Origin of the sequence: Curtobacterium sp. L6-1, assembly GCF_018885305.1 — a bacterium.
GTDB classification, from domain to species: Bacteria; Actinomycetota; Actinomycetes; order Actinomycetales; family Microbacteriaceae; genus Curtobacterium; species Curtobacterium aetherium.
In genome coordinates this window covers 2588978-2645522 of record NZ_CP076544.1, presented here as the reverse complement: position 1 = coordinate 2645522, position 56545 = coordinate 2588978, and the positions used below count along the sequence as shown (strand labels likewise).

At 73.6% G+C, this 56545-nt stretch carries 58 protein-coding genes (1 of these 58 only partly in view); 32 read left to right on the top strand and 26 right to left on the bottom strand.

Features of this window, described 5'->3' with window-relative positions; genetic code table 11:
- The first annotated feature begins 208 nt into the window (after positions 1-208).
- Positions 209-1432, top strand: coding sequence for an MFS transporter (locus KM842_RS12155; protein ID WP_216258711.1), 1224 nt, complete (start codon positions 209-211; stop codon positions 1430-1432).
- Positions 1433-1536: 104 nt separating this feature from the next.
- Here KM842_RS12155 and mnhG read toward each other — a convergent pair whose 3' ends face one another.
- From mnhG to KM842_RS12125, 6 genes are read right to left on the bottom strand one after another with little or no spacing between them, the layout of a single operon-like run.
- Entirely contained in the window at positions 1537-1902 is a 366-nt protein-coding gene (mnhG, locus tag KM842_RS12150) for a monovalent cation/H(+) antiporter subunit G (RefSeq protein ID WP_216258709.1), read from the bottom strand.
- On the bottom strand, positions 1899-2312 hold the full coding sequence (locus tag KM842_RS12145) for an MrpF/PhaF family protein (RefSeq protein WP_216258708.1): 414 nt from the start codon (positions 2310-2312) through the stop codon (positions 1899-1901). Before KM842_RS12145 ends, mnhG begins: the two co-directional genes overlap by 4 nt.
- On the bottom strand, positions 2309-2890 hold the full coding sequence (locus KM842_RS12140) for a Na+/H+ antiporter subunit E (protein ID WP_216258707.1): 582 nt from the start codon (positions 2888-2890) through the stop codon (positions 2309-2311). Before KM842_RS12140 ends, KM842_RS12145 begins: the two co-directional genes overlap by 4 nt.
- The gene (locus KM842_RS12135; protein ID WP_216258705.1) at positions 2887-4620 is read right to left on the bottom strand and encodes a Na+/H+ antiporter subunit D; all 1734 of its coding nucleotides are present in this window, start codon (positions 4618-4620) and stop codon (positions 2887-2889) included. The genes KM842_RS12140 and KM842_RS12135 overlap by 4 nt, the downstream gene beginning before the upstream one ends.
- On the bottom strand, positions 4617-5099 hold the full coding sequence (locus KM842_RS12130; protein ID WP_216258703.1) for a Na(+)/H(+) antiporter subunit C: 483 nt from the start codon (positions 5097-5099) through the stop codon (positions 4617-4619). The genes KM842_RS12135 and KM842_RS12130 overlap by 4 nt, the downstream gene beginning before the upstream one ends.
- Positions 5096-7966 (bottom strand): Na+/H+ antiporter subunit A, encoded by a 2871-nt coding sequence (locus tag KM842_RS12125; protein WP_216258701.1) that lies wholly within the window; start codon positions 7964-7966, stop codon positions 5096-5098. Before KM842_RS12125 ends, KM842_RS12130 begins: the two co-directional genes overlap by 4 nt.
- 277 nt (positions 7967-8243) lie before the next feature.
- Here KM842_RS12125 and KM842_RS12120 point away from each other — a divergent pair, with 277 nt between their 5' ends.
- From KM842_RS12120 to KM842_RS12105, 4 genes are all read left to right on the top strand, one after another.
- Positions 8244-8864: a DedA family protein gene (locus KM842_RS12120; protein ID WP_216258699.1), complete on the top strand. Its 621-nt coding sequence runs from the start codon at positions 8244-8246 to the stop codon at positions 8862-8864.
- 41 nt (positions 8865-8905) lie between these two features.
- On the top strand, positions 8906-9814 hold the full coding sequence (locus KM842_RS12115) for an SMP-30/gluconolactonase/LRE family protein (RefSeq protein WP_253206119.1): 909 nt from the start codon (positions 8906-8908) through the stop codon (positions 9812-9814).
- A gap of 17 nt (positions 9815-9831) precedes the next feature.
- On the top strand, positions 9832-10983 hold the full coding sequence (rlmC, locus tag KM842_RS12110; protein ID WP_216258694.1) for a 23S rRNA (uracil(747)-C(5))-methyltransferase RlmC: 1152 nt from the start codon (positions 9832-9834) through the stop codon (positions 10981-10983).
- A 338-nt stretch (positions 10984-11321) separates the two neighbouring features.
- Positions 11322-12020 carry a LysM peptidoglycan-binding domain-containing protein gene (locus KM842_RS12105; RefSeq protein ID WP_253206118.1) on the top strand — a complete coding sequence of 233 codons (699 nt, stop codon included), beginning with the start codon at positions 11322-11324 and terminating at the stop codon, positions 12018-12020.
- Between the two features lie 163 nt (positions 12021-12183).
- On the opposite strand, the gene KM842_RS12100 is transcribed toward KM842_RS12105, so the two are convergent.
- Both KM842_RS12100 and KM842_RS12095 read right to left on the bottom strand, forming a co-directional pair.
- On the bottom strand, positions 12184-13197 hold the full coding sequence (locus KM842_RS12100; RefSeq protein WP_216258690.1) for an LCP family protein: 1014 nt from the start codon (positions 13195-13197) through the stop codon (positions 12184-12186).
- 75 nt (positions 13198-13272) lie between these two features.
- Entirely contained in the window at positions 13273-13692 is a 420-nt protein-coding gene (locus KM842_RS12095) for a MarR family winged helix-turn-helix transcriptional regulator (protein ID WP_216258687.1), read from the bottom strand.
- Between the two features lie 81 nt (positions 13693-13773).
- On the opposite strand from KM842_RS12095, the gene KM842_RS12090 reads away from it, so the two are divergent.
- The gene (locus KM842_RS12090) at positions 13774-15897 is read left to right on the top strand and encodes an MMPL family transporter (RefSeq protein WP_216258685.1); all 2124 of its coding nucleotides are present in this window, start codon (positions 13774-13776) and stop codon (positions 15895-15897) included.
- A 12-nt stretch (positions 15898-15909) separates the two neighbouring features.
- Positions 15910-16560, top strand: coding sequence for a GntR family transcriptional regulator (locus KM842_RS12085; protein ID WP_216258683.1), 651 nt, complete (start codon positions 15910-15912; stop codon positions 16558-16560).
- Between the two features lie 12 nt (positions 16561-16572).
- On the opposite strand, the gene KM842_RS12080 is transcribed toward KM842_RS12085, so the two are convergent.
- On the bottom strand, positions 16573-17409 hold the full coding sequence (locus KM842_RS12080) for a YdcF family protein (protein WP_216258681.1): 837 nt from the start codon (positions 17407-17409) through the stop codon (positions 16573-16575).
- A gap of 148 nt (positions 17410-17557) precedes the next feature.
- On the opposite strand from KM842_RS12080, the gene KM842_RS12075 reads away from it, so the two are divergent.
- Genes KM842_RS12075 through KM842_RS12065 form a run of 3 tightly spaced genes read left to right on the top strand, consistent with a single transcriptional unit; the run spans position 17558 to position 20503 of the window.
- Positions 17558-19066 carry an LCP family protein gene (locus tag KM842_RS12075; protein ID WP_253206117.1) on the top strand — a complete coding sequence of 503 codons (1509 nt, stop codon included), beginning with the start codon at positions 17558-17560 and terminating at the stop codon, positions 19064-19066.
- Between the two features lie 43 nt (positions 19067-19109).
- Positions 19110-19724 carry a sigma-70 family RNA polymerase sigma factor gene (locus KM842_RS12070; protein WP_216258679.1) on the top strand — a complete coding sequence of 205 codons (615 nt, stop codon included), beginning with the start codon at positions 19110-19112 and terminating at the stop codon, positions 19722-19724.
- Entirely contained in the window at positions 19721-20503 is a 783-nt protein-coding gene (locus KM842_RS12065) for an endonuclease/exonuclease/phosphatase family protein (RefSeq protein WP_216258677.1), read from the top strand. The genes KM842_RS12070 and KM842_RS12065 overlap by 4 nt, the downstream gene beginning before the upstream one ends.
- A 177-nt stretch (positions 20504-20680) precedes the next feature.
- Here the strand turns inward: KM842_RS12065 and KM842_RS12060 are convergent, their stop codons facing one another.
- Positions 20681-21424 carry a hypothetical protein gene (locus KM842_RS12060; RefSeq protein WP_216258675.1) on the bottom strand — a complete coding sequence of 248 codons (744 nt, stop codon included), beginning with the start codon at positions 21422-21424 and terminating at the stop codon, positions 20681-20683.
- Between the two features lie 335 nt (positions 21425-21759).
- Here KM842_RS12060 and KM842_RS12055 point away from each other — a divergent pair, with 335 nt between their 5' ends.
- Together KM842_RS12055 and KM842_RS12050 are read left to right on the top strand one after the other, a co-directional pair.
- Positions 21760-21966, top strand: coding sequence for a hypothetical protein (locus KM842_RS12055; RefSeq protein ID WP_216258672.1), 207 nt, complete (start codon positions 21760-21762; stop codon positions 21964-21966).
- Between the two features lie 227 nt (positions 21967-22193).
- Complete coding sequence (locus tag KM842_RS12050; protein WP_216258670.1) at positions 22194-23105, top strand: SDR family oxidoreductase; 912 nt, start codon at positions 22194-22196, stop codon at positions 23103-23105.
- 97 nt (positions 23106-23202) lie between these two features.
- Here KM842_RS12050 and KM842_RS12045 read toward each other — a convergent pair whose 3' ends face one another.
- Positions 23203-23523, bottom strand: a complete 321-nt coding sequence (locus KM842_RS12045) for a hypothetical protein (RefSeq protein ID WP_216258668.1) — start codon at positions 23521-23523, stop codon at positions 23203-23205.
- 204 nt (positions 23524-23727) lie between these two features.
- Here KM842_RS12045 and KM842_RS12040 point away from each other — a divergent pair, with 204 nt between their 5' ends.
- Both KM842_RS12040 and KM842_RS12035 read left to right on the top strand, forming a co-directional pair.
- Complete coding sequence (locus tag KM842_RS12040; RefSeq protein ID WP_216258666.1) at positions 23728-24420, top strand: TetR/AcrR family transcriptional regulator; 693 nt, start codon at positions 23728-23730, stop codon at positions 24418-24420.
- Between the two features lie 145 nt (positions 24421-24565).
- Positions 24566-24760, top strand: a complete 195-nt coding sequence (locus KM842_RS12035) for a DUF2795 domain-containing protein (protein ID WP_216258664.1) — start codon at positions 24566-24568, stop codon at positions 24758-24760.
- A 173-nt stretch (positions 24761-24933) separates the two neighbouring features.
- On the opposite strand, the gene KM842_RS12030 is transcribed toward KM842_RS12035, so the two are convergent.
- Positions 24934-26436, bottom strand: a complete 1503-nt coding sequence (locus tag KM842_RS12030) for a threonine/serine exporter family protein (RefSeq protein ID WP_216258663.1) — start codon at positions 26434-26436, stop codon at positions 24934-24936.
- Between the two features lie 102 nt (positions 26437-26538).
- Entirely contained in the window at positions 26539-26979 is a 441-nt protein-coding gene (locus tag KM842_RS12025; RefSeq protein ID WP_216258661.1) for an OsmC family peroxiredoxin, read from the bottom strand.
- A 182-nt stretch (positions 26980-27161) separates the two neighbouring features.
- Between KM842_RS12025 and KM842_RS12020 the strand changes: the two genes are divergently transcribed.
- Positions 27162-28205, top strand: a complete 1044-nt coding sequence (locus KM842_RS12020) for an NAD(P)-dependent alcohol dehydrogenase (RefSeq protein ID WP_216258659.1) — start codon at positions 27162-27164, stop codon at positions 28203-28205.
- 62 nt (positions 28206-28267) lie between these two features.
- Here the strand turns inward: KM842_RS12020 and KM842_RS12015 are convergent, their stop codons facing one another.
- The 4 genes from KM842_RS12015 to KM842_RS12000 form a co-directional block, all read right to left on the bottom strand.
- A complete protein-coding gene (locus tag KM842_RS12015; RefSeq protein WP_216258657.1) occupies positions 28268-29182 on the bottom strand; it encodes an NAD-dependent epimerase/dehydratase family protein in 915 nt (304 codons plus the stop codon).
- Positions 29179-30372 carry a cytochrome P450 gene (locus KM842_RS12010; protein WP_216258655.1) on the bottom strand — a complete coding sequence of 398 codons (1194 nt, stop codon included), beginning with the start codon at positions 30370-30372 and terminating at the stop codon, positions 29179-29181. The genes KM842_RS12015 and KM842_RS12010 overlap by 4 nt, the downstream gene beginning before the upstream one ends.
- Positions 30369-31169 (bottom strand): glycosyltransferase family 2 protein, encoded by an 801-nt coding sequence (locus tag KM842_RS12005; RefSeq protein ID WP_216258654.1) that lies wholly within the window; start codon positions 31167-31169, stop codon positions 30369-30371. Before KM842_RS12005 ends, KM842_RS12010 begins: the two co-directional genes overlap by 4 nt.
- Positions 31170-31329: 160 nt before the next feature.
- Positions 31330-33255, bottom strand: a complete 1926-nt coding sequence (locus KM842_RS12000) for a gamma-glutamyltransferase family protein (protein ID WP_437124531.1) — start codon at positions 33253-33255, stop codon at positions 31330-31332.
- Between the two features lie 205 nt (positions 33256-33460).
- Between KM842_RS12000 and KM842_RS11995 the strand changes: the two genes are divergently transcribed.
- The 6 genes from KM842_RS11995 to KM842_RS11970 all read left to right on the top strand — a co-directional run bounded on the left by KM842_RS11995 (position 33461) and on the right by KM842_RS11970 (position 39598).
- Complete coding sequence (locus KM842_RS11995) at positions 33461-34621, top strand: peptidoglycan DD-metalloendopeptidase family protein (protein WP_216258652.1); 1161 nt, start codon at positions 33461-33463, stop codon at positions 34619-34621.
- A gap of 101 nt (positions 34622-34722) precedes the next feature.
- Positions 34723-35343, top strand: a complete 621-nt coding sequence (locus KM842_RS11990) for a DNA alkylation repair protein (RefSeq protein ID WP_216258650.1) — start codon at positions 34723-34725, stop codon at positions 35341-35343.
- A gap of 95 nt (positions 35344-35438) precedes the next feature.
- The gene (locus KM842_RS11985) at positions 35439-36290 is read left to right on the top strand and encodes a cytochrome c oxidase assembly protein (protein ID WP_216258649.1); all 852 of its coding nucleotides are present in this window, start codon (positions 35439-35441) and stop codon (positions 36288-36290) included.
- Positions 36291-36435: 145 nt separating this feature from the next.
- On the top strand, positions 36436-37641 hold the full coding sequence (locus KM842_RS11980) for a zinc-dependent alcohol dehydrogenase (protein ID WP_216258647.1): 1206 nt from the start codon (positions 36436-36438) through the stop codon (positions 37639-37641).
- On the top strand, positions 37638-38663 hold the full coding sequence (locus KM842_RS11975) for an NAD-dependent epimerase/dehydratase family protein (RefSeq protein ID WP_216258645.1): 1026 nt from the start codon (positions 37638-37640) through the stop codon (positions 38661-38663). Before KM842_RS11980 ends, KM842_RS11975 begins: the two co-directional genes overlap by 4 nt.
- Before the next feature lie 206 nt (positions 38664-38869).
- Positions 38870-39598, top strand: a complete 729-nt coding sequence (locus tag KM842_RS11970) for a S1 family peptidase (RefSeq protein WP_216258643.1) — start codon at positions 38870-38872, stop codon at positions 39596-39598.
- Between the two features lie 109 nt (positions 39599-39707).
- Here the strand turns inward: KM842_RS11970 and KM842_RS11965 are convergent, their stop codons facing one another.
- Positions 39708-40175, bottom strand: a complete 468-nt coding sequence (locus KM842_RS11965; protein ID WP_301183796.1) for a MarR family winged helix-turn-helix transcriptional regulator — start codon at positions 40173-40175, stop codon at positions 39708-39710.
- A gap of 208 nt (positions 40176-40383) precedes the next feature.
- Between KM842_RS11965 and KM842_RS11960 the strand changes: the two genes are divergently transcribed.
- From KM842_RS11960 to KM842_RS11940, 5 genes are all read left to right on the top strand, one after another.
- Positions 40384-41031, top strand: a complete 648-nt coding sequence (locus KM842_RS11960) for a COG1361 family protein (RefSeq protein WP_216258641.1) — start codon at positions 40384-40386, stop codon at positions 41029-41031.
- Between the two features lie 94 nt (positions 41032-41125).
- Positions 41126-42010, top strand: a complete 885-nt coding sequence (locus tag KM842_RS11955) for a S26 family signal peptidase (protein ID WP_216258638.1) — start codon at positions 41126-41128, stop codon at positions 42008-42010.
- A complete protein-coding gene (locus KM842_RS11950) occupies positions 42007-42858 on the top strand; it encodes a LamG domain-containing protein (protein ID WP_216258637.1) in 852 nt (283 codons plus the stop codon). The genes KM842_RS11955 and KM842_RS11950 overlap by 4 nt, the downstream gene beginning before the upstream one ends.
- A gap of 115 nt (positions 42859-42973) precedes the next feature.
- Positions 42974-43639 (top strand): pentapeptide repeat-containing protein, encoded by a 666-nt coding sequence (locus KM842_RS11945; protein WP_216258636.1) that lies wholly within the window; start codon positions 42974-42976, stop codon positions 43637-43639.
- On the top strand, positions 43636-44058 hold the full coding sequence (locus tag KM842_RS11940) for a DUF6314 family protein (RefSeq protein ID WP_216258635.1): 423 nt from the start codon (positions 43636-43638) through the stop codon (positions 44056-44058). Before KM842_RS11945 ends, KM842_RS11940 begins: the two co-directional genes overlap by 4 nt.
- Before the next feature lie 52 nt (positions 44059-44110).
- Here the strand turns inward: KM842_RS11940 and KM842_RS11935 are convergent, their stop codons facing one another.
- From KM842_RS11935 to KM842_RS11925, 3 genes are all read right to left on the bottom strand, one after another.
- Positions 44111-44485, bottom strand: coding sequence for a VOC family protein (locus tag KM842_RS11935; protein ID WP_216258634.1), 375 nt, complete (start codon positions 44483-44485; stop codon positions 44111-44113).
- A gap of 98 nt (positions 44486-44583) precedes the next feature.
- The gene (locus KM842_RS11930) at positions 44584-45279 is read right to left on the bottom strand and encodes a helix-turn-helix transcriptional regulator (RefSeq protein ID WP_216258633.1); all 696 of its coding nucleotides are present in this window, start codon (positions 45277-45279) and stop codon (positions 44584-44586) included.
- Between the two features lie 60 nt (positions 45280-45339).
- Positions 45340-46296, bottom strand: a complete 957-nt coding sequence (locus KM842_RS11925) for an NAD(P)/FAD-dependent oxidoreductase (RefSeq protein WP_216258632.1) — start codon at positions 46294-46296, stop codon at positions 45340-45342.
- 67 nt (positions 46297-46363) lie between these two features.
- Between KM842_RS11925 and KM842_RS11920 the strand changes: the two genes are divergently transcribed.
- Entirely contained in the window at positions 46364-46975 is a 612-nt protein-coding gene (locus tag KM842_RS11920; RefSeq protein ID WP_216258630.1) for a helix-turn-helix domain-containing protein, read from the top strand.
- Between the two features lie 144 nt (positions 46976-47119).
- Here the strand turns inward: KM842_RS11920 and xylB are convergent, their stop codons facing one another.
- From xylB to KM842_RS11900, 4 genes are all read right to left on the bottom strand, one after another.
- Positions 47120-48622: a xylulokinase gene (xylB, locus tag KM842_RS11915; RefSeq protein WP_216258628.1), complete on the bottom strand. Its 1503-nt coding sequence runs from the start codon at positions 48620-48622 to the stop codon at positions 47120-47122.
- Positions 48615-49808, bottom strand: coding sequence for a xylose isomerase (gene xylA, locus KM842_RS11910; RefSeq protein ID WP_216258626.1), 1194 nt, complete (start codon positions 49806-49808; stop codon positions 48615-48617). The genes xylB and xylA overlap by 8 nt, the downstream gene beginning before the upstream one ends.
- A gap of 132 nt (positions 49809-49940) precedes the next feature.
- Entirely contained in the window at positions 49941-50654 is a 714-nt protein-coding gene (locus KM842_RS11905) for a TetR family transcriptional regulator C-terminal domain-containing protein (RefSeq protein ID WP_216258624.1), read from the bottom strand.
- Between the two features lie 133 nt (positions 50655-50787).
- Positions 50788-51417 carry a TetR/AcrR family transcriptional regulator gene (locus KM842_RS11900; protein WP_216258623.1) on the bottom strand — a complete coding sequence of 210 codons (630 nt, stop codon included), beginning with the start codon at positions 51415-51417 and terminating at the stop codon, positions 50788-50790.
- Between the two features lie 93 nt (positions 51418-51510).
- On the opposite strand from KM842_RS11900, the gene KM842_RS11895 reads away from it, so the two are divergent.
- The 5 genes from KM842_RS11895 (at position 51511) to KM842_RS11875 (ending at position 56180) form a co-directional block, all read left to right on the top strand.
- A complete protein-coding gene (locus tag KM842_RS11895) occupies positions 51511-52257 on the top strand; it encodes an SDR family NAD(P)-dependent oxidoreductase (protein WP_216258622.1) in 747 nt (248 codons plus the stop codon).
- A 68-nt stretch (positions 52258-52325) separates the two neighbouring features.
- The gene (locus tag KM842_RS11890; RefSeq protein ID WP_216258621.1) at positions 52326-53045 is read left to right on the top strand and encodes an SDR family oxidoreductase; all 720 of its coding nucleotides are present in this window, start codon (positions 52326-52328) and stop codon (positions 53043-53045) included.
- A gap of 40 nt (positions 53046-53085) precedes the next feature.
- A complete protein-coding gene (locus KM842_RS11885) occupies positions 53086-54273 on the top strand; it encodes an MFS transporter (protein ID WP_216258620.1) in 1188 nt (395 codons plus the stop codon).
- Positions 54274-54498: 225 nt separating this feature from the next.
- The gene (locus KM842_RS11880) at positions 54499-55587 is read left to right on the top strand and encodes a LacI family DNA-binding transcriptional regulator (protein WP_216258619.1); all 1089 of its coding nucleotides are present in this window, start codon (positions 54499-54501) and stop codon (positions 55585-55587) included.
- 26 nt (positions 55588-55613) lie between these two features.
- Positions 55614-56180 carry a GrpB family protein gene (locus tag KM842_RS11875; RefSeq protein WP_216258617.1) on the top strand — a complete coding sequence of 189 codons (567 nt, stop codon included), beginning with the start codon at positions 55614-55616 and terminating at the stop codon, positions 56178-56180.
- Positions 56181-56481: 301 nt separating this feature from the next.
- Here KM842_RS11875 and KM842_RS11870 read toward each other — a convergent pair whose 3' ends face one another.
- Positions 56482-56545: the end of a hypothetical protein gene (locus KM842_RS11870; protein WP_216258615.1), read on the bottom strand. 143 nt of this gene lie beyond the right edge of the window; only the last 64 of its 207 coding nucleotides appear in the window; the start codon falls outside the window, past its right edge; the stop codon is at positions 56482-56484.

Sequence of the window (56545 nt, the reverse complement as noted above, 5' to 3'; positions counted from 1 at the left end):
GGGCCCGACCGGGTGACGGCCGGACCGGACGACCGCCGGACGGGAGGCCCGCCGTCGGACCCTGGATGAGCCGTGCGTCCGGCGGGTACCCTGGACACGCAATCCAGCAACACACCGTGTATCTACCGGACGCCGGCACCCCGGCGGACAGCGGCGGCACCCGATGGGTCCGTCCGACAGGGGCGGGCCGAGAAGGCACACCCCCACCATGCTCCAAGCGCGTTCCTCCGGCGCTTCCCTGATCGCCCTCGCCGGTCGGTCCTACTTCCCCATCGCGTTCATCGCGCGGCTCCCCTTCGCGATGATGGTCGTCGGCGTCCTCACGCTGGTCGTCGCCGCCCGTGACTCGGTCGCCCTCGGCGGCGTCAACTCGGCCTCGGTCGGCATCGGGTCGGCGTTGTTCGGCCCGCTCGTCGGCGCCGCTGCCGACAGGTACGGCCAGCGCGCCGTGCTCGTGCCGGTCGGCCTGGCGAACGCCGTGCTCCTCGGAGCGCTGCCGTTCGTCGTGCAGAGCACCGCGCCGGACCTCGCCGTCCTGGCGATGTCGTTCCTCATCGGGGCGAGCGCACCGCAGGTCGCGCCGATGTCGCGGACCAGGCTCGTCGCGATCATCCGCAACCGGATGGACCCGAAGCGGCACGAGCGTGTCCTCAGCGGCACGATGGCGTACGAGTCCGCCGCCGACGAGACGGTGTTCATCGTCGGCCCGTTCCTGGTCGGCGTCCTCGCCAGTGCGATCGCGCCCTGGGTCGCGGTCGCCGGGGCCTCGGTGCTGACCTTCGTCTTCGTCACCGCGTTCGCCCTGCACCCCACCGGGCGGCTGTCCCTGGGGCACGCGTCCGATCCCCGGCCGGCACCGGCCCGGGAGCTCCTCCGGCCCCGCCTGGTCGTCGTGGTCGTCGGCATCCTCGGCATCGGGTTCTTCTTCGGGTCGACGCTGACCTCGCTGACCGCCTTCATGGCCGACCACGGCGGGTCCTCGCGGGCCGGCCTGCTCTACGGCCTGATGGGCATCGGCTCGGCGGGACTCGCGCTCGGCTCGGCGGCGTTCCCCCGGGCGTTCCGGCTCGGCTGGCGTTGGCTCCTGTTCGGCGTCGTGTTGCTCGCCTCGTCGGTCGTCTTCGCGACCGCGGACTCCGTGCTCGCGGTCGGGGTCGTCCTCGCGGTGATGGGCATCGGCATCGGTCCGACCCTCGTGACGCAGTACAGCCTGGGGTCGGACCGCTCGCCGGTGGGCCGCTCGGCGACGACGATGACGATCCTCGGGTCGGCGGTCATCGTCGGGCAGTCCGTCGCCTCCGCCGTGGTCGGCGAGGTCGCGGAGCGTGCCGGCACCCCCGCCGCGATGGCGTTCCCGGCGGTCTCGGCGGCCGTGGTCGTCCTGGCGGCGGTCGTGAACCTGGTCCTCTCCCGACGCGACGCGGTCCGCTGACGGGAGGCGCGCCTCCCGTCCGCTACGAGCCGCGGGGTGGGCGGAGGCACCGACCCGCCCGACTGTTGCGCATCGGTCGGTCCTGACCGGCCGCCGCGCCCCGGTCAGCCCTCGGTGTCGTCGACGAGCAGGTCCTCGTGCCGGTAGTCGCCCGAGCGCAGGCCGGCGCGCGCGATCATGTGCGTCGACACCGGCACCAGGGCCAGCTGGAACACCATCGCCGGCAGGACCACCCAGAACGCGGTCCACGTCCACACGGCCACGACGACCGCCGCCAGACAGCAGGCGAGCCCGAGCACCTGCGGCTTCGACATCGCGTGCAGGCGGACGAGGGGGTCGGGGAAGCGGACGATGCCGATCGCCGCGGCGAGCGACAGTGCCGACCCGACGAGCAGGAGCGCGAGGGCGATCCACGCCCGGATCCCGGCGTCGTCCAGGAAGTCCTGGAGCAGGTCCGTCATCTCGGTCATCGCTGCCCTCCTGCGGTGTGGCCGGACTCGTCCTCGGCAGCGGCGTCGTCCGCCTGGGCGGCCCCTGCGGCCTCCTCGGCGGCGGCGACCGCCTGCTCGGGTGTGGAGGCGTCCATGCCCTCGTCCTCCGGGTCGGTGGACGGGGTCACGGCCCGGGCGACGGCGACGGTCGCGAAGACGCTCGTCGCCGCGATCACGACGAGCACGGGCACGGCACTGAGGTCCTGCCGGACCACGACGGCCGCGGCGATCACCAGGAGCACCGTGGTGAGCACCATGTCCGACCCGATCATCCGGTCGAGGATCGTCGGTCCGCGCACGATGCGGCCGACCGCGAGCGTCAGGGTCACGCCGAGGAGCGCCAGCACGAGGGCGATCCCGACGGCCATGACGACGACGGCGGCGCTCACCGGGTCACCTGCGGCAGCGGCTCGGACAGCTCGGACACGTCCTGCGCCGACCCGATCGCCCGGATGACGAGCGCCTCGATGGTCATCGCCTCGCGACGGGCCGCCTCGACCTGCTCCTCCCGCTCGGTGTCGAGCACGTGGAGCAGCAGGCGGCGGCGGCGCAGGTCCTCGTCGATGACGTAGGACCCGGGGACGAGCGAGATCGCGATGGTGGACAGCGTGAAGGTCATCTCCGACGTGGTGTGCAGCTGCACGAGGACGATCGAGCTCCGCCGGACCCCCCGCGGTCGGACGGCGGCCCAGGCGACCCGGAACGACGCGGCCACGACGTACCCGGCCCAGACGACGACGAAGCGCAGGACGGAGAGCACCGAGAAGCGGGCGGACAGGGGGATCGGCGGCAGGGGCAGCAGCTGGGTGACGAGCAGCGCGACGACGATCCCGCACAGCAGGGTCAGCGGCGTCCAGTTGCCCCAGAGCAGCGCCCACAGCACGGTGAGCCCGGCGACGAGCGGGACGTCGTAGCGCCAGGCCAGCGCGAGCCGGCGGGCGTTCGTGTACCGGCGGTCGTCGGTCATCGCAATCCACCCCCGAGCACGGCCTGCACGTAGCGGTCCGGCGACTCGAGCGCCTCGGCGGCGCGGGTGGCGTAGCCGTAGAGCGGTCCGGCGACGACGGTCAGGGCGACCGAGCCGAGGACGGCCACGGTCGTCACGGCGACCATCATCCGCGGGAGCGTCGCGCGGGCGTGCTCGGACGACGGGGCGTCGCCGTGGCGGTGCGCGTCGGACCTGGTCGGGTCGTCGAGCGTGCCGACCGAGCCGTCGCCGGCCGGGGCGCGCACGACCGCGGGCGGTGCGCCCACGGGGGACGCGCCTCCCGTCTGCTCGTCACCGCTGCCCTCGGCCACGGTGACCGGCGCCGGTTCCGGGGCGCGGAGGTGCTCGTGCGCCTCGGCGACGCTGGCGTGCGGTGCCGCCGCCTCGGCCGCGGGCTTCGGCCGCCAGAAGGCGGCGTCCCAGACACGCATGAGCGCGTACAGGGTCAGGAGGCTCGTCACGACCCCGGCGGCGATGGTCGCATAGGCGAGGGGCGAGCCGTCCTCGGCCGCGGCGCGGAAGAGCCCGAGCTTTCCGATGAAGCCGGAGAAGGGCGGGATGCCGCCGAGGTTGAAGGCCGGCACGAGGTAGAGCGCGGCGAGCAGCGGGGCCGCCGTCAGGAGGCCGCCGAGGGAACGCGTCGACGTCGTCCCGCCGACCCGCTCCATCAGCCCGGAGACGAGGAACAGGGTGGTCTGCACGACGATGTGGTGCACCGTGTAGAAGACCGCCGCCGCGGTGCCGACCACGGAGCCGAGCCCGATTCCCATCACCATGAAGCCGATGTGGCTGATGAGCGTGAACGACAGCAGGCGTTTCACGTCGGTCTGCGACACGGCGCCGAGCACGCCGACCACCATCGTCAGGATCGCCACGACGAGCAGCACGGTGTTGAGCTGCGGCCTCGGGAAGATGATCGTCTCGAGGCGGATGATCGCGTAGATGCCCACCTTGGTCAGCAGGCCCGCGAAGACCGCGGTGACCGGCGCGGGGGCGGTCGGGTACGAGTCCGGCAGCCAGAACGCCAGCGGGAAGACCGCGGCCTTGATGCCGAAGCCGATGAGCAGCATCGTGTGCAGCAGCAGCTGCACGTGCTCGGGCAGCTCGGCCACCCGCTCGCTGATCTGCGCGATGTTGACGGTGCCGGTCGCGCCGTAGACCAGGCCGATGGCGGCGAGGAAGATCGACGACGAGATGAGGCTCGTGATGATGTACGTCGTGCCCGCCCGGACGCGCTGGACGCTGCCGCCGACGGTGATGAGCACGTAGCTGGCCACCAGGAGCATCTCGAACGCGACGTACAGGTTGAACAGGTCGCCCGCGATGAACGAGTCGAGCACGCCCGCGGCGAGGACGAGGTACGTCGGGTAGAAGATCGTGACCGGCGCGTCCTCGTCGTCGTCCGCGAGTCCCTGGCCGATCGAGAACAGCAGGACGACGAGCAGCACCGAGCTCGACACGGTCAGGAGCAGGGCGCTCAACCGGTCGACCACGAGCGAGATGCCGTACGGCGCCTGCCACCCGCCGACCTGCAGAACGATCGTGCCGTGCCGGTCGACGAGCACCATGAGGGTGACGGCGATCGCCACCGCGATGACGAGCACGGCGACCGTGATCGCGCGCTGGAGCTGCTGGTGGCGGAGCAGCCCGAGGGCGACGGCGGCACCGAGCAGCGGGAAGAGGACGAGGAGCGGGACGAGGAAGGTCACCGGTGGGCCTGCTCTCGGTCGGTGTCGGGCTGGGTGCCGTGCGGGTCGTCGGCGTCCTCGGGGGCCTTCGGGTCGTGGTGCGTGGCGGGGTCGTCCTCTTCCGCGAGCTCCGGGTCGTCGTCGGCCGGGTCCTCGCGGTGCCGGATCGCGACGTCCGCCTCGTCGACCTCGACCTCGTCGGCGCGGGACAGCCGCCACGAGCGGTGGATGAGGGCGAGGAGGAACGCGCTCACGGCGAAGGTGATCACGATCGCGGTCAGGGCGAACGCCTGGGGGAGGGGGTCGGTGATGCCCTCGGCCGACCCGCCGATCGGCGGGTCACCGGCGGCGCCGGACATCGTGAGGAGCAGCAGGTTGAGCGCGTTGCCGAGGAGCAGGAACCCGAGCAGCATCCGGGTCAGGGAGCGTTCGAGGAGCAGGTAGACGCCGCACGAGAAGAGCACGGCCATCGCGATCACGAGGACGAGGGTGACGGTCATGCGGGTCCCTCCGAGGTGTCGGCGGCGGGGACGCGGCGGTCCTCGATGCGCTGGCGGTCGACCTCGGCCCCGAGGGAGCGGAGGACGTCGAGCACGAGCCCGACGACGACGAGGTACACGCCGATGTCGAAGAAGGTGGCGGTGACGAACTCGACGTGGCCGAGCACGGGGACGGTTGCCTCGAAGAACTCCGAGTACAGCGCCTCCTTGCCGAAGAACATCGGGACGATCGCCGTGACGGCCGCGGTCGCGACGCCGAGCCCGAGCAGGCGACCCGCGCGGATGGGTGCGGCGGCACCGAGCTCGGCCGGACCGCCGGCGAGGTAGCGTGCGGCCAGCGCGATGCCCGCGACGAGCCCGCCCGCGAAGCCGCCGCCCGCCGAGTTGTGCCCGGCGAACAGCAGGTAGAGCGAGAGCACGACGAGGCCGTGGAACAGCAGGCGCACGACGATGTCGAGCAGGGCGGAGCGTCCGGTCGGGATCGCCGCGCTCGTCGGCAGCCAGGCGCGCGGCTCGCCGTCGGCCCGGTCGTCCCCGTTCGCGACCGAGGCCGGCATGTCCCGCAGGCGGGGCAGCGTGTCCTCGCGCGACCGCACGAAGATGAGGCTCGCGACACCGGTGGCCGCGGCGACGACGACGGTGAGCTCGCCGAGGGTATCCCAGCCGCGCAGGTCGACCAGGGCGACGTTGACGACGTTGAGGCCGTGCCCGAACGAGCTGGTGAGCGCGGGCAGGTCCGGCCACAGTGGTCGGGCGGTGCGGGCGGAGGCGGCGACGATCACGACGACCGCGAGCGTCAGCCCGGCGAGGGCGGCGAACAGCGCCCGGAGCACCCGGAAGCGCGAGGGGTTGGCGGTCCCGATCCGCGGGGGCAGGCGCCGGAGCACGAGCACGAAGGCGATGAGCGTGACGGTCTCGACGACGAGCTGGGTGAGCGCGAGGTCGACGGCGCCGTGCAGCAGGAACAGGATCGACGTCCCGTAGCCGGTGACGCCGACGAGCACCGCCGCGGCGAAGCGGGTCTTGGCAGCCAGCACGGCGATCGCGGCGAAGGACATCACGATGATGACGGGCAGCTGGCCCCACGTGTCCGCGAACCGGACGTGGAACGCCCACGGACCGCCGACGACGAGGTTGGCGAGCGCCCCGGCGACGAAGACCGACAGGATCACGGTGAGGTAGTACGGCAGGGACCCGCGCTGCAGGCTCGCGGTGAGCCACGTGGCGAACCGGTCGAGCCCGCGCATGAGCCGGCGGTAGTTGCCCGACGCTGAGGGGGACCCGGCCAACCGGTGCTGCACGGCCTCGACCCGGGTGCGGAGCAGGAACAGGACGACACCGCCGACGAGGGTCAGCGCCGAGATGCCGAGCGCCGGCTCGAGACCGTGCCAGAGCGCCAGGTGCGGGACCTCGCCGCTGCCGTGTCGTGCGGCCTCGCCGGCGGACTCGAAGCCGTGCGCGACGAACGGGGTCGCGAGGCCGAGCACGAGCCCCGTGACGCCGAGCAGCGAGGGGACGACCCACGTGCCGTGCAGGGCGTGCGGCTCGGTCTGCGGGACACCGGGCTTGCGGGCGAAGGTGCCCCAGAGGAACCGGCACGAGTAGGCCACCGTCAGGACCGAGCCGACCGTGGCACCGACGAGGGCCGTCCACGCCCACAGCGCGTCGGGGCCGTGCAGCTCCTCGACGAGCCCGGTGAGCACGGCCTCCTTCGCGACGAAGCCGATGAGCGGTGGGATCCCCGACATCGACGCGAGGGCGAGCACGGCGACCGCGGCCAGGCAGGGCAGCCGTCGGCCGACCCCGCTGAGCTTCCCGAGGTCGCGGGTGCCGGCGACGTGGTCGACCGTGCCGACGACCAGGAACAGCGTCGACTTGAACGTGGCGTGCGCGACGAGCAGGACGACGCCGCCGAGGGCGATCTCCGGCGCACCCCAGCCCGCGGCGAGCAGCAGGAACCCGAGCTGGGCGACCGTGCCGTAGGCGAGCAGCAGCTTGAGGTCGGTCTGCCGGAGCGCCCGGTACCCGCCGACGAGCATGCCGAGCACGCCGAGCACCGTGACGGTCTCCCGCCAGCCGTCGAGCAGGGCGAACGCCGGGGCGAGGCGGGCGACCAGGTAGATGCCCGCCTTCACCATGGCGGCGGCGTGCAGGTAGGCGCTGACCGGGGTGGGCGCGGCCATCGCGGCCGGCAGCCAGAAGTGGAACGGCACGATCGCGGACTTCGTCAGGGCGCCGACGAGCACGAGCACGACGGACACCGAGACGGCGGTGCCGGTCGGCGGCGCGGCGACGATGCCGGACAGCGAGGTCGTCCCGGCGGCGACCGAGATCACCACGAGGCCCGCCAGCATCGCGAGGCCGCCGGCGGTGGTCACGACGAGTGCCTGCATCGCGGCGGCCCGGCTGGCGCGCTTCACGGCGTCGTGCCCGATGAGCAGGTAGGAGAAGACCGTCGTGGCCTCCCAGAGGACGAACAGCACGATGACGTCGTCGGCGATCACCAGGCCGTACATCGACCCGGCGAACGCGGTCAGGACCCCGGCGAACCGACCGAGTCCGGGCTCGTCGTCCGCGAAGTACGACGCGCAGTAGACGAGCACGAGCGCGCCGACCCCGGTGACGACGAGCGCGAGCACCCACGACAGGGCGTCGACGCGGAACGCGAGGTCGAGGGCGAGCTGTGGGATCCAGCGCACCCGCTCGGTGACCCCGTCCCCGAGCGCCGAGGCGGTCTGGGTGAGCGTGAGCACGGCGGCTGCCGCGGGGGCGAGGGCGGCGACGAAGAAGACGCGTCGCCCCAGCAGGGGGGTGAGTGCGGGGACGACGAGTGCGACGACGCCGAACGCGATGAGGACGGTGAACACAGGGGCACCTCCTCGGGGGTCGGGCTGCAGTCCGGCTCTCTTGGCACCTCACAGCCTACGGAGAGCCGCATGAGCAGATCCTGTGCGGGCGGACAGGGTCACTCCGCCGGGGCCAGACTGCTGCCCCCACTCTGCCCGCTGGTGCCCGACCCGTCCGGCCCGACCCGGGCGCGGGGCCCGGGGTGTCGGCCGGGGACCGCACCGGGCGTCGGCGTGCCCGTCGACCTGGGATGATCGGGGGACGGCGTCCATCCCGCGCGCCGTGGAGGGTGGCCCGGTGGACGCAGCAGAACAGGTGGTGCTGCAGCTCGTCGGCACCCCGTGGGCGTTCCTCGCCGTCGGCCTGGTGCTCGCGGTCGGCAGCATCGTGGTCTTCCTGCCGAGCCAGGCCATGGTCGTCGCGATCGGCACCCTGCTCGTCGGCGGCCAGGGCGGGATCGTGCCCGTCGCGCTCCTCGTCGTCGCCGCCACGATCGGGATGGTGCTCGGCGACCTCGGGCTGTTCCACCTGGCGCGGTCGGCCGACCTCGGCGCACGGTCCTGGTTCACCCGGCCGAAGGTGCGGAAGGCGCGGGAGTCCATCGACGAGCGGTACCGCGCGGCTCCCGGACGCATCGCCGTCCTCGGCCGGTTCATCCCGATGGGCCGGCTCACCACGAACCTCGTCGCGGCCGACAGCGGGCTCGACGTCCGGCGCTTCCTGCGCAGTTGCCTGCTCGCGGACGCGGTGTGGGCGGCGTACTGCGTCGGCATCGCGGCGGCGACCGGCGGGTGGAGCCGCGACCAGCCCTTCCTCGTGACGGTGCTCGCGGTCGTGGCCTCGATCCTGCTCGGCCTCGGCATCTCCGCGGTCGAGAAGGCGGTCCGGCGGCGGAGCGAGGCGGCAGCGGCGGCCTGAGCCGTACGGTGGCGGTACCGTCCGCGTTCGAAGGAGAACCCGTGCCCGCGCCGAGCCTCACCGACCTCGTCCCCGACCCGACCGCGCTCGAGACGCTCGACGCCGGCAGCACGTGGGCGGAGGGACCGTGCTGGATCCCCGCCACCCGGACGCTCCGCTGGTCCGACATCCCCGGGGACCGCGTCCTGCAGTGGTCGGCGGCGGACGGCGCCGTCTCGGAGTACGCCACGGGGGTCGAGTTCACCAACGGCCGCACCCTCGACCCGGACGGCTCGGTGGTGCAGTGCTCGCACGGGCTCCGGCGGGTCGAGCGCGACCGGGACGGCGCCGTCACGCCGATCACCACGAGCTGGGGTGCCGTCCGCTACAACTCCCCGAACGACGTCGTCGTCGCGCGGGACGGCAGCGTGTGGTTCACCGACCCCGCGTACGGCATCACGCAGCCGCGCGAGGGGCACCCCGGCGTGCGCGAGTACGGCGACCACTGGGTGTTCCGCTGCGGCCCGGACGGCCAGGACCTCCGGCCGGTGGTGGTCGACGTCGACGAGCCGAACGGCCTCGCGTTCTCGCCGGACGAACGGGTCCTGTACGTGGCGAGCTCGGACGGCGACCGACCGGTGATCCGGGCCTACGACGTGTCGACCGAGCCCGCCGCCGACGGCGCCGACGCGACCGACGTGCGCCCGGTGCGGGTGAAGGGCGGCCGCGACCTCGTGTGCTTCGGCCCCGGCGAGGGCGTCCCGGACGGCATCCGGGGGCGGATCTGGTCGTCCTCGGCGATCGGGGTCCTCGTGCACGAGCCGGACGGCACCCGCATCGGGACGATCCCCGTCCCCGAGGTCGTCGCGAACCTCTGCTTCGGTGGGGACGACGGCAGGACCCTCTTCGTCACGGCGACCACCTCGCTCCGCCGCATCCGCACCACCACGAGGGACGCCGCCCGGCGCTGACGTATCCTGGCTCGGCCATGCAGTGCGACTACTTCGACCGCGGGGTGTGCCGGTCGTGCACGCTCATGGGCCAGCCCTACGGGGACCAGGTCCTCGACAAGGAACTCCGCACGCGTGAGCTCCTGCACGACGCCGTCGAGGCGGCCGGTGGTCCGGGTGCCGTCGAGTGGCTGCCGGCAGTGACGAGCCCCGAGTCGGGGTACCGGAACAAGGCGAAGATGGTCGTCGGCGGATCGGTCCAGCACCCGACCGTCGGCATCCTCGACGACCGACAGCGCGGGGTCGACCTCCGCCACTGCGGCATCTGCACCCCGGGCATCCGGCAGGCGCTCCCGGCGCTCGCCGCGTTCGTCTCGTCCGCCGGGCTCATCCCGTACGACGTGGCGCAGCGCCGCGGCGAGCTCAAGTTCGTGCTCGTCACCGAGTCCCCGGACGGCGACCTCATGGTGCGGTTCGTCCTCCGCTCCGAGGGGCAGCTCCCACGGCTCCGCGAGCACCTCGACGCCCTCCGCCTGGCCGTGCCACGGGCGGTCGTCGTGACGGCGAACCTGCTGCCGGAGCACAAGGCCGTCACCGAGGGCGAGCGGGAGGTCGTCCTCACCGAGCAGCAGACGCTGCCGATGCGGCTCGGCCCGGTCACCATGCACCTGCGTCCGCAGAGCTTCTTCCAGACGAACACCGCCGTCGCGACGCAGTTGTACGCGCAGGCGTCGGCGTGGATCGACGAGGTCGACCCGTCCTCGATGTGGGACCTGTACTGCGGCGTCGGCGGCTTCGCCCTGCACGCGGCACGTCCCGGTCGCGCGGTCACCGGCATCGAGACGAGTCGTGAGGCGATCGTCTCCGCGAAGCAGTCCGCGCGCGAGGCCGGGCTGTCCGACGTCCGGTTCGCGGCCGACGACGCCACCGCCCACGCCCTCCGCGCCCGACCCGGCAGCACCCCGGAGCTCGTGGTCGTGAACCCGCCACGACGGGGGATCGGTGGCGAGCTGGCCGGCTGGTTCGAGACCTCGGACGTCCGGCACGTCGTGTACTCGAGCTGCAACCCGGTCACCCTCGCGCGGGACCTGGCGGCGATGCCGTCCTTCCGCCTGCGTCGTGCGCGCGTGCTCGACATGTTCCCGCAGACCGGGCACCTCGAGGCCGTCACGTTGCTCTCGCGGGACTGACGGACGGGAGGCGCGGCGCGGGCCCGCCACGGGCCTCCCGTCGGCCGCTCGGTGCGGCCGTCCCGCGATTGCCAGGGAACTCGGAAGGTCGTGTACCCGGGTACACCCCGATCACCGCAGGCGCGGCGATCGGGACGCTCAGCCGGCGACGAGGGGTACATACCATCCTCGGGCAGAACGTTGTGTCTCGGTTTGATAACGAGCCGGAGTTTCCTATGGTGGCCCACCGTGACACCGGCGCGGAGGCTGCCCCCGGTGACGCCATCAGACTGACCGCGATCGGTCGGGGTGGGCAGCCTGCGTCGGCAACGACGATGCGGCCCCGGTGGAGCAACGACATGAAGAACCACACCCGAACCCGCGCCCTCGTCGGCGGACTCGCCTTCGCCGGCATCGCCGCGACGGGCGTCGGTCTCGCAGCTGCACCGGCCAGCGCGGCCAGCGGCTCGACCTGGGATGCCCTGGCAGCCTGCGAGTCCAGCGGCAACTGGGCCGCGAACACCGGCAACGGCTACTACGGCGGTCTGCAGTTCACGCAGAGCACCTGGGCCGCCAACGGTGGCTCCGGCAGCCCGGCCGGCGCCAGCCGCGAGACGCAGATCGCCGTGGCCGAGAACGTCCTCGCCTCGCAGGGCTGGGGCGCCTGGCCCGCGTGCTCGGCGAAGCTCGGCCTGAGCGGCACGTCCGGTGCAGCCCCGGCTCCGGTCGCGCAGCCCGCGGCCCCCGCCCCGGCGGCTCCCGCGCCGCAGGCCCCGGCGCAGCAGGCCCCCGCGCAGCAGGCGGCTCCCGCCCCGAAGGCGGCGACCGCCCCGAAGGCGGCACCGAGCACGCCGGCTCCGTCGGCAACCTCGAGCAAGCCGGCCGCGGTCGAGACGAGCGGCAAGACGTACAAGATCGCGTCGGGCGACACGCTCGACACGATCGCCACGAAGCTCGGCATCGAGGGTGGCTGGAAGCAGCTGTGGGCGGCGAACACGTCGACCATCGACGACGCCAACCTCATCTACGCGGGGCAGACCCTGCAGCTCCCGGCCTGACGCACCAGCGTCGCGCAGCCGATCGGAAGCGCCCCACGACCTCGGTCGTGGGGCGCTTCGTCGTGTGCGGCGGGTGCGTCGTGCGGGCCGGACTCGTGCGGGTCGGACTCGTGCGGGCCGGACTCGTCGGGTCGGACTCGTCGTGCGCACCGCACTCGTCGGGTCAGGCGCCCGGGTGCGTGGCGCGCCACCCCGAGACGTCGTCAGAGCGGAGGGCGATCGCCAGCTCGGCCAGCTGGGCCTCGTCGACCCGGACGTAGCTCTGCCCGTCCGGGCTCGTCCCACCGCCCGCGGTCGGGAGCGTGAACGTGTCGAGGTCCCCCGGGCGGAGGCCGCGGAGGGACCACCCGAGCCCCGCCAGCGTCGAGGACGTCAGTCCCGGGTCGACCGTCAGGTACTCGCTCGTCGATGACACGAACCGCTGCACGGCGCCGGGATCCGTCAGCGTGTCCCGCGACGTCAGCCGGTCGACGAGTCCGCGCACGAACGCCTGCTGGTTCCGGACGCGGGTGTGGTCGGCGTCGGCGAAGGAGTGCCGCTCGCGGACGAAGGCGAGCACCGCGGCCCCGTCGAGCTCGTTCGCCCCGGCGACGAAGTGGTGGCCGCCCGTGTCGAAGGCCGAGGGTGACTGCACGGTGACCCCACCGAGGGCGTCGGTCATGCCGGCGAAGTCCGCGAGGTCGATCTCGGCGACGTGGTCGATCCGGACGCCGAGCAGCTGTTCGACCGTCCGCACCGTGAGGGGGACGCCGCCCCAGGAGTACGCGGCGTTGATCTTCGCGGTGCCGTGGCCCGGGACGTCGACCCACGAGTCGCGGAGGATCGACACGAGCGAGACGTGCCGTCGGTCGCCCGAGACGTGCGCCACCATCAGCGTGTCCGACCGGCCCCCGGTCGCCCGGTCGTCGCCGGGGTCGAGCCGTGCCCGCGAGTCCGAGCCGATGAGCAGGACGTCGAGGGCACCGCTGCTGTCGGACGGCCGGTCACCGGTGGGGAACGGGTCGTGGAGCACGGAGCGTCCGGCGTCGTAGCGCTGGGCCAGCCCGCCGACGAAGACGCTCGCGACGACGGCGAGCACGGTGGCGACCGCCGTCAGTGCGCCGCCCGTGGCGACGAGTGCCGCCAGCAGCGGGCGTCGACGGCGGAGGGGGCGGACGGCGACGCGACGGCCGGACATGGGACTCCCTGGAGACGGGTCGGCCCTGGCGCCGACCCGTCCAGCGTCTCACATCTCACATATCAGTCGCAAGCGTCACGATCGTCGACGCGGGGCGCGGGCGGCGACGAGGACGGCCGTCAGGTGGCGGCGGAGCTCCGGGTCGTCCGGCAGCAGGTCGCGCTCGATGTGCTTCGCGGTGTCCCACATCGTCCGACCGTGCTCGGTGACCGTGACCACCCGACGTCGTCCGTCGTCGGGGTGCGGGCCGCGCTCGATCATGCCGTCGCGCTCGAGCCGCTCGAGGGTGCGCGACATCGTCTGCGGTTGCACGCGGGCGGTCCGGGCGATGACGTCGGCACCGGTCGGCCCGTTGCGCAGGGCGATGTCGAGGGCGATGAGCGCTGCGTGCTGCAGTCCGACCGCGCGGAGCCGTTCGTCCCACTCGCGTTCGACGGCCCGGGCGGCCGCGGCGAGCAGGCGCCCGATCGGCCACTGCGCGGGCTCGTCCTCCATGCCCCGAGTCTACGGTGGGGGCCCCGACGCCCCGCGCGACGAAGTGTTCAGCATGCTGACGATCGGTGTACGCTCGCCGTCGTGCCCCGCTCCCTGCGCATCGTGCTCCCCGCCCTCGTGGTCCTCGTCTGGTTGACCGTCGCCGCGATCGGCGGTCCCTTCTCCGGCCGCATCGCCGAGGTCTCGACGAACGACCCGACCGCGTTCCTGCCGGCGTCGGCCGATGCGACCGCCGTGCAGGAGCGCAGCCGCGACTTCCGCGACGCGACCGGGGTGCCCGCCGTCGTCGTCCTCGAGCGCGACGGCGGACTCGACGACGCCGACACGACCGCCGCCGCGGGCATCGTCGACCGGCTCGCGGACCGGCAGGACGTCGACGCGGTCAGCCCCGTGATCCCGAGCGAGGACGGCGACGCGCTGGAGATCGTCGCGACGCTGACCGCCTCCGCCGACACCGGGGACGCGGTCGAGGCCGTCCGGGCCGTCGTCGCGGATGCCCTGCCGGACGGGCTCCGCGCGTACGTCACCGGCCCGGCGGGCTTCACGGCCGACCTGACCGCGGCGTTCGCGGGCATCGACGGCCTGCTGCTCGGGGTCGCGCTCGTCGCGGTGCTCGTGATCCTCGTGGTCGTGTACCGCTCGCCACTGCTGCCCCTCCTGGTGCTCACCACGGCGGTGTCCGCGCTCACGGCGTCGATCCTCGTGGTCTGGGCCCTCGCGGACGCGGGCGTGGTCACCGTGAACGGGCAGGTGCAGGGCATCCTGTCGATCCTGGTCATCGGCGCCGCCACGGACTACGCGCTCCTCTACACGTCCCGCTACCGCGAGGCCCTCCGCGACCACCGCACGGGCTGGGACGCCACGAAGGCCGCGCTACGGGGGAGCCTCGAGCCGATCGTCGCCTCGGGCGGCACGGTCGTCGTCGGGGTGCTCTGCCTGCTGCTGTCGGACCTCGACTCGAACAAGGCGCTCGGCCCGGTCGCGGCCATCGGCATCGCCGCCAGCGTCCTCGCCGCGCTGACCCTCCTGCCCGCGCTGCTCCTCTGCTTCCGCCGGGCCGCCTACTGGCCCCTCCGCCCGGTGCACGGCAGCGCCCACCCGGTGCTCACCGGGCCCGAGGCTCGCGGCGCCTGGGCCCGCGTCGGACGGCTGGTCGGTCGACGCCCGCGGACGGTCTGGGTCGTCAGCACGCTCGCGCTGCTCGTCATGGGCACCGGGCTCCTCGGGCTCCGGGCCGACGGCGTCCCGCAGAGCGACCTGGTCGTCGGGCAGTCCCAGGCGCGGGACGGGCAGGCGGTCCTGGCGGACCACTTCCCCGGCGGCTCGGGCAGCCCGGCGCTCGTGCTCGGCGACGCGGACCGCACCGACGAGCTGGCGGACGCCGTCGCCGGCGTCGACGGGGTGGAGGCCGTGGTCGCGGCGGCGGAGGAGGCACCGGCCGGCACGGTCCCGGTCGGCGACGGTCCCCGGGGCGGTGCGCCCGTCGCCGACCCGACGGTGTCCCGCGGTCAGGTCCTGCTCGAGGCGACGCTCGCCGACCCGGCCGACTCGGCGGCCGCCGAGCGCACCGTCCGCGAGCTCCGCTCCACCGTCGAACGGGTCGACCCGGGCGCGCTCGTCGGCGGCGTCACGGCCACGGCGATCGACACGGACGACACCGGCATCCGCGACCGCACCCTGATCATCCCGGTCGTGCTCGGCGTGATCCTGCTCATCCTCGTGCTGCTGCTCCGGAGCGTGGTGGCACCCCTCGTGCTCATCGGCAGCGTCATCGTGTCCTTCGCGGCCGCACTCGGGGTGGGAGCGCTCGTGTTCGACCACGTGCTCGGCTTCCCCGGGGCGGACCCCGCCGTGCCGCTGTACTCGTTCGTGTTCCTCGTGGCGCTCGGCGTCGACTACAACATCTTCCTCATGACCCGGGTACGGGAGGAGACCCTCCGACACGGCCCGCGCGAGGGCGTGCTCCGCGGGCTCGGCGCGACCGGGGGCGTGATCACCTCGGCCGGGGTCGTGCTCGCCGCGACCTTCGCCGCCCTCGGGGTCATCCCGATCCTGTTCCTCGTGCAGATCGCCTTCGTCGTCGCGTTCGGCGTGCTGCTCGACACCGTCGTCGTCCGCTCCCTGCTCGTCCCGGCCCTCGTGCTCGACCTGGACCGACGGGCGTGGTGGCCGTCGCGCCTCTCGCGCCGACCCCGTGACATGTGACACGCTGACCGCATGCCAGTCCCCTCGACCCAGCCCGCAGCCGAGCGCACGCTGCTCCGCGACACCGTGCAGGACAAGATCCGGAACGCGATCATGGACGGCACGCTCGAGCCCGGGGAACGCCTGAACGACGACGACCTCATCGCCTGGCTCGGGGTCTCCCGCACGCCCATCCGTGAGGCGCTGGCCGAGCTCGCCCGCGCCGGACTCGTCGAGATGGCGCCGAACCGGTACACCAAGGTCGCCGCGCCCTCAGCCGCCGAACTGCTCGACGCCTACCAGACCCTCGGCGTGATCTACGGGGGTGTCGTCCGGCTCGCGGTCCCGCGCTTCACCGACGCCGAGCGCCGGGCGGTCGTGCGGACGCTCGACGACGTGCTCGCCCGGCTCGACGACGGCCAGCAGGCCGCGGTCGCCCGCGACGGAGCCGACATCTACTCGATGTGGGTCGAGGCCTGCGGCAACGCGGCGCTCGCACGACTGTGCCGCTCGACCACGGACGGCCTGGCGTTCAAGCTCCGGGTGCCCGAGATCGCCGAGGTCGTGCCGACCGAGGTCGTCGCGCCCCGCATCCGGGAACTCCGCGACGCCGTCGCCGCAGCGGACCCGATCGCCGCCGAGCTCGCCATGGAGGCCGCACACCTGCTGCCCGCGCGCAGCTGACGGCGGGCGTGCTCAGGCCGGCAGCAGCCCGGTGCCGAGCGCGACGGCCCAGAGCACGACGACCGCCGCGACGGCCCCGAGGTGCCACCAGCCGTGCATGACGAGCACGGCGGCGAACTCGCGCAGGAAGGCGCTCGGGATCGCCTGCCGGGACGTCGGCGCCCCGAGCACGTGGGCGTCGAGGCCCGTCCGCCGCGCCGTGATCGCCGTCCGCAGCACGTGGTAGTCGTTCGTCACGACGAGCGTCCGGCCGTCGACCGCGGCGTCGCGGAGCAGCTCGCCCGAGAAGCGGAGGTTCTCGCGGGTGTTCCGGGACCGTGCCTCGCGGTGCACGAGCCCCGACGGGACACCGTGGTCGACGAGGTACTCGGCCATCGCGTCGGCCTCGGTGCGGTCCTCGTCCTCGCCCTGGCCGCCCGACGCCACCACCACGGGCGTGCGTCCGGCGGCGGCCGAGTGGTGGAAGACCGCGATCGTGCGGTCGAGGCGGGAGCGCAGCATCGGCGAGACCTGCCCGTGCACCAGTCCGCAGCCGAGGACCACGAGCGCCTCGGCCTCCTCGGTGACCCGGACGTGCCCGTGGACGAGCGCCGCCCCGAGGAACACCAGGAAGGCGACCGCGCCGTAGCCGGCGACCGCCAGGACGAGCACGAGCAGTGCCGAACTGACCGGGGTGCCCACCACCGCGAGCACGACGACGAGGACGTCGAGCGCCAGGACCGCGATCCCGGCGACGAGCGCGAGCAGGCTCGTGAGGCTCCGCGCTCCCCGCCGCAGGGCGCGGACCCCGTTCGCGACCAGGGCCGCGGCGACCACGGCGCAGCAGACGGCGAAGACGGTCAGGAGCACCCTCCGACCCTACGGGGCCGACCATGGACGGACCGGGGTGGCGGGGCGGCCGCGGGACGGGCCTCCCGGCGGGGCCGCGGGACGGTGCGTACAGGTCGCCCAGCAGGTATCCATGTCATCTGCGCGCCCCACGGTTATGGTTCTCCCCGTGACGAACGCACCGGAGGAGACCAGGCCGCGCCGTACCGACCGCGCCGTGCCGCCCCGCCACGGGCGCCGAAAGCGCCACTGGGGGGCCGTGTTCCCCGCGGTGGCCGGGGTCCTCACCATGGCCGTGCTGCTGAGCGGCGGGTACGGGGTGTACGCGTACAACCGTCTGGCTGGCAGCGTGACCAAGGTCGACGCGATCGGCAGCGCCCCGCCCGCGAAGGACGACGTCGACGGCCGCGCGATGAACATCCTGCTCGTCGGTGACGACCACCGGCCGGACGGCGCCACGCAGGAGCAGATGGCGGAGCTGAACACCCAGTCCGACGGCGGGGCCACGAACACGGACACGATGATCGTGCTGCACATCGCCGCCGACGGCCGCAGCGCGACGATGATCTCCTTCCCCCGTGACTCGTACGTCGACATCCCCGGCGTGGGCAAGGGCAAGCTGAACAGCGCCTTCTCGTACGGCACCATGGACGGCGGCGGAGACACCGGCGGCGCGAAGAAGCTCATCGCGACGATCCAGGGCCTCAGTGGGCTGACGATCGACCACTACGTCCGCGTCTCGCTGCTCGGGTTCTACGAGATCGTCAAGGAGCTTGGCCCGGTGAACGTCTGCCTCAACCAGCCGGCCAAGGACTCGTACTCCGGGGTCGACCTGCCCGCCGGGGTCTCCGAGCTCACCCCGTCGCAGGCGCTCGCGTTCGTCCGGCAGCGCCACGGCCTGCCGAACGGCGACCTCGACCGCCAGGTCCGGCAGCAGTACTTCCTGTCGCAGGAGGCCCGCAAGATCCTGTCCGCCGGCACCCTGCTCAACCCGCTGAAGACGACGCGGATCATCGACGCCATCGGCAGCTCCGTCGAGACCGACCAGGGCCTCGACCTGCTGTCGCTCGCCGGGCAGATGAGCAACCTGCGCCCGTCGAACATCAAGTCGGCCACGATCCCGATCCTCGGCACCCCGACCATCTACCCGAACGGCTCGGCGCTCTCCATCGTCGAGGTGGACACCGCCGGCATGCCCGCGTTCGTGCAGGGCCTGGTCGGCGAGCCGCCGGCGTACACGAAGGCGAAGGCCGCGGACCCGGCGTCCGTCACCGTGACGGTCACGAACGGCAGCGGTGCGACCGGTGCCGCCGCGGCGGCGAGCGAGGTCCTGACGGCCCGCGGGTTCCAGGTGGCGGCGCCCGGCTCCTCCCCGACCACGGCCGCGACGATGGTGCAGTACCCGGCCGGCATGGAGGCGCAGGCCAAGGCCCTCGCGTCCGTCGTGCCCGGCGCGGTGCCGGTCCAGAGCACCGCGGTCCAGGGGGTCACCCTGGTCCTCGGCACGGACGGGAAGACGCCGACGCCGCCGGCGCAGCCGGACGCCGGGGCGTCGCAGCCCGCCGAGGCGCAGCCGTCGCAGGAGGCCGCGGCGCCCGAGCCGGCGAAGCCGTCCGAGCCCGAGCCGTCGTCGACCGCCGTCCACGAGTACGGCCAGGAAGGCGTCTGCATCAACTGACGCTCGCCGCTCGCGTCCAGGCTGGCATGTCACATTCTGGGACGTGGACGACGAGCTGCTCCGACGACGAGACGAGGAACGCGACCTGCTCCTCCGCGTGGCCGCGGGGGACCGGACGGCGTTCCGACGCCTCGACGAGCGGTTCCGCCCGTTCGTGCTCCAGGTCGCCGGACGGGTGACGGGCGATCCGTGGCTGGCCGAGGACGTCGCGCAGGACGTCATGCTCGAGGTCTGGCGTCGGGCGCACCGGTACGACCCGGCACACCCGCCGGTCACCTGGATCCGCACGATCGCCACCCGGCGCGCGATCGACCGGGTGCGCAAGGCCCAGGCGGACCGGGATCGGGACCGTCGGATCGGGATGCGCGACCACGAGCCCGTCGACCACGGTTCGGTGGACCGGGCGGAGGCCGTCCTCGACCGGGTCGCCCTGCGCCGGGCGCTCGTGCCGCTCCCGGACCGGCAGCGGCAGGCGGTCGTCCTCCGCTACCTCGCGGACCTGTCCGGACCCGAGCTCGGGCGGGCGCTGGGCGTCCCGACCGGCACGGCGAAGACCCGGGCGCGCGACGGGGTGACGGCACTCCGGAGGACCCTGGCGCGCACCGGTGCCGGCAGCGTGGGTGACGCCGGGGTCCGCCCGGGTAGGTTCGACGGGTGACCAGCACCTCGCGCCCGATCACCCTCATGACCTACAACATCAAGAACCCCGACCCGGCGCACGACTGGCCCGCTCGGTGCCCGGTCGTCCTCGACGTCATCCGCCGCCACGACCCGGACATCGTCTGCGTGCAGGAGGCGTTCGACCACCAGATGGACGACCTCCGCGCCGGGCTGCCCGACCACGCCGACATCGGGCAGGGTCGCGAGGGCGGCACCGCGGGGGAGCACGCCGCCGTGTTCTACCGCCGCGACCGCTTCCGGCCGGCCGACTCCGGGTCGTTCTGGCTGTCGGACACCCCGGACGAGCCGGTCTCGAACACCTGGGACAGCCTGTACCCGCGGATCGCGAACCACGTCGCCTTCCTCGACGCCGAAGGGCCCTCGTTCACGCTGCTCACGACGCACCTGGACCACGAGCAGGGCCCGCACGGCGACGAGGTCCGCGGACGCAGCGCCGCCCTCATCGTGCAGCGCCTGTCCGTCGTGGACGGCCCGGTGGTCTTCGCCGGTGACTGCAACGAGCCCGCCGGGTCCGGCGAGGCCTCGCGGGTGTTCGCCGAGGCCGGGTACGCCGACGCCTGGACGGTGGCCGGTGACCCCGACGACCGGACGGCGTCCTTCAACGAGTGGCAGCCGCCGGTGCCGAGCGGGGAGCGCATCGACTGGGTGCTCACCCGCGGGGTGGCCGGGGTCGACCGCGTGCTGATCGACCACGACGGGCCGGAGACCTGGTTCGCGAGCGACCACTTCCCGGTGGTCGCCACCATCCGCGTCTGAGCCGGCGGCCGCGGGTGCCCGTCGGGGTGCCCGCGCTGCGCCGCCCGTGCGGTTCGCCGCTCCCGTCAGGAGGACGTACTCCGCGCGGGTGCGGGTGCGGGTGCGGCTGCGGGTGGTCGGGCCCGCACCGCCGGCTTCGGGTGCCGGTGCAGGTCCGTCGGGTGCGTGACCGGGCGGTCAGCAGCGCCGCGACGTCGCGCGGACCGGCATCGGGGAGCCGATGACCGTGACCGTGGTGTCGTCGGTCAGCACCGAGACGCCGTTGCGCCCGGCACCCTTGCGGTCCGACCGCCAGCCGGGCTCGAGCAGCAGCTGCCATGCCTCGGCGTCGTCGGAGCCGAGCGACTCCCGCTCGCTGCGTCGGGAGTCCCGGAGCTGCGGTCGGACGTCGTCGCCGACCTGCACGCCGTCGGGACCGGTGAGGTCGATCACCTCACCGAGCCGGGACCGCACGTGGTCGCGCAGCACCCGGATCTCGACGCGGTTGCCGGCGGGGGCGGGTTCGGCCAGTGCGGCCACCCGGAGCGCGCCGCCCCAGGTCGAGGTCGTGCTCGCCGGGACGCAGCGTCCGGCGTCGCCGGCGGCCGTCCGGGTCCGGGCGGGGGTGCCGAGCAGACGGTTCAGCAGGCCGACGGTGTGCTTGCCGTCGCGCATCGACACGACGGAGACGGTGCGGTCCTCGGCGCGGAGGGTGAGCGTCTCGGCGCCGAGCTCGACGGCGTCGACGGTGCGCAGAGCCGCGGCCGAGACGGGGCGCCAGGTCGGCGCGGGGCTCGGCGTGGCGGTCCGGGTGGAGGTCGCACGCGCCTCGGCCGCGGCGGCACGGTCCGCGTCCTGCCCCGGCAGTCGGTCGAACGACGTGCTGCCGGCCACGAGGGCGAGCACCACGGCGCCGATCGCCGTCACGGTCCTGGGGTTCACTCGCTCGACCGTAGCCGCCACCGCCCGGCTGGACGACGGGTGTTACCGAAACGGAGCCGCACCGTCACCGGACCGTGACATTCCTGCGCGGGCCGACACGGTGCCGCGGGGGACCGACCGGACTCCTCCGGCTGGCCGACGCCCGGCGTCCTGCGGGGGAGCACCGGGCGCACGCGGACCGGCCGGACGACCACCGAGCGGACACCCACCGGGCGGACACGCACGAGCGGACACCCACCGGGCGGACGTGCACGAGCGGACACCCACCGGGCGGACGCGCACGAGCGGACACCCACCGGGCGGACGCGCACCGGGCCGCGGGTACGGTCGGCTGCATGGCGGAGTACGTGGTGGACAGCACGGGTGACAACGCGGCGCACGGCGTCGACCTCGTCGACGGGGACCAGCCTCCCGTGCGGATGATCGTGCACGGCGACCTGCCGGACACGATCGAGCACGACGGTCGGACCTGGGTGCGCACCGGGGATGCCGAGGACCAGGGCGACGACGCCCCGCCGATCTCGGTCTACCGCCCCGCCTGACCGCGACGCGGGTCCGCGCCGACCCGGCCACGTGCGCACCGACCTGACCGCGCGCCCACCTGACGCGCGCGCACCGGCACGGCCACGCGCGCGCACCGATCCGGCCGCGCGCGCCGACGCAGCCGCGCGCGCCCCGACCCGGCCATGTGGCGGGGGACAGCCGGACTGCGCGGCGGGGGACGGCCTCCTGAACGGGACAGGGTGCCTCGGTGCGTAGCGTCGGCGCCATGACGGACCAGCAGATCGACCAGTACACCATGCAGGACCCGACGAAGCTCTACGCCGACAAGAAGCCGGACGAGCAGTACCTCGAGGGTGCCGGCACCGACGCCGAGATGGCGGAGAACGTGCCCGCCGACCACGGCGAGGACACCTACCGCGGCTCCGGTCGCCTCGCGGGCCGCAAGGCGCTCATCACCGGTGGCGACTCCGGCATCGGCGCCGCCGTCGCGATCGCCTACGCCCGTGAAGGCGCGGACGTCGCCATCGGCTACCTCCCGGAGGAGCAGGAGGACGCCGACCGCATCGTCGCCCTCATCGAGGCCGCCGGTCGCAAGGCCGTCGCGCTCCCCGGTGACATCAAGGACCTGGCGTTCTGCGAGCAGCTCGTCGCCGACGCGGTGGAGCAGCTCGGTGGGCTCGACATCCTCGTGAACAACGCCGGCAAGCAGCAGAACGTCGACGACATCACGAAGATCTCCGACGAGGAGTTCGACGAGACCTTCAAGACGAACGCCTACGCGACGTTCCGCATCACGAAGGCCGCCGTGCCGCACCTGAAGCCGGGTTCGACGATCATCAACACGACGTCGATCCAGGCGTACGCGCCGTCCCCGCACCTGGTGCACTACGCCGCCACCAAGGCGACCGTGAACAACCTGGCGAAGGGCCTCGCCGCGCAGCTCGCGCCGAAGGGCATCCGCGTCAACGCCGTCGCACCGGGCCCGATCTGGACCCCGCTGCAGCCGGCCGGTGGCCAGCCGTCCGACGCCCTGCCGTCCGCGGGTGAGCAGACCTACCTCGGTCGCTGGGGCCAGCCCGCCGAGCTCGCGCCGGCGTTCGTGTTCCTCGCCAGCGGCGAGTCGTCCTACGTCGTGGGCGAGACGCTGCACGTCGACGGCGGCATGCCGACGCCGTAGTCGGTCCCGCGGCGACGCCGCACACGACGGGAGGCCCGTGGCTGCGCAGCCACGGGCCTCCCGTCGTGTGCGGGGCGCGGCCCGACCGCGTCCGCGGTCAGCGCGTGCCGCAGGTGCGGGCCACGGACTCGAGGAGCTCGCGGGCGGCGAGGGCGGCGGCGAGCTCGACCTCGACCGGGTTGATGCCGACGGCCTGCTCGAACTCCCGGCGTCGGGCCTGCAGGTCGACGGGCACCTCGGGGCGTTGCGGCAGGACGGCGATCGCGGCGGCCGCGGCCTCGAATGCGCCCTCGGGACGGCCGAGGTGCTCCCACATCGCCAGGACGTCGTGTGCGACCTGCTCCGGGGTGCTGCCGAACTCGAAGCCCGCGGACGCCATGGTCGCGAGGCCCTGGGCGGTCTGGTCGTTCGGGGACATCCCGGCATCGTCACACACGCGGCCGGGGACACGCCCGTCCGAGCCGCCGGACGCACCGGATCGCTGTCCCCCATGTTGCCGACCCCCGTACCGGGGATGCTCGTCCCCCGCGATGTGCGGGAGGATCATCCTGCGGACAGGACGTCCGCACCCCCGGACGTGTCGGTCCCATGACGACCGCTCGTCCCGGACACGGAGGGCACGATGCTCGAGGACACCAGCGCCGACACGATGGCGGCAGCCGCCGCCGCGGCAACCCTGCACCTGCGGATCAGGATCGTGGGGGCGACCGTCGACCTGCTCCGTGACGTCCCCTTCCACGAGGCCCGCGTCGAGCACGTCGCCGAGCGGCTCGACATCTCGACCGACGAGCTGCACCAGCACTTCCCGTCGTGGGACGGTCTCGTCCTGGCCGCCGTCGACCGCTGGAACGGCGCGAGGATGGACGAGGTCGCGCGTGAGGTCGGCGACGGCAGCACGGTCGAGCTCCTCCGCGCGATCGTCTCGTCGAACGCCGAGGACCCGGCCCTCATGCGCCTGCTCGTGGCGCTGCTCAGCGTCGCCGGCAACCCCGACCACCCGATGTCGGCGTACCTCCGGTCCCGCTACCAGCTCTTCTTCGCGCAGGTGAAGCGCGGCCTCGAGCACGACGTCGCGGTCGGTCGCGCACCGCACACGATGGACCCGCGCCGTGGGGCCGAGCAGCTCATCGCCCTGTACGAGGGGCTCCAGCTGCAGGCGCTCCTGCGCACGGACCTCGACCTCGTCGCGGCCTTCGACCGGGCGGTCGCGCGGCTCGAGCGCGGCTGGATGGAACGGTACGAGGCCGCCGCCCAGCGCCGGCTGTCGACGTGGTCGGACGTGTCCTGGTCGGACGACGACAGCTGGTCGCTCTGACCGCAGGCCCGACGGGCTCCCGCGCGCTCGTGCGGAGGGCGGGCGTGCTGCGCCTCTCGACCGGGTGCTGGCCACGGACCGCACCCGCTGGGCCGGTGCCGAGGGCCGACCGGGTACGCCGGGAGGTCCAACGGAAGGAACGATCGTGGCAGCACCGAACCCCATCCAGATCCAGAAGTACCTGAGCGGCATCGACTACCCGGCCTCGAAGGACGACATCGTGTCGACCGCCGAGGGCGAGAACGCGCCCGACGACGTGCTCGAGGCGCTCCGGGCGATCCCGGAGGGCGAGTACGACGCCCCGACCGCCGTCTCCAGCGCCGTCACCGACGCGAACTGAGGCACGGGCCTCCACCGGACTCGCGCCGGGCGACAGGACACGCAGCCAGCCGGCCGCGTCGTGTCGCTCGGCGCGAGTCCTGCGTCCGGGCAGCCGCGCGACGGCACCCGCGGCGGCTGGGCATCCGCGGCGGCTGGGCACCCGCGTCCGGGCCCCGCGGCCGGGTGCCGCGGTCACCAGCGCGGGACGGAGCCGTTGCCCGGGTCGTAGCCGGAGTCGCGGATGACCGGGAGCGCGGTCGTGTCGTTGTGGACCGAGTGCACCTCGATGCGACGACCACGGCGCAGGGCGCGGCGGGCACCCGGCGTCGCGAACAACCCGCCGAGCACCAGGCCGGCGCCGATCGCCAGCGCCACGGTCACCGCCGACCCGAAGTCCAGCACCGAGCTCGACTTCCCGCTCATGACGTTGAGCAGCGCGTTCGACACCGCGACACCGGGCAGCAGGGCCCCGCAGAACGCCGGGACCGCGATCGCCGCCACGGCCGTGCGCACCCGCACCGCCGCGTAGGTGGACAGGACACCGAGCAGCACCGAGGCCACGAAGGTCGCGCCGAGCAGCGGGAGCCCGAACGCCTTGAGCTGCCAGAGCGCCGCCCCGGCCACCACGGAGAGCACGACCGCGTACGGGATCACCCGGGCGCTCGCCTGCTGCACGAAGCAGTTCGCCCCCGCCGAGACCACGGTCAGCGACAGGGACGCCCAGAGCGGCAGGGTCTGCGTGACGATGCCGGACGGATCGACCTCGAGCCGGAGCCAGTGCGTCACCGCGATGCCGGCCGGCACCCCGACCACGATGGCGGCGATGAGCATGCCGATCGTGAAGGCCCGGGCGACCGCCATGGCGCGGAACCCGGAGATCGCGTCCTGCGCCCACGTGACGAGCTGCACGTGCGGGAGCAGGAGCACCACGAGCGCGGCCACCATCGTCGCGGCCCCGGTCGGGGTGAGCACGCCCGCCCAGATGGCGAGCGTGCCGATCACCGAGGCGACGGCACCCTGCGCCCCGGAGACGAAGAACTGCGGGTAGCCCCGACCGGTCAGCCACCGGCCGGAGACGATGATCCCGAGCATGAGGACGAACGCGCCGAGGCCGGCCCGCCACCCGCCGCCGGCCTGCACCGCGATCGAGGTGCCGAGGATCGACAGCCCGACGTCCGCGAGCCACGTCGGCCACCGTGGCGGCATCCGGAGCACGGCCACGAGGGCGCTCACGGCGCTGGTCATGTCGCGGTCGTCGTGGATGACGTCGTCGACGATCTGGTTCGCCCAGGCCAGCCGGGCCAGGTCGGCGCCGTCGGACCGGGTGCTGCGGACCTTGACGAGCGGCGGACCCTCGGTGGGGGAGTACTGGATCGTCACGGCACTGCCGGAGAAGTCGAGGTCGAGCGGTGCCAGGTTCCACTTCGTGGCGACCGCGATCACGGCGGTCTCGACGCTCCGGGTGTCGGCACCGGAGGCGAGCATCACCTCGGCCAGGTCGAGGCAGAAGTCGACGATCTGCCGGGCCGAGTACTGCTCACGCAGCGACCGGGTGTCCGGCGTCACGTGCTCGTAGATCGTGCCGCGGAGGCGGGCCCGGATGTCCCGCATGTCGTGCTGGGCGACGCTCCGCGCCTTCGGGCGCGGTCGGGGCGGACGGCCCGGCCGCGGGCCGGGGAGGTGCTGGTCGGCCATCGGACCATTCTGCATGCCGCGACCGGGAGACGGACGGGAGGCCCCCCACCGGTCCGGTGGGGGGCCTCCCGTCAGCTGCTGCGCGTCGTGGTGCGCGAGCGCCTACTGCTCGAGCGTCGCGTTCAGCGTGATCTCGACGCCGGTGAGGGCCTTGCTGACCGGGCAGGTCGCCTTGGCCACGTCGGCCGCCTCGAGGAAGGCCGCCTCGTCGATGCCGGAGACCTCGCCGTGGACGGTGAGGACGATGCCGGTGAGCTTGAAGCCGCCGGCCGAGTCCGGGCCGAGGGAGACGTCGGCCTTGACGTCGAGCGCCTCGACGGTGCCGCCGGCCTCGCCGAGCACGGCGGAGAACTGCATGGCGTAGCAGGCGGAGTGCGCTGCGGCGATGAGCTCCTCGGGGCTGGTGGTGCCACCGGCCTCGTCGGCGGCGCGCTTCGGGAAGGACACGTCGTAGGTGCCGACCTTCGAGCTGGACAGTTCGACCTGGCCGGAGCCGTCGTTGAGGCCGCCGTTCCAGGCGGTGCGTGCGGTGCGCGTGGGCATGACCGCTCCTTTCGTCATGGGGGTGCGGGCCTCGCTGGCCCTGGGTCGAGTCAACCGGAGAACGCTCGTTCTCGCAACCCGTTCCCGGCGAGTACGCAGGGTGCGGCGGCCTGACCGTGCCGCCGGTCCACCCGTCGCCCGGGGCCTGGTCCGAGATGGACGACAGGTGTAGTTTTGATGGCATGCGTGCAGTCGTGTTCGAGCAGTACCAGACGTTCCCCTCCCTTACCGAGGTCGAGAAGCCCACACCCGGGCCCGGGGAGGTGCTCCTCAAGGTCGCCGGTGCGGGTGCGTGCCACTCCGACGTCGCCGTGTACCGCGAGTTCCAGGAGGGGCAGCCCGGTGCCCAGCGCCCCGGTTTCGTGCTCGGCCACGAGAACTCCGGCTGGGTCGAGTCCGTCGGCGACGGCGTGACCGGGTTCGCCGAGGGCGATGCCCACCTCGTCTACGGTCCCGTCGGGTGCGGCCACTGCCGGTACTGCTCCAAGGGCCAGGACACCTACTGCGAGAACGCGGCCACGAACCCGTACATGGGCATCGGTCTCGGGCGCGACGGCGGGATGGCGGAGTACGTGACCGTCCCCGCACGCAACCTCGTCCCCCTCGGCGACGCCGACCCGATCGCGGCCGCGCCCCTCAGCGACGCGGCCCTCACGCCGTACCACGCGGTCAAGAACTCTCTGCCGAACCTGGCCGGCGGCGGCAAGTACGCCCTCGTCGTCGGCCTCGGCGGCCTCGGGCAGATCGCCGTGCAGATCCTCACCGCCCTGACCGGCGCGACCGTCATCGCGACGGACATGAAGGAGGACGCCATGGCCCGCGCTGCCGAACGTGGTGCGGTCACCGTCCCGGGCGGCCCGGACCAGGCGGCGCGCATCCGCGAGATCACCGGCGGGAAGGGCGTCGACGCGGCGTTCGACTTCGTCGGCGCGACCCCGACCATCCGCCTGGCGCAGGGGTCGATGGCCGTCGGCGGACGGTTCACGGTCGTCGGCATCGCCGGCGGCACCACCGAGTGGAACTTCTTCGCGACGCCGTACGAGTCGACGATCACGAACACCTACTGGGGCACCATCGAGGACCTGCACGACGTCGTGGCGATGTACCGCGCCGGGCAGATCGTGCCGGACGTCGAGCGGTACGCCCTCGGCGACGCGCTCGAGGCCTACCGGAAGCTCGAGGCCGGCGAGCTGTCCGGTCGCGCGGTGGTCGTCCCGACGCTCTAGTCGTCCGGAGCCTCTGGGCCGGGCCTCCGGACCTCCGGACCGGGCCGGGCCCGGGCCCGGGCTCAGGCCTCGGGGGTCGGCGGGTGCAGGGTCGCGAGCCGATCGACCGTCCCCGGCTCGGGGACCCAGCCGAGCAGCTCGGTCGTGGCGGTGAGGTCGTAGGTCCGCTCGAGGCCGAGCTGCCGCACCGAGTACGGCGAGATCCCGAACCGCCCACGGGTGACCACGGCGACGTGGCGCGCCGTCCGCATCGGCACGTGCAGGACCCGCAACGGTCGGCCGACCACCGCGCGGAACGCGTCTCCGATCGGCACCGGGTCACCGTCCGTGACGTTCAGCGCGTGCGTGCCGGCGGTGTCCGTCCGGAGCGCGGCGAGCACGGCGCCGGCGAGGTTGTCGACCCAGGTGAGCGCGTGCGGTGCCCGCCCGCGGAGCGGGAGGGGCAGGACCCCGCGACGGGAGGCGTGCAGCACCCGCGGGAGCAGCGTGCCGTCGCCGGGGCCGTACACGGCGTGGGGCCGGAGGATGACGGCGGACTCGCGCCGCGCCTCCACGAGCTGCCGCTCGTTCGCGTACTTCGCCTCGCCGTAGGTGCCGAACCAGCGGTACCGTCCGGTCGCCTCGGCGGGTCGTGCATCGACCGAGGGACGCGCGAGGTCGTAGACCGACGACGAGCTGACGTGCACGAGCCGCCCGGTCGTGAGGCCGAGCGCGGCGTCCATGATCCGGAGGTTCCGCTCGAGCACGCCCCGCTCGAAGCCGTCGCGCACCTCGGCGGCGCAGTGCACGAGCGGGACGTCCCCGAGCCGTGGCACCCCCGCACGCCCGGCGGCGAGGTCGACGTGCACGTGCTCGTCGGCACCACCCCGGCCCGGACGACGGCCGACGTCGACGACCCGGTGGCCGTCCCGTCGCAGGGCCGCGATGACGTGCCCGCCGATGAACCCGCTCCCCCCGGTCACCGCGACGGTCGTCACCGGGCGGCCGCCTCGGAGCGGATGACGAGCCGACGGTACGAGGCCGCCATCGTGCGCTGCTTCCGGACGCGGGTGACGACGCGGATCGGTCCGGCTGCCGCGGCCCGGGCGAGGGCGGCGGCGAAGACCTCGGCCTCGAGGGTCGCCAGCGGCATCCCGATGCAGAAGTGCGCACCGGCACCGAACCAGAGCTGCCGCATCTCCTTCGGCACGGGGCGGAACGGGTCGAAGTCGCCGGCCCGGGCGCACGCGAAGATGTTCGCCAGGACCATCCGCTCGCCGGCACGGACCCGGACGCCGTCGACACGGTGGTCGCGGAGGACGCTCCGGATCATCACGGGGGACGGGACGGTCACGCGCATCGCCTCGGCGACGGCGGTCGGGACGTCCTCGGGGTGCTGGGCCAGGTGTGCGAGGTGCCCGGACTCGACCACCAGGTTCGTGAAGCGCGGGGCGAAGCTGACGATGGTCTCCGTCCCCGCGACGATCATCGCCGTGACGACCGAGACGGTGTCGTCCTCGGTGATCCCCTCGGCTCGCATGAGCGCAGGGACCGTGCCGGGGGCGGCACTCCGGTAGGCCGCGCGGGTGCTCTCGTTCAGGACGGCGAGCTTGTCGTGCACGACCGCGAGCTGCGCGTCCGAGAACTGCTTCGTCGTCAGCGTCACGAAGCCCAGGATCTCCCGCGCCCGGGCGAGCTGCGCGGCGGCGTCGGCCTCCGGGTAGCCGGTCAGTCGACAGATGATGCGCGCCGCGGCCCGTTCGATGACCGCCACGACGTCGACGTCCTCGTGCCGGGCCAGGGCGGCCTCGAAGCGGGCCATCTCCGGCGTCAGGACCTCGTCCACGATGCTGCGGAGGAACCGCTGGGAGAACAGCGGGGTGAGCTTCCGCCGCAGGTGCGCGTGCTCCTCCCCGTCCATGTTGAGCAGGCCGCGCGGACCGATGATCGGCGTCCAGAGCTGGTCCGAGCCTCCCGGCCCGACCTTCGAGTACGTGGTGGGGTCGAGCAGGATCTGGCGCATGCGTGCGGCGTCGCTCACGACGACCCCGACCCCCGGCACCCGCACCACCCGGCCCAGGCGCGTGATGCCGCGCAGCGCCAGGTAGCCGGCCCGGTGCGCGTGCAGGACGACGCGGCGGTCCTCGCGGGTGGCCCGGCGCGCGGCCCGGGCGTCGACGGCCGTCACGGCCGCACGTCCACGGCGCTGCCGGCTCCCGGCCGGTACCGGTGGCCGGCGTACCAGGCGAGCGACCGGACGAGACCCCACACCTGGATGCGGCGGACCGACATCGACACGACCATCGAGCGGTGCAGCCCGTACCGGTCGGTGACCCGGCGGACGGCGTTCGTCAGGTCGCGGTCCTCGTGGGTGTCCTCGATCGCCTTCCGCGGGAACCCGCCGACCCGCTCGTACAGCTCGGACGCGATGGCGAGGTTGTTCCCCGCCACCATCACGTACGGCCCCCGGTACTGCGGGCCCCGGTTCTCCGGCAGGAACCGGCCGCACCAGATCGCGAACTCGTTGACGGCGCAGAGGAACCGGTAGCGGACCGGCCCGACGGCGATGTCGTCCCGCCGCGGCAGCGTGAGCCCGCCGACGAACTGGTCGTCCGTCTCGGTGAACAGGCGCTTCACGGTGGCCGTCCAGTCCGCGGCCGGCAGGCAGTCGGCGTCGGTCCGCGCGAGGTGCGTGCAGCCGGCGGCGATCGCGGCGCGGGCGGCCGTGTCGGCAGCGGCGCCGGTGCCCTTCTGGTGCTCGACGACGACGTGCCAGGGGAGCCCGTACCGGCGGACGTGGTCGGCGACGATCTGCCCCGTGCCGTCGGTCGAGCCGTTGTCGCAGACGACGACGGTGAAGTCGGTGTCGTCCTGCGTCCGGAGCGCGTCGAGCAGGCTGCCGATCAGCCGGGCCTCGTTCCAGGCGGGGACGATGACACCGAGGCGCACGCGTCGGCCCGCGTCGCTCGGGTGGGGAAGGGACACGATCGCGCTCCGTACCGTCGGGAGAACCGGGACCGGGGCCCGGTGTCGCCGGGGCGACGTGGGGCCGGTCGGGCCCCCAGGCTAGGGCGTCGCGGCGGTCGGCCGGGTCCGACGGGCCCGGGACACGCGAGTCGGGCTCGGGTCGCGTGTCCGGCTCGGCTCAGCGCCCCGCCGCGTACCCCTGTGCCCCACGCGGGTTCGCGGCCGCCCCGAGGACGCCGGTCGCGGGGTCACGCGTGACGCACGACAGCCGGCCGAGGGTCCAGTCGCCCGCGCGTGTGACCACGTGCCCCCTGCCCTCGAGACCGGCGATCACCGCGTCTCCCACCCGGTCCTCGACGACCAGCCCGGCCGGCTCCCACGTGCGGGGCCAGAACGACCCGGGGAACGCGGTCGTGTGCAGGGCCGGCGCGTCGATCGCCTGCTGCGGGCTGTAGCCGCCGACGATCCACCGCAGCAGGAACAGCAGCTGCCACTGGTCCTGCTGGTCCCCACCCGGCGATCCGAGGGCCGCGACCGGGACGCCGTCGCGCAGGACGAGCGTGGGGGTGAGGGTCGTCCTCGGGCGCGCTCCGGGCCGGAGGGTGGAGGACGTGCCGGCCTCGAGCCAGGTCATCTGCAGCCGGGTACCCAGGCAGAAGCCGAGCTCCGGGATCGTCGGGGACGACTGCAGCCAGCCGCCGGACGGGGTCGCGCTGACGATGTTGCCCCAGCGGTCGACGACGTCGATGTGGCACGTGTCACCACGCGTGTCGCCGTCCGGTGCGACGAACGGTTCGCCGCGGTCCTCGACGGGGACCTCGGCCCGCTCGTCCACCGGGCCGCGACGGGCTCCGGGGACGGTGGGCTCGCCGACCCCGGCGACCCCGGTCGTGTCGACGCTCGTCCGCAGTGGCGGCAGCACCGGTTCGACGCCCGACACGCGACCGGGACGGAAGGTCGCCGAGGCGCGATCCCCGATGCAGGTGCGCCGGTCGTCCGTGTAGGCGTCCGACAGCAGGACGTCGAGCGGCACGTCGCCGTCCCCGTAGTACGCGTCGCGGTCGGCGAGGGCGAGCTTCAGCGCCTCGACGACGGTGTGCGCACCGAGCTCGGAGGACGGGTCGAGCCGTGCGTCGTCGAGGGGCTCGAGCATCCGCAGTGCCTGCAGGAGCGCCGGCCCCTGCCCCCAGGGCCCGGTCTTCGCGATCGTGTGGCCGCGGAACTCGGCGGTGGTCGCCGGCTCGTAGGACGCGCGGAAGTCGGCGAGGTCCTCCGCGCGGAGCACCCCGGCGTGGTCGGTGCCGGACGAGTGGCGGTGCGGCGCCCTGACGAACGCGTCGACCGTGGTCGCGACGAACCCCTCCGCCCACTCGCGGCGTGCGGCGTCGATCCGGGAGGCCCGTCCCGCGTCCGCCCCGTCGGTCGCGTCCGCGCTGGCCGTGTCCGTGCTGGCCGTGTCCGCGCTGCCGGCCGCGACGAGCCGGTCGAGGACCGAGGCGAGCGCCTCGTTGCGCACGACGTCCCCGACGGCCGGTGCCGCACCTCCCGGCAGCCACCGGTCGGCGGAGGTCGGCCAGTGCTGCCGGAACAGGTCGGCGACCGCCCCGATCGTCCGGACCACGCCCGCTGTGACCGGGTGGCCGTCGCGGGCGTACCCGATCGCCGGCGCGAGCACGTCGGCGAGTTCCCACGTGCCGTGGTCGCGGAGGAGCAGGAGCAGGGCGTCGACCGCTCCCGGCACGGCCGCTGCGAGGGCGCCGGCGCCGGGCACGAGGTCCAGTCCCTCGGCGCGGAAGTGCTCGACCGTCGCGCCGGTCGGGGCGGGCCCCTGGCCGACGAGCACCACGGGGGTGGGGTCGTCGGCGGTCGCGAACACCGCGGTGAGGTCGCCACCGGGCCCGTTCAGGTGCGGCTCCACGACGTGCAGCACGAAGGCGCCGGCCACCGCAGCGTCGAAGGCGTTGCCCCCGCGCTCGAGCACCGACTGCGCCGTCGCCGTCGCGAGCCAGTGCGTCGAGGCCGACATCCCGAACGTGCCGAGCAGGTCCGGCCGGGTCCTGTCGGTCGCGGGCGGGACGAAGGCGGGGTCGGGTCGGCTGCGCATCGCTCCATCCTGGTCCGCGGTGCCCGGGACCGCTGACCGCTTGCACACCCGTCCTCGTCGGGCACGCCCCCGTTCTCGGGGATACCCCGCGCGGGCCCGGCCTGCGAGGCTTGTCCTTCGGCGCGATCAGGGACGCGCCGGACCAGGACACGCACCGCGCCGGCGATCGCCCGCGGTGGTCGGCACCACGAGCAGGGACCCACGCATGATCAGGGCACGAGCGCGCCTCACCGCCGCCGTCACCGCCGTCGCGATCGCGGCCGCGGGACTCGTCGCGATCGCAGCACCGGCGCAGGCAGCGACCACGTTCCGCGGCACCGTCGCCGCCGGGACCACCATCTACCCGGGTGACCAGCTCACCTCGTCGAACGGCCAGTTCCGCCTGGTGATGCAGGGCGACGGCAACCTCGTCGAGTACGGCATCGGCAACACGGTGCTCTGGGCGTCGAACACGTCGAACCAGCCCGGTGCCGTCGCGGTGGTGCAGAAGACGGGGCCGCTCGCCATCGTCAGGAACGGCCGGACCGTCGCGCAGTGGGGACCGGCGAAGTCGGCGACGAAGAGCCTCGGTGTGCGGCCGGACGGCACCCTGCGGATCCTCGACACCGCCGGCAAGCAGACCTGGCGCCTCCAGACGTTCCAGAACCGCCTGGCCACCGGCACGACGATCCTGCCGGGCTCGGTGCTCCGCTCCGGCTCCGGTCGGCAGCAGACGCTCACCATGCAGAGCGACGGCAACCTCGTGCAGTACGTCAACGGCACGGCGACCTGGTCGTCGGGCACGTTCAACCGCCCGGGCGCGACCGCGGCACTGCAGGCCGACGGCAACCTCGTCGTCTTCCCGAAGGGCGGCGGCCGGGCGCTCTGGTCGACGGCCACCGCCGGCAAGGGCCCCGGGCAGCTGCTCGTGCAGCTCGACTCGAACGTCGTCCTGTACGGCAAGTCGGACACCCGCGTGTGGTCGACGCAGTCGGTCACGGGCCTCCGCTGGCCGGTGAACGGGACGACGATCACGGGCCGCTTCGGCGACGACCGCGGTGCCGGGCACGTCCCGCGCTACCACCAGGGGACCGACGCCCCGGTGAAGGTGGGCACGCCGGTCTACGCGTCGGGGAGCGGCCGCGTCACCACGGTCGTGCGGAACAACGCGTCGTACGGCAACTACGTCATCGTGACCTACGGGCTGACCACGGTGCTCACCGCGCACCTCAGCTCCATCTCGGTGTCGAAGGACCAGGTCGTCACGCTCGGCAAGGAGATCGGCAAGTCCGGCAACACCGGGCAGTCGACCGGGCCGCACGTGCACGTCGAGACGCGGGTCAGCGGCACCCTCAAGGACCCGCTGACGATCCTGGCGTTCCGCTGACGGGACGGTCGCCCGGGGTGCACGCCCGGTCGTAGGGTGGACGGGATGTCACGCGCTGCCGATCCCGGTCCGGGGCCCTCCGCCGCACCGCCGGAGTCGGCGTGACGGCCACCGCCGAGGACGTCCTCGCCGCGTTCGCCCGCACCCCCGGCGACGTCGGCGCCGCCCGCCGGACCGCGCGGCGGTTCGCTGACCTCGACCCGGGGGAGCGGTCGGCGCTGCTGTGGAGCGAGGACCCCGGCGGTCGGCTCGTCGCGGTCGTGCTCCTCGTGCAGGCCGCCCGGACCCACCCGGACCCCGACCTGACCGACGAGTACCTGGCGGCGCTGCGGGCCGAACGGCTCGACGACCCGGCGCTGGTCGACCTGGCCGCCGAGGAGCTCGTCGGCGTCCCGCTGCTCGGCGGCTCGACCGGGCCGCTGTTCGCCCTCGCGAAGTCCGACGTGGCGCTCGTCCGGCGGACGGCGGTCGTCGCGACCCTGGCGTTCGTCAAGCAGGGCGACGCCGAGGTCCCGCTCGCGGTCGCCGGCCGACTCGTCCGGGAGCGGGGCGAGGTGGTCCAGTCAGCACTCGGGTGGGTGCTGCGCGAGACGGGGAAGCGGGCGTCGCAGGCGTCGCTCGTGGCGTTCCTCGAGCAGCAGGGCCGGTTCCTCGGTCGCGCCGCGCTCGAGACGGCGACCGAGCACCTGCCCGCCGCCGAGCGGGACCGACTGCGCGCCTGACCCCGCCCGCCGCCGACCAGTCGCGGGAACGCACCGCACCGAACACCACCCACCGGTCTCCGACAGGATGGACCGACGACGACAGGAGCCCTCTGGTGCACTCTCACGGCGGCATGCTCGGGACCTTCACCCTCATCGCCCTCACCCTCGCCGGCGCGGTGTACATCGTCGGTGCGGCCGGTCAGCGGCGCCGCGGGCACCCGACGTGGCCGCTCGCCCGGACGGTCTCGTGGATCGCGGGCCTGCTCGCCGTGGCCGCGGTGCTCGTCGGGCCGCTCGGCCACGCCGGCAACCACGACCTCACCACGCACGTCCTCGGGCACGTCGTGATCGGCATGCTCGCCCCGGTGCTGCTCGTCCTCGGGTCCCCGGTGACCCTCGCCCGCCGCACGCTCGAGCCAGTCCCGCTGCAGCGTCTCGGTCGGCTGGCGGGCAACCCGCTGACGGCGGCGCTCGCGTTCCCGGTGGTCGCCGGGGTCCTGGCCGTCGGCGCCTCGTGGCTGCTCTACACCGGCACCACCGCGGCGGACTCGACCCGCGACCCGGCGCTGCACTCCGTCGTGATGATCGGCTTCCTGCTGGTCGGCCTGCTCCTGACCGCCGGGGTGGTCGGCGTCTCGGCGGGCATCCGGCGCAGCCCGCGCTGGCTGCGGGTGGCCGTGCTCGTGCTGGCGACGGCGGTCCTCTGCGCCGAGGCCGTCCTGATGGCCGTCGGCGGCGTGCCCGGGATCGCCGCCGAGCAGGTCCCGTCCTCGGCGGTCGCGCTCGCGGTCGGTGCTGTCCTGTACGCCGTCGCGCTCGGCGCGGTCGTGGCGACCGAGCGGCGGCGCGACGCCCGCGCCGCACGTGAGGAACAGGACCTCCGTTCGGCGGCCGCGGCCCGTTCCGCCGCGCCCACCGGTGCCGGCCAGGAGGCGCGCCCCACCGACGGCGCACCCGTCGCCTGACCCGCGTCCCCGCCCGGCGGGGCGCTCCGCCGACGGTGCGCTGACGGGCTCAGCCTGGGAGGCCGCGTCCTGGCGGAGGCGTACCGATGGGAGGACGCGTGCCGGGGCTCCCGTCCGGCGCGACGGCGACGAGAGGAACGCACACATGCGCGCACTGACCTGGCAGGGCACCGAGAAGGTGTCCGTCGAGACCGTCCCCGACCCGACGATCCAGGAGCCGACCGACGCGATCGTGCGGATCACCTCCACGGCGATCTGCGGCTCCGACCTGCACCTGTACCGCGTGCTCGGCCCCTACATCGACAAGGGCGACGTCCTCGGTCACGAGCCGATGGGCATCGTCGAGGAGGTCGGCTCCGCCGTCACGAACCTCAAGGTCGGCGACCGCGTCGTCGTCCCCTTCAACATCTCCTGCGGGCACTGCTACATGTGCCAGCGCGGGCTGCAGTCGCAGTGCGAGACCACCCAGGTGACCGAGTACGGCAGCGGCGCCGCCCTGTTCGGCTACACGAAGATGTACGGGCAGGTCCCCGGTGGCCAGGCCGAGTACCTCCGCGTGCCGCACGCCGACTACGGGCCCATCAAGGTGCCGCACACCGGCGCGGACGACCAGTGGCTGTTCATGAGCGACATCCTGCCGACCGCCTGGCAGGCCGTGCAGTACGCCGACGTCCCCGAGGGCGGCACGCTCGCGGTGCTCGGCCTCGGCCCGGTCGGGCAGTTCGCCGCCCGCATCGGCAAGCACCTGGGCTACCGCGTCCTCGCCGTCGAGCCGGAGCAGGTCCGCCGCGACCTGGCGGCGAAGTACGGCGTCGAGACCTTCGACCTGTCGAAGGACCTGGTCTCGGAGCTCGTCGACCTGACCGACGGCCGCGGCCCGGACGCCGTCGTCGACGGCGTCGGCATGGAGGCGCACGGCAACCCCGTCGCCGGGTTCGCCCAGCGCGCGGCCGGGCTGCTGCCCGACAAGCTCGCGCAGAAGGCGATCGAGACCGCGGGTGTCGACCGCCTGGACGCCGTGCACACCGCGATCGACCTGGTCCGCCGCGGCGGCACCGTCTCGCTCAGCGGTGTCTACGGCGGCATGGCCGACCCGATGCCGATGATGACGATGTTCGACAAGCAGATCACCGTGCGCGAAGGACAGTGCAACGTGAAGCGCTGGATCGACGACATCATGCCGCTCGTCGAGGACCCGTCGGACCCGCTCGGCACGCTCGACCTCACCACGCACCGGACCTCGCTCGAGGATGCCCCGCACATGTACGAGGTCTTCCAGAAGAAGCAGGACGACTGCATCAAGGTCGTCCTCGACCCCGCGATGGCTGCTGGTTCCACGGCCTCCGCATGACCAGGGTCGTGGTCGTCGGCGCGACCGGGAACGTCGGGACGGCACTGCTCCGACGCTTCCGGGACGCCGGCGCCGACCTGATCGGCGTCGCCCGCCGCCTGCCCGACCTGCAGGCCACCCCGTACGACGCCGCGCTCTGGCACGCCGTGGACGTCGGCGCCCCGGACGCCGTGGACCGGCTGACCGCCGTGTTCCGCGGCGCCGACGCCGTCGTGCACCTGGCGTGGGCGCTGCAGCCGACGCACGACATCCCGGCGCAGTACCGGACCGACGTCACGGGGACCGCCAACGTCCTCGCCGCCGTGGCCGCCGCCGGGGTGCCGCAGGTCGTCGTCGCGTCCTCGGTGGGCACCTACCGCGGCGTCGACGTCGACGGCAAGCGCACCCCCGTGGACGAGAGCTGGCCGACGGACGGCATCCCGACCGCGACGTACTCCCGCCACAAGGCCGAGAACGAGCGGGCGATGGACGTCTTCGCGGCCGCGCACCCCGAGGTCGTCGTGACCCGGATGCGCCCGGGGCTGGTCTTCCAGCGCGACGCCGCGGCGGAGATCCGCGGACTCTTCCTCGGGCACCTCGTCCCGATGCGAGTCGTCCGCTGGGTGCGGTGGGCCGTGCTCCCGCTGCCGTACCCGTTCGTCTTCCAGGCCGTGCACGCCGACGACCTGGCGGACGCCTACTGGCGGGCCATCCACCGGCGGGCCGCGGGCGCCTTCAACATCGCCGCGTCCCCGGTCCTGACACCGCCGCGGATGGCACGGGTGCTCGGCATGCTCGGCGCGGTCCGGGTGCCACTCGCACTCGTGCGCGGACTCGTGACGGTGACGTGGCGCCTCCGGCTGCAGCCGACGGACGCGGGATGGGTCGACATCGCGGCCGGCGTGCCCGTCATGCGGACGGACCGTGCCCGCGAGGTGCTCGGGTGGGAGGCGCGGCACAGTGCCGAGGACGCGATGCGCGCCCTGGTGGCCGGCTTCGCGGACGAGCACGGTGTGCCGGAGTCGCCGCCGCTGCGCGGCTGAGGGCGCGGCGGGCCGCAGGCGGCTGGCCGCCGGTCGGTCCGCCGGCTGGTCCGCCGTGGTGCGCGCGTGCCGGCCGGTCCGTCGTGGTGCGCGCGTGTCGACCGGTCCGCCGAAGAGCGGACTGGTGGGACCCCTCGGACGGGGGTGAGGATACCTGTCAGTTGCACAGTGCAACCGACAGGTGCTTCATCGACAGAGGAGTCGTCATGCAGAAGTCCATCGCAGCCGTCGCCGCGGCCACCGTCATCGCCGCCGGGCTGTTCGCCGCAGCCCCCGCATCCGCCCTCACCGCCTCGACGAAGGTCGTCGGCGGCGAGAAGGCCCCCGCCACCTCGTCGATCGTGCAGCTCGAGGCCTCCGGCGGTGACATCCCCGCCGGCTACGTCAGCACGTGCACGGGTGAACAGGTCTCGCCGTCGTGGGTCCTCACCGCCCGGCACTGCATCGACGGCATCGGCGCGATGAACGTCTACCACTCGAACTCCACCGCGAACCGCGGCACCCCCGTCGCCGTCGACCGGGTCACCGCCGCCCCGGCCGGGGACATCGCCCTCGTGCACCTCCGGACGTCGTACGCCCTGTCGTCCTACGCGCAGCTCGACCTCGCCGCGACCGCGAAGACGAGCGGCACCGGCACGATCCAGGGCTACGGTCTGCGCGCGAACGCCGTGCAGTCCGACGGGCTGTACCAGGCGACCGTGTCCCTGACCGGGTCGAGCACCGACGCCTACCGCGGCCGGGCCCAGCACGTCACCGGCGTCACGGGGGCGTCGAACCACGGTGACTCCGGCGGCCCCCTGCTCGTGAACGGCAAGGTCGTCGGCGTCTGCTCGACCGGTGACAGCGCTGACCCGGGGGCGAACACGACCGCGGGGTCGAACTACGCCCTGCTCGCCCAGTCGGCCTCGTGGATCCGGAGCACCGCGGGCGTCTGACCGCGCGCACCGACCGGCGGGACGCCGTGGCTGCTCGGCCGCGGCGTCCCGCCGTCGGCGTCCTGCCGGCCTGCCAGCCCGCCGTCCCGCCCTGGCGGCCGGCGCGCGGTCAGGGCGCCGGGTCCTCCGTCGGTGCCGCGTCCGCCGCCTGCCCGTACAGCCCCGTCGCCAGGTCGTTGAGCACCGCGTGCAGGTCCCCGCGGTGGCCGGCGTCGACGGCGCGGAGCATGGCGGCGTACCGCTCGCGGTAGTCGCGGACGACGTCCTCGCCCTCGGGGCGGAGCCGCAGCAGGGACCCGCGGCGGTCGGACGGGTTCGGGGTCCGTTCGAGCAGGCCGGCGGCGGTGAGCCGGTCGACCATGTTCGTCACGGCGCCCGAGGTCAGGCCGAGGAAGCCCGCGACCTCCGTCGGGGTCGAGTAGCCGGTGTCGCTGACGAGCACGAGTGCGCGGAGCCCGCTCTCGTGCACGCCGGCACGGGCGCTGAGCTGCCCGACCAGGCTCGCGTTCGCGCGGACGACCGCGTCGAAGGCGGCCATCAGGTCGGCCGCGCCGTCCTCGTCCTGCTGCTGCGTCACCACTGGGCTCCGTGTCTCTCGTTGCGGAAGAGTACCGGGCCCGCACGGCCGCTCCGGGCGGCCCTGCGCCTCCTGACCGATCGCGCCCCCCGCTCTGGGGGCGGATGCGAAGTACCCATTTGCTCAAGCCATGACTATCTTAATGGTTGAGCAATCTCCTCCCCGAAGCATTGCGATCCCGACCGCCAGACGAACATCGAGGTACCCCGTGTCCAACCAGCTCCGCACCTCTCCGCTGAAGCGCATCCGCTTCGCCCCCGTGGCGCTCCTCGCGGGCATCTTCGCCGCCGTGCTCCTCTCCCTGTCGCTCACCGGCACCCTCTCCGGGTTCGCCGCGAGCATCACGAACAGCAGCAACACGGCCGCCAGCGGCACGCTGATCATGCAGGAGCAGAACGCCAACGCGTCCGTCACCTGTCTCAGCACCGACGGCGGTTCGGTCTCCACCAACTCCGCGACCTGCTCGACCATCAACAAGTTCGGCGGCAGCACCACGATGACCCCGGGCACCAAGGTCGACACCCCGATCACGATCAAGAACACCGGTACCTCCGCCGCCAGCACCTTCACGCTGACCCCGGGGTCGACCTGCACGCAGACCGCGAACGGCCCGTCGAACGGCACCGCGACCGACCTCTGCTCGAAGATGAACCTCGTCATCACCTCGGGTTCCACCACGGTCTTCTCCGGCACCCTCGCCAGCTTCAAGGGCGGCGCCGCGATCTCCCTGCCGACCGCCCCCGCCGCCGGCGCCAGCGTCCCCTTCAACTTCGCCGTGACGCTCGACTCCTCGGCCGGCAACACCTACCAGGGCCTGGCCGCCTCGGTCCCGATGACCTGGACCTTCACGGCCTGATCCGCCCCGCCCAGACCGGCGACGCTCGACCGACCCCCCTACGGTCGAGCGTCGCCATCACCTGTGACCGACACCGACCAGGACGGAGCAGCACATGAGCCAGACCTCGGCCATCCCGCTCAGCGGGACCCTGCCACGGCCGCTCCTCCGCGGGCGGACGTTCAGCCGCTCCGAGTCCGTCCTCGCCTGGTCCGTCGCCGTCATCGCTGCGGTCCTCCTGACCGCCGCGGTGCTGTTCCTCACCAACGGCGGCCGCTGGTTCGTCGTCGAGACGCCGTCGATGGGTGAAGCCGCCCCGGTCGGCACGCTCGTGCTCGACATGCCGGTGCAGGCCTCGTCCCTCCGCGTCGGCGACATCGTCTCGTACAGCGTCGCCGCGAACCCCGACGTCGTCTACACGCACCGCATCGTCGAGATCGACCCCGACGGCGGCATCCGTGCGCGTGGCGACGTGAACGGCGCGGTCGACCCGTGGACCCTGACCCAGGACGACCTGGTCGGCGCCCCGGTCCTGCTCGTCCCGCACCTGGGCTGGCTCTTCAAGGCCGCCCCGGTCCTCCTGGTCGGGACGCTCCTCATCTGGGGTCTGACCAGCGCCTTCACGGACCAGGTCACCCGGAGCAGCCTGCGCATCGCGGGTGGCTCGCTCACGGTCTCGTACGCGGCCTTCCTGTTCAAGCCCTTCGTCAACGTCACGACGATCTCGAACGCCACCTCGCCCGGGTCCGTCGAGGCGACTGTCGTCTCGTCCGGCATCTTCCCCGTCCGCGTCGACGCCGTCGGCGGCAACAGCGTGCACCTCGTCGACGGTGAGGTCGGCCGCCTCACCATCACCGAGCTCTCCCGCCACGGGCACTACCAGCTGCTGTCGAACATCGACCTCGACCCGACCGGCTGGGCCGTCCTCGTCGCCGGCTGCCTGGTGCCGCTCCTCCTCTGCCTCGCCATCGGCCGCGTCGAGGCGGTGCACGCCTCGTGAACCTCCACCGCCTCCGCGACGGCAAGGTCGTCGCCCTCCTCCTCGTCGTCGCCCTCGCCGTGGTCGTCCTGGCCGTGCACTTCGCCCCGACCCGCTCGGCCTTCTCGGCGAAGCTGACGAACGGCAGCAACACCGCCGGCACCGCCACCTACTTCGACTGCTCGAGCGCCGTCGACGCGGACAACGCCTCCGCCCTCTTCACCTACAAGCTCGCCGAGGCGGCGGGCGCCCGCACGGCCGTCGACGACTCCGGCAAGGGTGCGAACGGCACCTACCAGGGGTCGATGGCGACGACGGCGGCAGCACCGATGGCCTGCCCGCGCGACAGCGGCACCGCGTACGTCCTGAACGGCTCGACGAGCTTCGTGTCGACGCCGACCGCGTACCGCAACCCGACCACCTTCAGCGAGGAGGTCTGGTTCCGCACCACCGTCGCCGGCGGCCTGCTCATCGGCTTCGGCAGCAACCAGGTCACGACGTCCGGTCAGCACGACCGACAGGTGTACCTGGACACCAGCGGCCGGCTCGTCTTCGGCACCTACAACAACACCACCCAGGTCGTCACGTCCCCGAAGGCGTACAACGACGGCGCGTGGCACCACGTCGTGTCGACGATGTCGCCCACCACGGGCATGCGGCTCTACGCCGACGGGGTGCTCGTCGCGTCGAACGCGTCCTTCACGGCGCCGGAGAACGCCACCGGGTACTTCCGCGTCGGCTACGACACGATCACCGGGTGGCCGGGCGCGGGCAACTACTCCTTCGCCGGCTCCATGCGGTTCGCGGCGGTCTACAGCTCGGTGCTCTCGCAGACGCAGGTCGCGAACCGCTACGCCGCTGGGCGCTGAACCCGCCGTGTGACGCCGCTGGGCGCTGATCCCGCCCGGCGTCGCCATCCGGCGCGCTCCGTCCTGGAGGCGCGTGGTGCGTGGGCGCGTCGGTGCGGCCCGGCAGACTGGGGCCATGGCACGGAAGACCGGCGTCGAGGCGCCCCGCCCCACCACGACCGCCCCGAGCGACCTCGAACCCTGGGCGCCGGGGCCGGGCGACGTGCTCACCGGCGACCGGATCGAGGGCAAGCGCATCGCGGTGCTCGACCTCCGCGACGAGCGGCTCCCCGACCTGGAGATCGAGGAGTGCGTCGTCGAGACCCTGCGCGCCGGGGACGCCGACCTCCGCGGGCTCCGGGTGCGTGACTCCGTCGTCGAGGTCCTCGACGCCCCGGTCCTCCGGGCGCCCAGCGGGGACTGGCGGGACGTCCGCGTCGACGGGGGTCGCATCGGTTCGGCCGAACTGCACGGCGGCTCCTTCTCCGTCGTCGAGTTCGCCGGCATGAAGCTCGGTTTCGTCAACCTGCGCGGCTCGACCCTCACCGACGTGGTCTTCCGCGACTGCGTCATCGACGAGCTCGACATCGCCGACGCGCGACTCCGGCGGGTGTCCTTCGTCGGCAGCACCGTCCGTGAGGTCGCCGGCACGAACACCCGCATCGAGGACGTCGACCTGCGCGGCGCGGACCTGGACCGGGTCGAGCGGCTCGACGGGCTCCGCGGTGCGACGATCGGCGGCGACCAGCTGTACGCGCTCGCGCCGCTGTTCGCCGCACAGGCCGGGTACCGGGTCGAGTGACGGACCCGGCGCCCCTGCTGCCGACCGACCTGCTGGGCCGGTGGGTCCTGCACCGGACCGTGCACGACCGGCTCGCCGGGGTGACCGGCACCGTGGCGGGCACCACCGAACTGACCCTCGTCGAGGCCGGTACCGTGCGGTGGCACGAGGCCGGCACGATGGTCCTCGCCGACCGTGCGACGCCGGTCTGGCGCACCCTGACGGTCCGGTACGGAGCGGACGGCCGGTGGCGCGTGCACTTCGAGGACGGCCGGCCCTTCCACGACTGGGTGTGGGGCGGACGGGTTCGACACGCCTGCGCGCCGGACGACTACGCCGGGGTCCTCGACGGTGGGCGGCGTCGGTGGACGGTCCGGTGGGAGGCCCGTGGTCCGGCCAAGGACCTGGTGCTCGAGAGCGTGCTCACACCGGCAGACTGACGCGCCTCCGGCACCGCGCCGCCGCGGCGGAGGTCACCGCGAGGCCCTCCGGTCAGTGGCTGGTGGGCGTGCTGAACAGGTTGACGACGTTGCCGTCGGGATCGCGGACCAGCGCGGAGCGGTTGCCCCAGGGCATCGTGGTCGGTTCGAGGACGACGTCCTCGCGCGCGGGCTCGAGTTCGGCGAACGCGTTGTCGACGTCGGCGACCTCGAACTCGACGAACACGGACCGGTTCGTCGCAGGGACGAGCGCGCCGCTGAGCATCGTCACGGTCGCGGTGCTCGCGATCGCGAGGGTCGCGCCGGGGCCGCTGAACTGCGCGAAGACCGGGGCGGGGCGCTCGGCCTGCTGGCCGGTGACCCGCTCGTAGAACGAGACGAGACCGTCGAGGTCGTCGGTGACGATGCGGATGGATGCGAACGACACGGGGCTCCTTCAGTGGTGCTGGTGAGGTGGGAGCACCAGTGTCACCGGTCGTCGCGACACCGTCCTGTCGGTGTTTCTCCGAAGACGTCGGCTGCCGATCAGTCGTCGACGACCGAGCGGAGCCGTCCGTACTGGATCGCGAGGTCCTCGGCGCGGAGCGTGCGCACCGGCGGCCGTTCGTCGGTGACCCTGACCGAGAGCATCCGGTCGCCGCGGAACGCCCGCACGCCGTCCCGGAGCCGACACCAGGCGATCAGGTACCACTGCCCGTCCTTTTCGATCGACCCCAAGGGTTCGACGTCACGGGTGGACTCCGCACCGCCGGCGTCCTGGTAGCGCAGCTGCACGACACGGTCTGCGCGGAGAGCCTCAGCGAACTCGACCGGCGCGGTCGTGTGCTCGTCGCTCTCCAGGAAGTGCACCCGGGACGCGAACGCGCTGGCACGTGCCGCGTCCCGGTCCGGCATGACCGCGAGCATCTTCCGGGCAGCGGTCCGCGCAGACTGCCGGAACGGGCTGTGGCGGAGCGCGCCGAGCCCGATCAGCACCGCGAGGGCTTCGTCCAGCGTGAACCCCGCCGGACCGAGCGTCGCCGACGCGTCGATGACGTACCCACCGGTCCGGCCGGGCTCCGCCCAGATCGGCAGGCCCGACTGCTGCAACGCCGCGAGGTCCCGCTCGATGGTCCGCACGGACACCTCGAAGCGTTCGGCGAGACGACGCGCGCTCCGTGGGCGTGGCGACACGGCTCGCAGTTCCTCCACGAGGCCGTAGAGACGATCGGTCCGGTTCACCGACCCATCATCCGACACCGACGCAGGAGGACACGACGACGGCCGCCGGCAGCGGGAGGGTCAGCGCAGCGCCGCCGCCAGGTCCGCCTGCAGCAGGTCTCCGTGCACCGCGGCCCCGACCTGCGACCCCGCCGCAGCCGACCCGATCACCGTCAGCATTGCGTTCGCCACGTTGCCCGCGGCCCACACGCCGGGCACGGGCGTGGCGCCGCCGCCGTCGACCGGCAGGACCTGCCCGAAGACCACGCCGTTGGCCTCCTGGTCGACCGGGGTCAGTCCGAGTCCCGCGGCCCAGTCGACCCGGGCCTCCACCCGGCTCGCGGCGGCCAGCGCGTCGAGCGGGACGACCGTGCCGTCCGCCAGCTCGACGCCGGACAGGGCGTCGCCCTCGGAGCACACGCGGGCGATCGGCGCCTGCACGACCCTGACACCGCGGGCCTCGAAACCGGCGAGCACGGTGTCGCTGAGCAGCGTGGGATCCGCGACGAAGGCGGTCACGTCATCGCTGAGGGCGCGGAACATCTGCACCTGGTGGGCGCCGACGGGTGACGCGACGAGGACCCCGATCCGGCGGTCCCGCACCTCCCACCCGTGGCAGAACGGGCAGTGCACGACTCCGCGGCCCCAGTGCTCGGCGAGGCCCGGCACGTCTGGCAGCACGTCGACCGCGCCCGCGGCCACGACGACGCGGCGGCCGCTGACGACCTCCCCGGACGCGAGGGTGAGACGGAAGCCGACCGGGTCGTCGTCGGAGACGGGTTCGGCGGTCGCGGCGACGACGCGGTCGTCCGTGACGGTGACACCGTACCGAGCGACCTCCGCCCGGCCGGTGCGGAGGAGTTCGAGCGGGTTCGTGCCCTCCTGGCCCAGGTAGTTGTGGACGCCCTCGGCTGGCGCGTTGCGGGGTGCACCCGCGTCGACGACGAGGACGGAGCGGCGCGAACGCCCCAGGATGAGCGCTGCGGAGAGGCCGGCGGCCCCGCCGCCGACGACGATGACGTCATGTGGTTGCGACATGTGCCGAGCTTGCGACTCCGGCCGCACGAACAGCAAGTCCCGTTGCCGTTGTGGCAAGCTGGCCGTCATGACGACCGATCGGGAGGCCCGCCCCACCGACGCGACGACGGCTGACGTCGTCGACGCGGTCGGCCCGCGCCTCCGCGCGCTCCGGGCACGACGTGACACGACCCTCGCGGTGCTCGCCGAGCGCACCGGCATCTCGGTGAGCACGCTCTCGCGCCTCGAGTCCGGACAGCGCCGGCCCACGCTCGAGCTGCTGTTGCCGCTGGCCCGTGCGTACCAGGTGCCGCTCGACGACCTGGTGGGCGCGCCGGCGACCGGCGATCCGCGCGTCCACCTCAAGCCCGAGCGGCACGGCAGCCGCGTGGTGATCCCGCTGACCAGACGGACCGGGGGTGTGCGGTCGTTCAAGCAGCTCATCCCACCGCACGACCCGCCGGGTGAGCCCGTGCAGCAGACGCACGAGGGCTACGAGTGGCTCTACGTCCTGTCCGGGCGGTTGCGCCTGCTGCTCGGCGAGCACGACCACGACCTCGGCCCGGGGGAGGTCGTGGAGTTCGACACGCACACGCCGCACTGGATGGGCAACGTCACCGACCAGGTCACCGAGATCCTGTGCCTGTTCGGCCCGCAGGGGGAGCGCGCACACGTCCGGTCCCGGCCCGTGGTGCGCTGAGGGCGGTCGTACTCCCCGCGTCCGGGACGGGATCGGGCACGGCGGACTCCCGTGACCGTGCTGCGGTCCGCACACACCGCGGGCGGTGTCGACGACCCTCGTGGTCGACCGACACCGCCCGTGGTGCGTCGTGCTGTCGTCCGGTCAGCCGACCGCTGCCCGGTACTGCTCGAGCACCTCGGGGTGCGGGTCGGCCGGGATCGACGTGGTCGGGATCGACCAGCCGGGGAGCTCGCCCGCGTGCACCCACGCGGCCTGACGGGCAGCGCCGGCGGCGACGTACTCGCCGGGTTCGGGCACGAGGACCTCGCGGCCGAACACCTGCGCGGCGACGACCCGGACGGCCTCGTTCTGCGCGGCACCGCCGATGAGCAGGAGTCGCTCGACCGTCACACCCGTGCGCTCGACCGCCGCGAGGCCGTCGGCGAGAGCGCAGAGCATGCCCTCGACGGCCGCGCGGGCCAGGTGCGCGCGGTCGGTCGTCCCGGGCGTCATGCCGAGCAGCGACGCGGTGGCGTCCGGTCGGTTCGGGGTGCGCTCGCCGACGAAGTACGGCACGAGGACGAGCCCGTCGGCACCGGCCGGGGCCTCGAGCGCGAGCCGACCGAGCTCGGCGTGGTCGACGCCGAGCAGGCCGCCGATCACCTCGAGCACGCGGGCCGCGTTGAGCGTCGTGACGATCGGCAGGCGGGCACCGGTGGCGTCCGCGAACCCGGCGACGGTGCCGGTCGGGTCCTCGATCGCCGTGTCGGTCACCCCGAAGACTGTGCCGCTCGTGCCGAGGGACACCGCGACGTCGCCCGCGGCGAGCCCGAGTCCGAGCGCCGCGCCCGCGTTGTCCCCGGCACCCGGAGCGACGACGAGTCCCGACGGCGCGGAGGCCCCGCCGGGCAGCGGGACCGCCTGCTCGAGCGTGCCCATCGCCTCGGACGGGCCGACGACCCGCGGGACGACGACCGCGTCGCCGTCGTCACCGGTCTCGGCGCCCCGCAGCGGACGGCCCAGGGCGAGCTCGAACAGCTCCGGGTCGTACTCGCGTCGCGCCGGGTCCCAGTAGGCGGTCCCGCTGGCGTCCGAGCCGTCGGTCGCCAGGGCGTCCAGGTCGGGGCCGAGCGGGCTCTCGTCCGCCGGGCCGTAGCCACGGAGGCGCCAGGACAGCCAGTCGTGTGGGAGCGCGACGGCCGCGACGCGGGCCGCGTGCTCCGGCTCCGCGTCGCGGAGCCAGCGCAGCTTCGTCGCCGTGAACGAGGCCACCGGGACCAGTCCCGTGCGGGCGACCCACGCCTCCCGGCCGAGTTCCTCGACCATGGCGGCGGCGGCGGCCGCGCTGCGGACGTCGTTCCAGAGCAGGGCCGGGCGGATCACCCGGCCCTCGGCGTCGAGCGCGACCATGCCGTGCTGCTGCCCGCCGATGCCGATCGCGGCGACGTCGTCGAGGCCACCGGCGTCGGCGACCGCGGTGCCGAGCGCGTCCCACCAGGCGGCGGGGTCGACCTCGGTGCCGTCCGGGTGGGAGGCGCGGCCGCTGCGGACGACCTCGCCGGTCGTGGCGCGGCGGACGACGACCTTGCAGGACTGCGTGGACGAGTCGACCCCGGCGACGAGGACGTCACCGGGGTCGGTCGCGCTGGAGGCGAGATCAGCCACGAGCGCCCATGAGGTGCTCGAGGGCCAGCTGCTGCAGCTTGACGAAGCCGAAGCCCTTGCCGCCGAGGTAGGCGTCGGCGTCGAAGTCCTCGTACGCCGAGGTGTCGGCGAGGAGGGCGTCGTACGTCTCGCCCTCGTTCAGCGTCGGCTTCGACAGCTCGGCGACCTTGGCGGTCTCGAGCGCTGCCTGCACCTCGGGGTCGGCGCGGAACGCCTGCGCGCGCTCCTTGAGGAGCAGGTACATGCGCATGTTCGCGGCGGCCGAGTCCCAGACGCCGGTGATGTCCTCGGTGCGGGACGGCTTGTAGTCGAAGTGACGCGGGCCGTCGTACGCGCGGCCGCCCTGCGGGGCGCCGTGCTCGAGCAGGTCGACGAGCGAGAACGCGTTCTGCAGGTCGCCGTGGCCGAAGACGAGGTCCTGGTCGTACTTGATGCCGCGCTGACCGTTGAGGTCGATGTGGAACAGCTTGCCCTGGTACAGCGCCTGCGCGATGCCGGCGGTGAAGTTCAGGCCGGCCATCTGCTCGTGCCCGACCTCGGGGTTCACGCCGAAGAGCTCGGGGCGCTCGAGGGTGTCGATGAACGCGATCGCGTGGCCGAGCGTCGGCAGCAGGATGTCGCCGCGGGGCTCGTTCGGCTTCGGCTCGATCGCGAACTTCAGGCCGTAGCCCTTGTCGGTCGTGTACTGCGCGAGGAGGTTGACGGCCTCGCGGTAGCGCTCGAGGGCGGCCTGCACGTCCTTGGCGGCGTCGTACTCGGCACCCTCGCGGCCACCCCACATGACGAACGTCTCGGCGCCGAGCTCGGCGGCGAGGTCGATGTTGCGGAGGACCTTGCGGAGCGCGAAGCGGCGCACGTCGCGGTCGTTCGAGGTGAAGCCGCCGTCCTTGAAGACCGGGGCCGAGAAGAGGTTCGTGGTCACCATCGGCACGACGACGCCGGTCGCCTCGAGCGCGCCCTTGAGGCGGTCGATCTGCGTCTGGCGCTCGGCGTCGGTCGACCCGAACGCGAAGAGGTCGTCGTCGTGGAAGGTGAGGCCGTAGGCGCCGAGCTCGTCGAGCTTCTCGACCGCCTCGACCACGTCGAGCTGGGGGCGGGTCGGACCGCCGAAGGGGTCCGTGCCGTTGTAGCCGATGGTCCAGAGACCGAAGGAGAACTTGTCGTCGCGGGTGGGCTGCACTGCCATGGGGGTCTGCCGATCGTCGTCGAGCGGATTTGTTGTCAGCGAGAACATATGCGCTGCCGTGCCCTGAGCGCAACCCCCGACCGGACGGGAGGCGAGCCCGCGGCCCGCCCCGCGCCTCCCGACCGCGGTCGGTCAGAGGTCGTAGACGCCGTCGGCCGCCTCCGGCTCGACGGCGGGCCGGGCCGTCCAGCCGCGCCGCAGGCGGCTCGTCGCGTCGCGGAAGGCGGCCAGCACGTCGAGGCCGTCCCGCAGCAGCCCCTGCAACTGCAGTCCCTCGTAGAGGGCGAGCAGCTGCACCGCGGCGCGCTTCGGGTCGAGAGCCGCGGGCTCCCGTCCCGTCGCCACGTCCTGCTCGAGCAGCCGTCGCACCGTGCGGTGGAACAGCTCGTACTGGTTGCGGTAGAACGGCGCCACCGGGTTGGACGCGTCCGTGCCGGCCGTCAGCGTGCTCACCAGCAGGCGCATCATCCGGGGGTCCGCGCGGTTCGCCTCGATGAGCCCCTCGAGGAAGGCGACCGCCCCCACGTCGTCGGCGTCCTCGAGCAGGCGGGCCAGTCGGGTCTCGTGCCAGTGCATCACCGCGACCGCGACCAGGCTCTCCCAGGTCGGGAAGTGTTGCTGGAGCAGGACGGGGTCGACGTCCGCCGCCGTCGCGACCGCGCCACTGTCGGGGGTCAGCGTGTCGCCGGTGCGGATGAGCTCGATGGCGGCCTCGGCGATGTGACGGCGGACCCGGGCGTGGGCGAGCGGGTCGTCGGGCGCGGTGTCGGTGTCGGGTTCGGTCTCGGTCCGGGCCGCGGGGTCGTCCTCGGTCGGGTGGTCGGCGGAGCGGGCATCGGTGGTCATCGCAGCCTCGGTTCGTCTGGTCGTGCCCCGAGGGTGGACGGGGCGGTGCACCCCAGTCTCACGAGCCGGTGCTCTCCGCCGCCCGCCCCAGTCCTCGGGACACGACCCTCCGTGCCGCGTGGGCCCCGGGCGATCAGGTCCAGTCGCCGTCGTCCGTGCCGAGGTGCTCCCAGCCGAGGGGCGTGATCGGGACGGCGGCGAGGCTGGTGAGCCCGATCTGCAGGAGCGTCGCTCGCGGGACGCCGACGCGTCCGAGGGTCGACATGCCCTCGATGAGCGCGCAGAAGTACGTCCCGAGCGCCTCGGCGTCGGCGCCGGGGTCGATCTCACCGGCCTCCTGCGCGTCGACGATGCACGCCGTGTAGTCGGCACGGATGGCGTCGAACGCACTCGCGACGGTCGTCGCCACCTCGGGGTCGCGGCTCGAGAGTTCCACGGCGGCCCGGAGGAACAGTGACGGCGCGGCCTGGCCGGCACCGTGCTCGACCGCGGCCGTCACGAGCTGCGTGCGGATCCGGACGATCGGGTCCTCCGCACTCTGCAGGATCGTCCTCACCGCGTCCGTCGCCTCGGCGGTGTCGCTGAGGAAGGCGCGCATGAACAGCTCCTTCTTGCCGCCGAACGCGTTGTACAGGCTCTGTCGGGCCAGGCCCGTCGCCTCGAGCAGGTCGTCGAGCGACGTGCCGGCGAAGCCGGTCTCGGCGAACGTGCGGCGGGCGCGTTCGATGACGTCCGCCTCGTCGAACATGCGTGGTCGTGGCATCTGTGACTCCTCAGGAACCTTTGTTGACTGATCCGTCCATTATGCCTTAGCGTTCTGGATCATTCAGTCACAAACGAGGTCTGGGAGGACACCATGACTGCAGCACTCACCGGCAAGACCGCGCTCGTCTCGGGCGGCACGTCGGGCATCGGCCTGGCGGTCGTCCGCCGATTCGTCGAGGAAGGCGCACACGTCTTCGTCACCGGACGCCGGCAGGAGGCGCTCGATGCACTGCGCGTCGAGTTCGGCGACGCCGTCACGCCGATCCGGGCCGACGCCACGGAGCCGCAGGGGATCGAGGCGGTCTACCGCGCGGTCGCGGAGCGCGGCGCCGGACTCGACGCGGTGCACGTCAACGCCGGGGTCGGGGAGTTCAAGCCCCTCGCCGAGGTCACCGCCGAGGACATCGACGCGACCTTCGGGACGAACGTCCGCGCGACGACGCTGACGGTGCAGGGCGCGCTGCCGTTCCTCCGGCACGGCGCAGCGATCGTCGTCACAGGGTCGTCGTCGGCCTCCGGGACCGAGCCGTCGTTCGGTCTGTACGGCGCATCGAAGGCGGCCGTCGCGACGCTCACCCGGACGTGGGCCGCCGAGCTCGCCCCGCGTGGCGTGCGGATCAACACCGTCGTCCCCGGCCCGACCGAGACGCCCGGACTGAAGGGGCTCGCGCCGCACGACCCGGACGCGCTCCTCGAGGCCATCGCCAGCAAGCTGCCCTTCGGCCGGGTGCTCCTCCCCGAGGAGGTCGCGGCCGCAGTGCTGTTCCTCGTCTCCGACCAGAGCTCCGGGATGACCGGCAGCGAGCTCGCGGTCGACGGCGGCAGCACGATCGTCTGACCCCGTCCCCGTCGACACCCACCAGCACCAGAACACCACCAGCACCAGCACCACGGAAGGAACCCACCATGACCACCCACGACGACCAGAAGCGCGTCCTCCTCATCGGCGGCGGCTCGGGCATCGGCCACGCCGTCGCGTCGGCACTGCTCGACCGCGGCGACCAGCCCGTGATCGGCGCACGGGACCCGGAACGCACGGCAGCGATCCTCTCGGCGCCGCTCCGGGACGTGCCGATCGTGCACGCCGACCTCGCCGACGAGGCCACCATCGAGGCCCTCACCACCGCGGGACCCTTCGACGCGGTCGTCTCCCTGGCCGCGGCTTCGGCGAACGGGCCGGCGGCGTCCTTCGACCGGGCGGCGATCCACGACGCGTTCGACGCCAAGGTCGTCGGTCCGATGCTCCTGGCGAAGCACCTCACCGGGTCGATGCGGCCCGGCGGCGTGTTCGTCTTCTCGTCGGGTGTCGCGGCCTGGAAGCCGGCACCCGGGCTCAGCGTGATGGCGACCGTCAACGGCGCCGTGTCCTTCATGGCGGAGGCGCTCGCCGTGGAGCTCGCACCGGTCCGAGCGGTCGCGGTGTCGCCCGGCATCGTCGACTCCGGCCTGTGGGACTCCATGGGCGAGGACGGCAAGCGCGACTTCTTCGCGGCGACCGCGGCCGCGAACCCCGCAGGGCGCGTCGGCACCCCGGACGACGTCGTCGCTGCCGTGCTCCTCGCCGTCGACAACACGTTCGTGACCGGCACCACCCTGCACGTCGACGGCGGCGGACGACTCGGCTGAGCGTCCGGGCGAAGAGACAGAGAAGAGAAGGAGAAGGATCATGTCTCGTCTGCGGCACAGTGGATGGCTCAGCGTCTCGTCCGTGGCGGTGGGGTCGTTCGGGACGGTGCTCTCGGAGTTCCTCCCCATCGGGCTCCTCCCGTCGATCGCGTCCGACCTCGGCGTCCGGATCGCGACCGCCGGGCTGATGGTCGTCGTCACCGGGCTCGCCGCCGCGGTGGCCGCCCCGGTGGTCACGGTGGCCACCTTGCGACTCGACCGTCGGATCGTCCTCGTCGGGCTCAGCGCGGTGCTCGTGGTCTCGGACGCCGTGGCCGCCCTGGCCCCGGCCTTCCCCGTGCTCCTGGTGGCGCGGGTCCTGCTCGGTGTGGCGCTCGGCGGCTTCTGGGCGATCGGGGCCGGGATCGCGGGCCGGCTCGTCGCCGAGGACCAGACGATCCGCGCGACGTCACTCATCACCGCGGGGATCTCGATCGCGACCGTCGTCAGCCTGCCCCTCGGCGCGTTCGTCGCGGCGACCGCGAACTGGCGGGTGGCGTTCGTCATCGGCGGGGCCGTCGGGCTCGTCGCCCTCGTGCTGCAGCTGCTCACCCTCCCCGCGGTCCCGTCGCAGCAGCGGGTGCGCCCGGCCGCACTCACGGGCCTGTTCGGCGTCCCGCGCGCCCGCGTCGGCCTGCTCGTCGCCGCGTTCCTGTTCGCCGCGCAGTTTGCCGCCTACACCTACGTCAGCCCGTTCCTGCAGGACGTGGCGAGGGTGCGCCCGGACGTCGTCTCGGTCGCACTGCTGGTGTTCGGCGTCTCCGGCATCATCGGGAACTTCGCGACCAGCGCCGCGCTCGACCGGTCCGTCCTCGGCACGCTCACCGGCCTCGGCGTCACCCTGGCAGCCGCCGTCGCCCTGCTGCCGCTCGTCGCGCACCTCCCCGTGGCGGTCTTCGCCCTGCTCGTCGTCTGGGGGGTGGTGTGGGGCGGCCTACCGCTGGGCCTGCAGACGTGGATGGTCCAGGCCACGCCCCAGGGCGCCGAGGCGGGCCTCGCGATGTTCGTCACCACGATCCAGGTCGCCCTCGCCGTCGGCTCCAGCCTCGGTGGCGTCGCCGTGGCGGCCGCGGGCATCGCCGTCGACTTCCGGTTCGCGGCGGTCGTCGCGCTGGTCGGCACCGCCGCCCTCGTCTGGCTCGGACTCCGGACCGCGACACGGACCAGCACGGCGGCCGCACACCACTGACCCGCCGGCGATCCGGTCAGCGCAGGCCCGAGCGCCGAGCGCGAACGCCGAGCGCTCAGCCCCGAGCGCCCAGCCCCGAGCGCCCAGGCCCGAGCGCCCAGCCCCGCCGCGGGCCGGGCGCTCACGCGCTCGTGTCGGGTCACCGCCACACCCGCACGGGACCGGACCGCACCGGAGCGCACCGGACCGTGCAGCGGTGCAGCCGGGGCCTGCGACACTGGGCCGATGGGCAGCGGCGCGACGGACCGGACCGGACCCCGGCCGACCCTCGACGCGATCGCCCGCCAGGCCTCGGTCTCGCTCGCCACCGTGTCGAAGGTCCTCAACGGTCGTGCGGGCGTCTCCGGACCGACACGGGAGCGCGTCGAACGGCTGCTCGCCGCCTCCGGCTACGCGCAGCGGGACCGTCCGCCCGAGCCCGGATCGCTCGTCGAGCTCGTCGTCGAGGACCTGGCCAGCGAGTGGTCGATCGAGATCGTCCGCGGGGTCGAGGCCGTCGCCCGGGCACACGGCTACGCGCTGTCCCTGTCCGCCCTCGGCCCCGACCACGCCGTCGGCGAGGACTGGATCACCGGTGTGCTGCACCGACGCCCCGCCGCGATCGTCCTGCAGTTCTCCGCGCTGACCGCGGGTCGACGCGACCAGCTCCGCGCCCGTGGCATCCCCTTCACCGTGGTCGACCCGGTCGGCGACCCACCCGCGGACGTCCCGGTGGTCGGCGCGACGAACACCGCCGGGGGAGCGGCAGCCACCCGGCACCTGCTCGACCTCGGACACCGCCGGATCGCCGCCGTCGCCGGACCGCTCGACATGCGGTGCGCCGTCGACCGGTCGGCGGGGCACCGTGCGGCGCTCGCCGCGGCCGGACTGGAGGCGCGCCCCGGCTCCGTCGTGGTGGCCCGCTTCAGCCGCGCGGACGGGGAGCGGGCCGCCCGCGTCCTGCTCACCGCGGACCCCCGGCCGACCGCGATCGTGACCGGCAACGACCTGCAGGCGCTCGGGGTGCTCGACGCCGCAGCCGCGGTCGGACTGCGGGTACCGCAGGACCTGTCGGTCGTGGGGTTCGACGACGTGGCGCCCGCCCGGTGGGCGCGACCGGCGCTCACCACGGTCCGGCAGCCGCTCCAGGAGATGGCGGCGCAGGCGACCCGGATGGCGCTCCGGCAACACGGCGCCGGCGACGGCGCGGCCGATCCCGCCCGGGTGGAGCTCGCCACGTCGCTCGTGGTGCGCGACTCGACGGCCGCACCCGGCGTCGGGGCGGAGGTCGGGCCTCCCGTCCGGTCGCACCCGGTGGCCGACCGGCGGGCGTGAGCCGCCGGCCCTGCGAGGATGACGGCATGAGCGAGCAGCGCGAGCCGAGCCGTCCGGAGGTCACGAGCGTCGAGATCGTCGGCGGACCCGAGGCACTGGTGGTCGGGCTGCACGAGTACGACGCTCGGTGGCCGGACGTCTTCGCGGCGCACCGTGCACGGATCGCGGCGGCGCTCGCACCCCTGGACGTGCGCATCGAGCACATCGGGTCGACGTCCGTGCCCGGGCTCGCGGCGAAGCCGATCGTGGACCTGGTCGTCGTCGTGCCCGACGTCACGGCCGAGTCGGAGTACCTGGACGCGCTGCTCGACACCGGGTACGTGCTGCGCGTGCGGGAACCCGGCCACCGCCTCGTGCGGACGCCGGAGCGGGACGTCCACGTCCACGTGTACGGACACGGGGCGGCGGCGGTCCAGGACTACCTGCTCCTCCGCGACCGCCTGCGCACCGACGCCGGTGACCGCGCGCTGTACGAGCAGACGAAGCGGACCCTGCTCGCCCAGCGGTGGGACGACATGAACGACTACGCGGACGCGAAGACCGAGGTGCTCGCCGGCATCAGGGACCGGGCCCGGGCAGCTCGCGCCGACTGAACGGCTCGGGAGCAGCACCGTCACGGTGCCGCCCCACGGCGGGTCACTCGACCCGCGAGTCCTTCTCGTCCTCGTCGTCGTCGCCCGGGTCCTTCCGATGACCCGCCGGGCGTTCCCAGCGGTTGCTGTTCACGGATGAGACCGGCTGGAGGAGACGTTCGTCACGGCCTCGTGACGACGTCCAGCACCGTTCCAGGAAGTGCGTGGATCGACCGGGCTCCTGTCCCCCGGTTCCCTGCCGTCCCGTCCCGGCGTTCGGGAAGCGGCTCACGCCGGACGCCGACGTCGACGGACGGCGTGGTCAGAGGTCGGCGAGCGCCCGGCCGTCGGCGGTGTCGTTCCAGGTCGTCCGACCCTCCTGCTCC

Coding starts and splice junctions, on each gene's coding strand:
- KM842_RS12100 (WP_216258690.1), bottom strand. CDS start 13,197: ATGTCCGGCCGTCGCGTCGCCGTCCGCCCCCTCCGCCGTCGACGCCCG.
- KM842_RS12155 (WP_216258711.1), top strand. CDS start 209: ATGCTCCAAGCGCGTTCCTCCGGCGCTTCCCTGATCGCCCTCGCCGGT.
- KM842_RS12025 (WP_216258661.1), bottom strand. CDS start 26,979: ATGCCCACGCGCACCGCACGCACCGCCTGGAACGGCGGCCTCAACGAC.
- KM842_RS11895 (WP_216258622.1), top strand. CDS start 51,511: ATGACTGCAGCACTCACCGGCAAGACCGCGCTCGTCTCGGGCGGCACG.
- KM842_RS12050 (WP_216258670.1), top strand. CDS start 22,194: ATGACGGACCAGCAGATCGACCAGTACACCATGCAGGACCCGACGAAG.
- KM842_RS12085 (WP_216258683.1), top strand. CDS start 15,910: ATGCCAGTCCCCTCGACCCAGCCCGCAGCCGAGCGCACGCTGCTCCGC.
- KM842_RS11920 (WP_216258630.1), top strand. CDS start 46,364: ATGACGACCGATCGGGAGGCCCGCCCCACCGACGCGACGACGGCTGAC.
- KM842_RS11970 (WP_216258643.1), top strand. CDS start 38,870: ATGCAGAAGTCCATCGCAGCCGTCGCCGCGGCCACCGTCATCGCCGCC.
- KM842_RS11880 (WP_216258619.1), top strand. CDS start 54,499: ATGGGCAGCGGCGCGACGGACCGGACCGGACCCCGGCCGACCCTCGAC.
- KM842_RS11890 (WP_216258621.1), top strand. CDS start 52,326: ATGACCACCCACGACGACCAGAAGCGCGTCCTCCTCATCGGCGGCGGC.
- KM842_RS11885 (WP_216258620.1), top strand. CDS start 53,086: ATGTCTCGTCTGCGGCACAGTGGATGGCTCAGCGTCTCGTCCGTGGCG.
- KM842_RS11995 (WP_216258652.1), top strand. CDS start 33,461: ATGATCAGGGCACGAGCGCGCCTCACCGCCGCCGTCACCGCCGTCGCG.
- mnhG (WP_216258709.1), bottom strand. CDS start 1,902: ATGACCGAGATGACGGACCTGCTCCAGGACTTCCTGGACGACGCCGGG.
- KM842_RS12105 (WP_253206118.1), top strand. CDS start 11,322: ATGAAGAACCACACCCGAACCCGCGCCCTCGTCGGCGGACTCGCCTTC.
- KM842_RS12130 (WP_216258703.1), bottom strand. CDS start 5,099: ATGACCGTCACCCTCGTCCTCGTGATCGCGATGGCCGTGCTCTTCTCG.
- KM842_RS12020 (WP_216258659.1), top strand. CDS start 27,162: ATGCGTGCAGTCGTGTTCGAGCAGTACCAGACGTTCCCCTCCCTTACC.
- rlmC (WP_216258694.1), top strand. CDS start 9,832: ATGCAGTGCGACTACTTCGACCGCGGGGTGTGCCGGTCGTGCACGCTC.
- KM842_RS11905 (WP_216258624.1), bottom strand. CDS start 50,654: ATGACCACCGATGCCCGCTCCGCCGACCACCCGACCGAGGACGACCCC.
- KM842_RS12095 (WP_216258687.1), bottom strand. CDS start 13,692: ATGGAGGACGAGCCCGCGCAGTGGCCGATCGGGCGCCTGCTCGCCGCG.
- KM842_RS12055 (WP_216258672.1), top strand. CDS start 21,760: ATGGCGGAGTACGTGGTGGACAGCACGGGTGACAACGCGGCGCACGGC.
- xylA (WP_216258626.1), bottom strand. CDS start 49,808: ATGGCAGTGCAGCCCACCCGCGACGACAAGTTCTCCTTCGGTCTCTGG.
- KM842_RS11980 (WP_216258647.1), top strand. CDS start 36,436: ATGCGCGCACTGACCTGGCAGGGCACCGAGAAGGTGTCCGTCGAGACC.
- KM842_RS12045 (WP_216258668.1), bottom strand. CDS start 23,523: ATGTCCCCGAACGACCAGACCGCCCAGGGCCTCGCGACCATGGCGTCC.
- KM842_RS11900 (WP_216258623.1), bottom strand. CDS start 51,417: ATGCCACGACCACGCATGTTCGACGAGGCGGACGTCATCGAACGCGCC.
- KM842_RS12040 (WP_216258666.1), top strand. CDS start 23,728: ATGCTCGAGGACACCAGCGCCGACACGATGGCGGCAGCCGCCGCCGCG.
- KM842_RS12000 (WP_437124531.1), bottom strand. CDS start 33,255: ATGCGCAGCCGACCCGACCCCGCCTTCGTCCCGCCCGCGACCGACAGG.
- KM842_RS11975 (WP_216258645.1), top strand. CDS start 37,638: ATGACCAGGGTCGTGGTCGTCGGCGCGACCGGGAACGTCGGGACGGCA.
- KM842_RS12140 (WP_216258707.1), bottom strand. CDS start 2,890: ATGACCGACGACCGCCGGTACACGAACGCCCGCCGGCTCGCGCTGGCC.
- KM842_RS11945 (WP_216258636.1), top strand. CDS start 42,974: ATGGCACGGAAGACCGGCGTCGAGGCGCCCCGCCCCACCACGACCGCC.
- KM842_RS11955 (WP_216258638.1), top strand. CDS start 41,126: ATGAGCCAGACCTCGGCCATCCCGCTCAGCGGGACCCTGCCACGGCCG.
- KM842_RS11875 (WP_216258617.1), top strand. CDS start 55,614: ATGAGCGAGCAGCGCGAGCCGAGCCGTCCGGAGGTCACGAGCGTCGAG.
- KM842_RS12030 (WP_216258663.1), bottom strand. CDS start 26,436: ATGGCCGACCAGCACCTCCCCGGCCCGCGGCCGGGCCGTCCGCCCCGA.
- KM842_RS11925 (WP_216258632.1), bottom strand. CDS start 46,296: ATGTCGCAACCACATGACGTCATCGTCGTCGGCGGCGGGGCCGCCGGC.